Source organism: Ruegeria sp. I1 (assembly GCF_056532675.1).
The window spans coordinates 115,344-173,014 of sequence record NZ_JBQFNM010000003.1; the positions used below are offsets into that span (position 1 = coordinate 115,344).

The window sequence follows — 57,671 nt, forward strand, 5'->3', positions numbered from 1 at the left end:
TGGGAAGAAGAACTGGCGAACTGCCAGAAGATCGTCGACTCCGGCCGTGCCTGCTATACCATTGGCACCAAGTTCCTGTGGACCGCCGGTGGTTGGTTCGACTACCTGAACATGCGCACCAATGGCTATGACTTCCACAATCAGCTGGCCAATGGCGAAATCAGCTGGGAAGACGACCGGGTCAAGCAGACCTTCGCCAACTGGAAGCAGTTGATCGACATGGGTGCTTTCATCGACAACCACCAGACTTATAGCTGGCAAGAGGCCCTGCCCTTCATGGTCAACGGCGAAGCCACTGCGTACCTGATGGGCAACTTTGCTGTAGCGCCGCTGCGCGAAGCAGGTCTGACCGATGATCAACTGGACTTCTATCAGTTCGTTGCCATCAACCCCGATGTCGAATTGGCAGAAGACGCACCGACCGACACCTTCCACATTCCGGCCAACGCCTCGAACAAGGAAGCCGCGCGCGAGTTCCTGCGCTTCGTTGTTTCGGCCGATGAACAGACCGAGATCAACAATGGTGCAAACCTGGGTCAGCTGCCTGTGAATGCGCAATCCTCGGTGGATGACGACAAGTTCCTGCAGCAGGGCTTCACCATGCTGTCGTCGAACAGCCCAGGCGGCGTTGCTCAGTTCTGGGATCGTGACGCGCCTGCGGAAATGGCCAAAGTGTCGATGGAAGGTTTCCAGGAGTTCATGGTCAAGCCGGACGATGCTGACCGTGTTCTGGCCAAACTGGAACGAGCGCGCCAGCGCATCTACGACAACTAAACGGATCAGGCCGGGCTGAAGCCCGGCCTACCCAAAATGCTATCGCAAGGCGGGCGTCGGCCCGCCTTCACCACAACAAGCCCGGAATGCCGACATGACCATCGCCGCAGACGCTCCAGAACAGGAAAGCTGGTTCCACCGCAACCAACAGCGCATCGCGCCGTGGCTGTTTCTGGCCCCGGGTCTGCTGTTCTTTATGGTCTATGTGATCATCCCGGTTTTCCAGTCCTTCAACCTGTCGCTTTATGAATGGGACGGGCTGGGCGCGGCGGAATATGTGGGCTTCCGCAACTACGAGGACCTCTATTGGGAATGGGTTGATCGGGATGCATTCTATATCTCGCTGAAAAACAACCTGATCTGGCTGCTCCTTTACTTGCTGGCAATCCCGGCGGGCCTGTTCATTGCCCTGTTCCTGAACCAGACGGTCTGGGGCATCCGTCTGTATAAATCGTTGTTCTTCTTCCCCTTCGTGATTTCTCAGGTCGTTGTCGGCCTCGTTTTCACATGGTTCTACGACCCAACCTTCGGTCTGCTGAACGAGTTCCTTGGCTTCTTTGGCATGGGCCCGCTCAACGTACTGGGCGATGAGAGGTTTGTGACATACGGCATCATCTTTGCAGGTCTTTGGCCGCAGACGGCCTATTGTATGATCCTCTACCTGACCGGTCTGAATGCCGTCGACCCTGAACAGATCGAGGCCGGACGGCTGGACGGTGCGAAAGGCGGCAGGATGCTGTGGCATATCATCCTTCCGCAACTGCGCCCTGCGACCTTCATCGCCTTTGTTGTCACCATCATCGGCGCATTGCGGTCTTTCGACCTGATCTCGATCATGACCCAGGGCGGTCCCTTTGGATCGTCTCGCGTGCTGGCCTACTACATGTTCGAAGTCGCCCTATCCGAATATGGCTTCCGCATGGGATATGGCGCTGCCATCGCGGTGATCCTGTTCCTGATCATGCTCTGCTTCATCGCCTACTTCCTCTGGTCGATGTACCGCGAAGAAAAGGGGCACTGAGATGTTTCCCAAACCCATCGAAAAACAACCCCGAGCGGCGCAGATTACCTATCAGGCCATGCTGCCATTGGCGTTGCTACTGTGGCTAGGGCCACTTCTGGCGGTTGCCCTGTTCTCGGTCAAACCCGCCGCGGATTTCACCAACGCAAACTACTGGGGTATGCCCTCCAGCTTTGAGGGCGCGTTCAACTACGGGCAGGTCTTCTTCAACTCGGATATGCCGCGCTATCTGATGAACTCATTCCTGATCACGGTGCCAACGGTGATCGGGTGCGTGGCGCTCAGTAGCATGACCGGCTTTGCGCTGGGGATCTACAAGTTCAAATCGAACCTCTGGATTTTCTTCATGTTTGTTGCGGGCAACTTCGTGCCCTTCCAGATTCTGATGGTACCTGTGCGCGACCTGACGCTGGAGCTGGGTCTTTACAACACAAAAACCGGGCTTGTGCTTTTCCACATCGCCTTCCAGACCGGGTTCTGTACCCTCTTTATGCGCAACTTCATCCGCGCCCTGCCCTTTGAACTGATCGAGGCCGCACGGGTCGAGGGCATCAGCGAATGGCGCATTTTCTGGTACGTTGTGCTGCCGCTGATGAAGCCTGCAATTGCCGCGCTTAGCGTGCTGATTTTCACCTTCATCTGGAACGATTACTTCTGGGCTGTCGTGCTGACCCAAGGGGCAGAAAGCCAACCTGTCACCGCAGGCATCACCAGTTTCAACGCGCAATTCCGCGCCGCCTATCAATTGATGAGTGCCGGTTCTATCGTAGCGGCCCTGCCGCCGGTGGCCATGTTCTTTCTAATGCAGAAACACTTCATCGCGGGTTTGACCCTCGGTGCCGTAAAATAACGTCAAACCAAAGGTTTGCCTCAATGACAAAGATCGCCTTCATTGGTGCGGGCTCCACGATCTTCATGCAGAATATCGTGGGCGACGCGCTGCTCACCCCTGCGCTGGCCGACAGCCATTTCGCGCTGATGGACATCAATCCAGAACGTCTGGCCGAAAGCGAATCCGTGGCCCGCGCTATGATCCGCTCGGTCGGCACGGGTGCGACCGTTTCCACACACACCGACCGCCGCGCGGCGCTGGACGGGGCGGATTTTGTGATCACCGCCTTCCAGATTGGCGGGTACACGCCTTGCACGGTCGCCGATTTCGAGATCCCAAAACAATACGGTTTGCGCCAGACTATCGCTGATACGCTGGGTATTGGTGGCATCATGCGCGGATTGCGCACGGTTCCGGTTCTGTGGGACGTCGCGCGCGACATGATGCAGCTCTGCCCCAACGCGACACTGCTGCAATATGTAAACCCGATGGCGATCAATACATGGGCGCTGGCTGAACGTTTCCCGACCCTGAAGCATGTTGGCCTCTGCCACTCGGTCCAGAATACCGTCGAAGAACTGGCCCATGACCTGGACCTGCCCAAGGATGAATTCCGCTACAAGGTCGCGGGCGTCAATCACGTCGCGTTCTTCCTGAAACTGGAACATCAGGGCCGCGACCTTTACCCGGCTCTGCGACAAGGATATGCCAGCGGGCGCTTGCCCAAAGCTCCACTGTTGATGCCCCGCTGCCCCAACAAGGTGCGGTACGAGGTAATGGATCATCTTGGTTACTTTTGTACCGAAAGCTCCGAGCATCTTGCCGAATACGTTCCGTGGTTCATCAAGGACGGACGCGAAGATCTGATCGAGCAGTTCTCGATCCCGCTGGACGAATACCCCACCCGCTGCATCGAGCAGGTTGAAAGCTGGAAAGAACAAGCCAAGACACTGACCGATGGTCGGGATATCGAAGTCTGCCGCAGCCATGAATTCGCTGCCGACCTGATGAACTCCATCGTCACCGACGCGCCCTATGTGGCCTATGGCAACTTGCCCAACAATGGCCAAATCCCACAATTGCCTTTGGGTGCCGCGGTCGAAACCCCCTGTCTGGTAGACAGCAACGGCGTGCAGCCTTCGGTGGTTGCCGATATCCCTCCTCAATTGATCGCCCTGATGCGGACCCAGATCAACGTGCAGGAACTGACGGTGCGCGCGCTGGTTGAGCAAAACCCAGAACACATCTATCACGCCGCAATGATGGACCCGCACACCGCCGCCGAACTGGACTTGCGGCAAATCCGCAGCCTTGTCACCGACCTGCTGACAGCTCATGCCGACTGGCTGCCGGATTGGTGCCGCCCGGCCCGCGCCGCTTGAAAGGCCCCGCATATGACGAAGAAACGCCGTTCACAGCATTGGTACGGAAAACTCGACAAGGATGGCTTCATCCACCGATCGTGGATGAAGAACCAAGGCTTTCCCGACCACGCCTTTGACGGGCGTCCAGTTATTGGCATCTGCAACACCTGGTCCGAGCTAACCCCCTGCAATTCGGGCCTGCGTGATCTGGCCGAGGGCGTCAAACGTGGCGTTTGGGAGGCCGGGGGCTTCCCGGTCGAATTCCCGGTCATGTCGCTAGGCGAAACCCAGATGAAGCCCACCGCCATGCTGTTTCGTAACCTGCTGGCGATGGATGTCGAGGAATCGATCCGCGCCTATGGCATCGACGGTGTCGTGCTGCTGGGCGGTTGTGACAAGACCACACCGGGGCAGTTGATGGGTGCCGCTTCGGTCGATCTGCCCTCAATCGTTGTCAGTTCAGGACCGATGCTGAACGGCAAATATCGCGGTCAGGACATCGGCTCCGGCACCGATGTCTGGAAGTTTTCCGAGGCCGTCCGGGCCGGAGAGATGACCCTGCAAGATTTCATGAACGCCGAATCCGGGATGTCCCGCAGTGCAGGTGTCTGCATGACCATGGGCACAGCCAGCACCATGGCCTCGCTGGTCGAGGCGATGGGCATGTCCCTGCCCACCAACGCCGCCCTGCCTGCCGTCGATGCGCGCCGTATGGCGCTGGCGCATCTGACCGGCAAACGGATTGTCGAGATGGTGGACGAAGACCTCAAACCGTCGGACATTCTGACCAAGGAAGCATTCGAGAACGCCATTCTGGCGAACGCTGCTGTGGGCGGTTCGACCAACGCTGTGGTCCACTTGTTGGCTTTGGCGGGTCGTGTCGGTGTGGATCTAACCCTGAAAGACTTTGAAATTGGGTCGGACATCCCACTGCTGGTCAACTGCATGCCTTCGGGAAAATACCTGATGGAGGATTTCTGCTATGCAGGCGGTGTGCCAGTTGTTCTGAACGAGCTCAAATCCTTCCTGCGACCGGCCAAGACAGTTTTGAATAGGGACATCTCGGCCCATTACGATGGGGCTGAATGCTTCAACACCGACGTCATCCGCGCCTTCAACGATCCGGTAAAACCTGCAGCAGGCTTGCGTGTTCTACGCGGCAACCTTGCACCCAACGGGGCCATCGTGAAGCCTTCGGCAGCCACTGACGAACTGCTCGAAACAGAGGCCGAGGCCTATGTGTTTGAGAACATCGAAGACCTCAAAGCCAATATCGACCGCGACGATCTACCGGTGACACCCGAGACCATTCTGGTCCTAAAAAGCTGCGGCCCAAAGGGCTATCCCGGCATGCCTGAGGTCGGCAACATGCCGATCCCGGCAAAGCTGGTGAAAGAAGGCGTGCGCGACATGATCCGCATATCCGATGCGCGCATGTCGGGCACTGCCTATGGCACCGTCATCCTGCATGTCAGCCCCGAAGCGCAGGCGGGCGGCACCTTGGCGCTGGTCAAAACCGGTGACCGCATCCGTATCTCGGCCAGCAAGGGCGAGATGGAACTGCTGGTCGATGAAAAGGAACTGGACGCCCGCCGCGCCGCGTGGCAACCGGACGAACCTCACTATACCCGCGGTTATGCGAAACTTTATGTCGACCACGTTCTGCAAGCCGATCAGGGCGCTGATCTTGATTTCCTTGTCGGCAAAGACACCCGCCTTGTGACCAGAGAGAGCCACTGATGACCCAACCCGCTACATTCCACGATCTGAACGGGGCCTCGGTCTATATCACTGGCGGCGGCTCGGGCGTTGGTGCGGCGCTGACCGATGGGTTTCTCGCGCAAGGGGCGAACGTGGCCTTCATCGGCCGCTCGGATGCTAGCGCCTTTGTCGAGGAGATGCGCGAGAAACACGGGCGCGCGCCGCTGTTTATGCAGGGTGATATGACCGACACAGAACTGCTGCATGCCACAATGCAAAAGGCAGCCGAGGCACATGGTCCCTTGGATGTACTGATCAACAACGCGGCCAATGACAAACGTCATTCGCTAGACGAATCCACAACCGAGTTCTGGGACTGGATGATCGAGGTGAACCTCAAAGCCTATTACTTTGCCTGCCAAGAAGCCGCACGCCAGATGCAGGACAAAGGCGGTGCGATCGTCAATTTCAGCTCGATCAGCTATATCATGGGCAATGCGGGCTATCCGATCTACACAACCTCGAATGCGGGCATCACGGGCATGACACGGTCGCTGGCGCGCGAATTGGGCCCGCAAAACATCCGCGTGAACGCTCTGGCCCCCGGCTGGGTCCTGACGCAGAAACAACTTGATATGTGGGCCACGCCCGAGGATCTGGCTGCCCATCTGGACCGCCAGTGTCTGAAAGAACATCTAACACCGGAGGACATGATTGCACCAACGCTGTTTTTGGCCTCAAACGCAAGCCGCGCCATGACAGGGCAGTGTATGGCCGTCGATGGTGGCGTGGTGGTATCGGGGTGAGGATATGAAGGCGGAGTGGATTGCTGTCGATTGGGGAACCTCTCACCTGCGGGCCTGGGCCATGCAGGGCGACAGAGCAGTGGATCAGGCGCAGTCCGATCAGGGCATGTCGCGCGTGGCCAACGGAGGGTTTCAGGCTGCACTTCTGTCTCTAGTCGAGCCATGGCTGGGCGATGCTCCGGTCGATGTCATCGCCTGCGGCATGGTCGGCGCGCGGCAAGGTTGGGTCGAAGCACCCTACGCTGCCGTTCCGTCAGAACCGGTGCCCAATGTCCCGGTTCGGGTGTCAGACACAGACCCTCGCATTCGCGCCTTTGTTGTACCCGGCCTGAAACAGACGGAACCGCCAGATGTCATGCGCGGCGAAGAGACACAAATCGCCGGTTTTGTGGCTGCGCGACCCAATTGGGATGGGGTTTTGTGCCTGCCCGGCACACACACCAAATGGGTACAACTCAGCGCGGGTGAGGTTGTCAGCTTTCGCACCTTCATGACCGGAGAGATGTTCCAGCTGCTGCGCGGGCAATCCGTCCTGAGACACTCGGTCGGCGAAGGATGGGACGATGCGGCCTATGCTGAGGCGCTAGCAGACACGCTGTCAAAGCCCGAAAACCTGGCAGGTCGCCTGTTTGGTCTGCGTGCCGCTGACCTGCTGCAAGGGCAAGACGGGGCAATCGCAAGAGCGCGGTTGTCAGGCTTGCTGATCGGCGCTGAACTGGCTGCCACACGAGCCTATTGGCTGGGGCAACAAATGGCCATTATCGGCGCCGATCATATCGCCAATATCTATGCACAAGCCCTGAACCAACAGGGCGCGTTTGTGGAAACCGCCGATGCCACAGAGGTCACCCTGGCCGGGTTGGCGCAGGCCCGCAACCTGACGAGGCAAACCGCATGAGCCGCCCGATCATCACCATTCTGCGCGGATTGCAACCGTCCGAGGCCGAAGCGGTTGGCCGCGTTATCATCGATGCGGGTATCGACCAGATCGAGGTACCGTTGAATTCGCCCGACCCGCTTGAAAGCATCGGCCAATTGGCATCAGCCTTCGGAGACACAGCGCTCGTTGGCGCCGGGACAGTCCTGACTGTCGAACAGGCCGAAGACGTTGCCCGTGTGGGCGGCAAACTGATTGTTTCACCAAACTACGATGCCGAAGTGATTGCGCGTAGCGTAGAATTGAACATGCAAAGCTGGCCGGGCGTCTTCACCCCCACCGAAGCTTTTGCGGCGCTGAAGGCAGGTGCGACCGGGCTAAAGCTGTTCCCCGGCGTGATGGCCGGGACAACGGGTTTGGCCGCATTGCGCCCTGTTTTGCCAAAAGGCACGCTGGTCTACGCTGTCGGCGGTGCGGGTCCAGAGAACTTCGGCGACTGGATCGCCGCTGGTGCGGATGGGTTTGGCATCGGCTCGGCGCTCTATAAACCGGGGATGAGCCTCTCTGAAATTGCCGACCGCGCGCGGCAGATCGTCAGCGCCTATGACGCGGCCATCGGATGAGTCAGGTATTTGACAACCGCCCCTGTGATTTGGGGGAAGGGCCTTTATGGCACCCTGAACGGCAGCAGCTTTTCTGGTTTGATATCAACAACAAACGTCTGATGACCCGCGAGGCGGACGAACAAAACAGGTGGGATTTCGCGGAACATGTCTCGGCAGCGGGTTGGGTAGACAAAGATACTCTGCTGATCGCATCCGAGACCGGGTTGTGGCGATTTTCGCTAACCAACGGTGAGAAGAAGCACGTCTGCCCGTTGGAAGCGGATAACCCCATTACCCGATCCAATGATGGGCGCGCTGATCCGTGGGGCGGTTTCTGGATTGGAACCATGGGCAAACAGGCCGAACCACATGCCGGATCGATCTATCGGTTCTGGCGGGGTGAGCTGCGCCGTCTGGTTCCAAACGTCACGATCTCAAACGCAATCTGCTTCGCGCCCGACCGCTCTTGCGCGTACTATACCGATACGACGACACAGAAGGTCATGTATTGGGGGTTGAACCCAGAAACCGGTTGGCCTGAGGGGGAGGCTTCGGTTTTTCTGGATTTCCGCGAAGAGGCGTTGAACCCGGATGGAGCAGTTGTCGACGCAGCTGGCCATATCTGGATCGCACAATGGGGCGCGGCGCGGGTTGCGTGCTATGATCCTTTGGGGCAGTTTCAGCACGCGGTGACATTTGACGCCGCACATACTTCGTGTCCCGCCTTTGGCGGAGACGATTTGAACACGCTTTTCTGCACAACGGCCCGCGAAGGGCTGAGTGCTGAGACGCTTCGAACTCAACCCACGAACGGAATGACCTTCTTTGCCCCGAATGCGGGGCAAGGCCAGGCAGAGCACAGAGTCCTTTTATGAAACCCGAACTTGGCGTTTGCTATTACCCCGAACACTGGCCCGAGGCTGTTTGGGCCGAAGATGCCGCGCGCATGGTTGAGACCGGCCTGCGCTGGGTCCGGATCGGAGAATTCGCCTGGAGCCGGATGGAGCCGTCTCCGGGTGAACTGCAATTCGATTGGTTAGACCGCGCAATCGAAACGCTGGGCGCGGCAGGGTTGAAGGTGGTTCTTGGAACACCGACGGCCACGCCACCCCGCTGGATGCTGGACAAGCACCCCGACATGCTTGCGGTCGATGTACAAGGTCAGCCACGTAAGTTTGGTTCGCGCAGACATTATTGTTTCAGCCATGCGGGCTATATCGACGAATGCGCCCGTATCACCCGGATCATGGGTGAACGCTACGGTCGCGATCCACATATCGCGGCCTGGCAGATCGACAATGAATACGGTTGCCATGACACGGCGCTCAGCTACAGCGCGCCTTCTCTGAGTGCGTTTCGGCAGTGGCTAGCAGATCAGTACGGCACAATCGAAGCGCTGAACGAGGCGTGGGGCAATGTATTCTGGTCGATGGAGTATAACCACTTCGACCAGATCGACCTGCCCAACCTGACTGTGACCGACCCAAACCCGTCTCATGTGCTGGCCTTCCGTCGTTTCAGTTCGGATCGGGTTGTGGCGTTCAACAGGGCTCAGGTGGATGTGCTTAGGCCGCTGACCGATGTACCCTTGTTGCACAATTATATGGGTCGCGTGTTGGAGTTTGATCATTTTGATGTCGGGGCTGATTTGGATATCGCCACCTGGGACAGCTATCCGATCGGGTTCCTTTCGGATCGGCTGGAGGATGATCTGGACCACAAGACCAGATATCTGCAACAGGGTGATCCCGATATGCAAGCGTTTCACCATGACCTGTATCGCACAGTCGGGCACGGGCGCTGGTGGGTGATGGAACAACAGCCCGGCCCTGTGAATTGGGCCCCCTACAACCCCGCGCCCTTGCCCGGAATGGTCCGCCTATGGTCGCTTGAGGCTGTGGCGCACGGGGCCGAGGTGGTCAGCTATTTCCGCTGGCGGCAGGCCCCCTTTGCGCAGGAACAGATGCATGCGGGCCTGTTAACCTCAAACAATGCGGATGCGCCTGCGATGGCCGAAGCGCGCCAAACAGCCGATGATCTCACGGCGTTGGGTGCGCTGGAACAGCAACAGGCGCAGGTTGCCATCCTGTTCGACTATGCCTCGGACTGGGCCTGGACAACACAACCTCAGGGGGCTGGGTTTGATTACTTCCGGCTTGTGTTCTCGGCTTATCGTGCGCTGCGGCGTGCAGGGCTGTCGGTGGATATTGTGTCGGCAAAAGCCATTCCACATGGCTACAAACTGATCCTGGCACCGGGTCTGGCAACGGTGGAGGATGATCTGGAACAGCGACTGACAGATGCTTGCGATCTTGCCATCCTCGGCCCCCGCAGCGGAGCGATTGCCCATGATTTCCAAATTCCGAAATCCGGACGGCCGGGTTTGGCGGGATTGGATTGTGATGTCGCACTGGTCGAAACCCTTCCGCCCAACGTCGACCGACCCGTGACCGGAGGCGGCGCTGCACAACATTGGATCGATAGGCTGACAGGCAGCGCGGCGGATGTGCTAAGTTTCGCGGACGGGACACCAGCGATGAAAGGAGCAGGCGGACTTTGGTATCTGGGCGGGTTCCCGGATACCCAGCTTTGGGACCGTATTATTGCGATGGCCGCAGAACAAACCGGCCTGACCCTTACGCCAATGCCCGAAGGCCTACGCCGCCGCGACACGTCAGAGCACACGTTCCTGATCAACTATGACGCCAATGTGGTGGAATGGGACGGCCACAAGATCGCGGGTTGCGATGTGGCGATCCTGAACCGCATACCGCCCGAGCAGAGCTAAATCCGTTCGGGCGGCAGCAGGTTCTCTTAGGCCAAAAACCTAGTCGTTTTGCAGGCTGTTGGGGTCAAAGACCCCACCAAACCCACTGTTGTTCGACGGCTGGCTTTCAGTGTCCGAGCTTTCGTCACCGCTCGCGTCATCATCCCCACCTAGCGTGTTGGGGGCAAAGACATTCCCAAAACCGCTGTTGTTTGACGGCTTCGGTGCGGTTTGAGTGCTGCCTTGCTCGGCCTCTTCCGCCTCGCGCTGTTTGCGACGCTCTTCGCGTTCCTGACGCAGCTGCTGGATACGCTGTTCAGCCTCCAACTGCTTTTGCGCGCGCACGTCCGCGATACACTGACCCGGATCATATGTGGTGGCGGTGCCAACCACAGTGATCGTCGCCACCGCAAACGCCACAACCAGAACCGCAGCCATATTCCCCGAGAAGAAGCCGGGCAATTTGATCTTGCCTGCCAGTTCTTCCACCGTGGCCTTTTTGCGGGCCGCGGCAACCAGTTCCTGACGTTTCAGCTTGGCTTCGTTCAGCAGGGCGAAGAACACGGTCAGCGCCACGATGATAAAGGCCAAGGCCGAGATCGAGGGCGTGATGCCATACCGCACCTTCTGAGCCAGCTCGATAGTCAGCGTCGGATATTCACCAAAGGTGAATGTGGTGGTGTTGTAGTTCTCGAACGAAGCGAGGAACGCCAGCACCGCCGCCGAAGCAATCGCCGGGCGCATGAAAGGCAGCAGGATCTTACGAAACGCCTGCGCATGGCTGGCTCCCAGGTCCAGAGCCGCCTCGGTCAGCGCGATGTCATAACGCTGCAGCCGCGCCACCAGCACCAGCATGCAATAGCTGGCGATAAAGGTGGATTGGCCAATCACCGTCAGGAAGATGCCATTGGACAGGAAGCTATCCGCCCCAAGCCCCAGCATCCGGTTGATCCGGTCCCAAAAGACCAGTGTCGAGATACCCAAGACAACGCCCGGGATCAGGATCGGTGCGATGATAACCGTGTAATAGGTCGCGCGCAGCTTGGGCCAAATCTGCGTCAACATCAACGCGCCCGCCAGACCCATCGCCACCGACAGAACAACTGTCCCGGCCCCAATGATCAGCGAGTTCTTGATGCCGTTCAGGATACGTTGATCCTGAAACAGCTCACTGAACCACTGGAAGGTCAGGCATTCCCACGGGGTCATCCTTGGAAAGCTGGGAGAGTTGAAGGCCGTGACCGACATGATCACCAGCGGCCCCAGCAGGTACAGGAAGAAGATTGCCAGATAGACCCAGATGCTTATGCGGAGGAAGGAATTGTTCATTTCCCGATATCCCCCATATTCACCTTGAACAGGCGCATCACCGCCAGCACGAACAGGATACAGGTCACCAGCAGCACGATGGCGTAGGCGGCCCCCTGCGGCCAGTCATTGTTGTCGTTGAACTGCTGGTAGATCAACTGCGTGAACCATAGCGAGGACGGCCCGCCCAGAATTTGCGGCGCGGCCAGCGCACCGGCGCTTAGCATGAAGACCATCGTACAGCCCGAACTGATCCCTGGCTTGGCATAAGGAATGACTACACGCCAATGTATCCGCCACCAGGGTGCACCCAGATCGCGCGCAGCCTCGATCTGGTTACCATCGAGGCTTTCGATCACATTATACATCGGGAAGATCATCAGCAGGATGTATGCATAGCCAAGGCCTGCATAGAGCGCGATGTCATTGCGGATGAAATCAAACGGCAAATCCCAAATGCCCAGACCCATGAACAGAGTGTTCAACACGCCGGTTTCACCAAAGATGATACGCAGAGCAAAGGCCCGCAGGATCTCGTTGATCCAATAGGGAATGATCAGCATGATCGCAAATATGCGGATGTGATTACCTTTGGATTGACCCAGATAATAGGCAATCGGATAGCAGATGATCAGGTTAAAGATCGTCACGCAAACCGCCGCCAGCAGCGTGCGGAAAAACACCCTTAGGTCGACTGCGTTGTAATCCTGGCTGCCACCTTCTGGCCCGTAGATCAGGTACTTGTAGTTCTCCAGCGTATAAACGTCCTTGGGCCCACCGATCTCGGGCGGGGGCAGGTTTGGACGGAATGAAAAGTCCAGCATCGATAGCTGAGGCAGAACGATCAGGCCGATGGTCCAAAAGAGGACAAGGCCCAGGATCAACAACCCCATGCCGGTGCCATTTCGGTTGAAGAATTCTTTCAGAAACTGGGGCATCTGTCTGACCCCTTACTCTGCTGCCAATTCACCCGCTGGAACCAGAACCGCGTTGCGGGTCTCGTATTCCAGCGTGATCATCTGGCCGGTGTGATCTTCGAAGGACTGGCCGAGGTTGGGCAGCGAGACTTTGATCTCTTTACCACCATCGCCTTCGGTGAAGATGTTGAAGACATTGCCTTCAAATTCTTCATGCTTCACTTGCGCGGTCACGAAATGATTGCCGGTGCTTCCTTCAGGAGCGATAGCAAACGCCTCGGGCCGGACGAACATCATTGCCTCGTCACCCTCTTTCAGCTTGCCCTGATTGGCGGTCGAGATGCGGGCCACCAGATCGCCGGACCGGTTGGTTGCGATCATCGCCTCATTGCCCATGACCTGCTTGATCTTACCACGGAACACATTGTTTTCGCCCACAAAAGAGGCCGCAAAAGCCGTGTTGGGATCGTTGTAGATGGTCTTGCCATCTGCGATCTGGTCGATCACTCCGGCACGCATGACGGCGATATTGTCAGACATGGTCAGCGCTTCACCTTGGTCATGAGTGATATAGATAAAGGTAATGCCGACGCGCTGCTGAATTTCGCGCAACTCCGTCCGCATATGTTGGCGCAGCTTCAGGTCCAGCGCAGAAAGCGGTTCGTCCAACAGCAGAACATCAGGTTCCGCGCACAGCGCGCGCGCGATGGCAACCCGTTGGCGCTGACCACCGGAAAGCTCACTTGGCAGCTTGTCGCCCTGCCCCGGCAGAGCAATCATGTCCAGCAGCTCATCCGCGCGCTTGCGGCGTTCGGCGGCGCTGGCGCCATTGATCTCCATCGAAAAGGTGATGTTCTCCCAGACTTTCATCAAGGGAAACAGCGCGAGGTTCTGAAAGATCAGAGCGGTCGGGCGCTTGTTTGGCCCGATACCGCGCATGTCATTGCCACCGATCAGAACCTTGCCTTCGCTGGGGTCCAAAAACCCCGAAACCGCGCGCAGGATCGTGGTCTTGCCACAACCCGAGGGGCCAAGGAACGAAAAGAAATCGCCCCCGTTGATATTCACATTGGCATCACGTACGGCGACAAAATCACCGAAACGGATCCACAGGTTTTCCAGATCTACTCCGACCCCTGCACTCATCTTAGATATCTCCGACTGGCGCGCGTCGTGCTGGCACGCGGATAGGGCCTGAGGCGACATTGCGACGCTCAGGGGTTAGTCCCTCGCCCAATGGCGAGGGACCAGATGTTACGCAATCAGGCGCTTTTGAACTTGTTGACGAACTCGGTCCGCGTTTCTGCGTACCAGGGTGCTTCGGCCGGCCACGGGTTAAGGTTAGCAAGTGAGTCACCCGGATAGGCTTCTGCAAAGTTCTTCTTGTAGGTGTCACCCGAATACTGGTCGGCACCCAGAACAGGCGAGTTGTAGCCGTGGCTATCAATCGCAACGCCTGCTGGTTTCGCCTGATAGGCAAAATCGATGAAGGCATAAACCTGTTCGACATTCTGTGCACCGGTCGGCATCGAGATACCATCGACCCAGGCCATTGCACCTTCGACCGGTGCCTGATAATGCACAGGCTCACCTGCGGATTTCAACGCCAGCGGCGGTCCGTCCCAGGTCTGGCCAACGACCACACCTTCGTTCAGTAGGCCGTTCTTTTGGGTATCGGCGTCGTTCCAGATCAGTTTGATGCGATCCTTGCGGGCAACGCACCAGTCCGTGATCTGACCCCAGACCTTGCGCATGGTGTCTTCGTCACCATAAGCCGCCCAGACCGAACCAGGCTCCATCTCGCCCGCGCGCTCCATGTAAAGACCAGCGCCCAGCATCATCGAATGCGCGCGGCCCATGGTTTTGCCCGCATTCGCTTCGGACCAGACATCGCCATAAGATGGCGCATCACCTTCCGGCAGCCACAGGTCGGTGCGGTAAGCGATACCTTCCGTTCCCCAGATATGCGGCAGCCAATGCGCACCGCTGTCGCCGAAGTTCCACGCATCCGTACCAATTTGCGCCATCGCCGGGTTCACCAGATCAACCGGCACCTTATTCATGTCGAATGGCTGCAGCAGCTCCAGCGGCTCCCACTGAAGCGAGCGGTTGTTGGTGGGCGACACGATGTCAAAGCCCTGACCTTTGGTGGCCTTCATCTTGTTGATGATTTCTTCGTTCGATCCGATACCGGTATAGTTCACCTTGATTCCGGTCAGCGTTTCAAACTCTTGAATGAAGCTGGGCGGCAGGTAGTCCGACCACATCAGAATGTTGATTTCGCCCGACGATGCAAGCGCAGATTTGCTGTAAAGCGGGGCAGCCAAAGCAGCAGCGCCTGCGCCTTTCAGCACCGTACGTCTGGAAAGATTTTTCCGATCGACCATTTTGTATCTCCCATGGTTAGTCGTTAGATTTTTTTGTTTTGATTGCAGGCCAGAACTTCGCGGCAGAGCTGTCTACTCAAAAGTGACAGTTGGAAATTTCAATAAGTCCAGTTTGCAACCCCGTCCTGCTTCTTTCGCTTCCGAGTATGAAAATACACCGGACGGCCTCACCTTAGGCTGTGATTGTGAAAGCACCAACAAGATACTTATGTGTTGTAAAAAATGAGGGGTATTGCAGCCTTGATAAAGGTCTGGCACTCGCGCGGGCCATCCCACCATCAAGCTGCCCCGACATATAAATCATTGAAAATAAATGGGTAAATACTATAGTCTGATAGCGCTGCGGCCAGATGCCTCAATCTGCACCGATTTTTCGAATCGATTCACGCGAAAAGCGCTCAAGTGTGGTGGCTCACCATATATTGGCAGCTTTAGTGGGCACATGCTTGAAATCGACCGTGAAGTCTCGTGCCGACAACTCGCTCCCATGCGCTCGATCTGGCACTAAAAAAGCGTCGGCACCCCACAAATCAGCGCGCTATCGCGATGCGTTACAAGATCAGGCTGAATGCCGGCGCATCGACACGCCATTGTGGAACAGATGCACCTTGTCCGGCGCCGCCGTTATTGAAACGGACTGACCACGCAGATTACGCTGCACGCCGGGAAGCTTTGCAATGACAGACTCGACCCCCTCGGATTTCTCGAAATAAAGCAATGTCACCTCACCCAACGCCTCGGTGAAGTCTACGGTACCAGTCAAGATCGGAGACTCTTCGGTCAGCACAAAATCTTCGGGACGTACGCCGATATTCACTTCTCGCCCTTCGTCACTGGCCTCAGTCGGGATCGATGAAACTGCAGTGCCCCCTGACGCCAAAGCAATCGTGGTTGTTGCCCCGGTGCCGGTGATCCGCCCAGGAAGCAGGTTCATCGAGGGCGATCCAATGAATTGCGCGACGAATTCATTGTCCGGTGTCTCATACAGCTCCAGCGGCGTACCAACCTGTGCGATACCCTTGTTTGCCAACACAACGATGCGACTGGCCAACGTCATTGCCTCAACCTGATCGTGGGTCACGTAGATCATTGTACTGTCTGGCATCGCCTCTTTCAGACGTGCGATCTCGATCCGGGTGGCCACACGCAGCGCGGCATCAAGGTTCGAAAGCGGCTCGTCAAACAGATAGACCTTTGGGTCGCGCACAATCGCACGGCCAATGGCAACACGTTGGCGCTGACCACCCGACAGGGCCTTGGGCAGACGATCCAGGAACGGTTCAAGCTGCAAGATCTGCGCGGCACGCTCGACCGAGGCATCAATTTCCGACGCGGGCATCTTGGCGATCTTCAAGGCAAAAGCCATGTTTTCGCGCACCGTCATATGCGGATAAAGCGCGTAGCTTTGAAACACCATGGCAATGCCGCGCTGCGCGGGCGGTACATCGTTCATGACCTGCCCTTCAATTTCCAGCGTGCCGCCAGTGATCTTTTCCAGCCCGGCGATCATCCGTAGCAACGTGGATTTCCCGCAACCCGAGGGACCGACAAAAACGATCAGCTCGCCTTGATCGATATCCAGATCGATATGTTTCAGGACATCAATGGGGCCATAGGATTTGGCAACATCCGTCAGTTTGAGTTCAGACATGGTTTACCCCTTTTCCTTGACCATCAGGCAGAATTGCGCTGCATCCAGTGTGATCTGACCTTCGCCCTCGACCGCGCCCAGATCCTGACCAATGGCGTGCCATTGGCCCTGAGGCAGCGAGATTTCCGCAGCCTCCGATCCCAGATTGAAGGCGCAAAACACCTGTTCAGTCTCATTTTCGCGCAGGAATGTGAGGACCGTTCCGGTCTGCTCCATCTGTGTCTGTGCGCCGGTCGCCAGGGCCGGATGCGCGTGGCGCAAAGCAATGGCACGGCGATAATGGTTGAGCATCGAGTGCGGATCAGCTTCTAACCGGTCAACAGCCTGTTCGGCCTGTGCAGCGCTGACCGGCAACCAAGGCTCGCCTGCGCTGAACCCGGATTGCTCATCCTGTGACACCCAGACCATCGGTGTGCGGCAGCCGTCACGTCCTTTGTATTCAGGCCAAAATTCGATTCCATAAGGGTCTTGCAGCTTCTCGAATGGAACATCTGCTTCGTGCAGGCCCAGCTCCTCGCCCTGATACAGGCAGGCCGAACCGCGCAGGCACATCATCAGCACCGCATATTGCCGGGCCGCAGCCTCACTGAGGTCCCAGCGCGACGCATGGCGCGCAACATCGTGGTTCGAAAACGCCCAGCAGGGCCAGGCATCCCGCGCCTTTGCGGATAATTGGTCAAAAACCTGCTTGGCATAGCTTGCCGTCAGCACCCGTTTCTCAAGAAACTCGAACGCGTAGCACATATGCATCCGCTTATCGCCGGTGGTGTATTCTCCCATAATCTCAAGCCCACGCTGCGCGTCGCCGATCTCACCCAGACAGGCACGGCCCTCGTATTCATTCGTCAAGGCGCGCAGGCGTTCCAGAAACGCGATGTTTTCCGGCTGGCTTTTGGAATACAGATGGTTTTGGTGATTATAGGGGTTTACGGCTGGCGCGATCGAGGCATTGCGTTGCTCGATCGAAAGGGCTGGGTTGTCCCGCAGCTCTTTGTCGTGAAAGTAAAAGTTGATCGTATCCAGACGGAAGCCATCAACCCCCATTTCCAACCAGAACCGTGCCATATCCAGCAGGGCATCCTGCACCTCACGGCAATGGAAATTCAAATCGGGCTGTGAACTCAGGAAATTATGCAAGTAATATTGCAGACGGCGAGAATCCCATTGCCAGGCTGAACCGCCAAAGATCGACAGCCAGTTGTTCGGCGGTGTCCCATCGGGCTTGGGGTCGGCCCAGACGAACCAATCGGATTTAGAATTGTCTCGGCTGGCACGGCTTTCACTGAACCAAGGGTGCTGATCCGACGTATGCGACAGGACCAGATCGATCATGACCTTCAGTCCCTTGGCATGCGCCTTGTCCAAAAGCTCCTGAAAATCAGCCAAGGTGCCGAACATCGGGTCCACGTCCCGATAATCACTGACATCATAGCCAAAATCCTTCATCGGAGATTTAAAAAACGGCGATATCCAGATCGCATCCACACCAAGCGACGCGATATAATCGAGCCGTTGCGTGATGCCTTTCAGGTCGCCAATGCCATCGCCATTGCTGTCCTGAAAGCTGCGCGGGTAGATCTGATAGATCACCCCACCGCGCCACCACTCGGACGACACTTTGGTAGCTTTGGAAAGTTCTGTGGTGTTCTGCACGTTCATCAGACGCCTCTATTTGACAGATCCGGCCAGCAGGCCCCGGACCAGGTATTTTTGCATTGCGAAGAAGACAGCCAGCGGAACGGCAATCGAAACAAAGGCCGCCGTGGCAAGAATTTCCCAATTACCGCCGCGTGTGCCCAGCAGCTCGACGATGCGGTTGGTCATCACCGTTGTCTGACCGGATGAGTCGATCAGGAACACTTTGGCAACCAGCAGATCGTTCCATGTCCACAGGAACTGGAAGATCGCAAAGGACGCCAGCGCCGGAAAGCTGAGCGGCAGGATGAGTTTGGTGAAGATCTGGAACTCAGTAGCCCCATCCACCCGCGCATTTTCGATCAGATCGCGTGGCAATCCGGCCATGTAGTTGCGCAACAGGTAGATCGCCAATGGCATCCCAAAACCGGTATGGGCCATCCAAACCCCCAGGTACCCTTTGCCGATCCCGATATTGAGGTGTAGTTTCAGCAGCGGGATCAAAGCCAGCTGCAACGGCACCACCAACAGACCAACAACGGCAGCGATCAACAATGCCCGCCCCGGGAAATCCATCCAAGCCAGCGCGTAAGCCGCAAAGGCCGCAACTAGGATTGGGATGATCGTCGCCGGTATCGTCACCGTCAACGTATTGAAAAACGCCTTAGCCATGCTGTCGGCACTGTTCGCGTTGAACAGAACATGGGCATAATTCTCGGTCGTGAACTCGGGCGGCAAGGTGGTGGTCACAAACACTCGGGGACCGCGATTGCCAGAAAACGCCTCTGTGTTCTCCATCCGGTAGTCGCCGTTGGCCTGAACCGTTATTGTCCCTCCGCGGCGCAGCTCAGCCGTTTCGCCGGGGGCAAAGGCATCGATGGCCCGAGAGTTGACCCCCCATCTGCTGATGTCCGAGGCCTTCTCACCGTCAAAAACATTGCCTTCGATGACATACATCCCGTCGGTTGAGACCTGCGTGTCTGGCCCGGCGGCGCGTAGGGTCAGGTTCTGTTCTGACGGAAACAAAGCCCGCCACCAGCCGCTGCTGGCAATCTGATCCCCCGTTCGGAAAGACGAGATCAACAAGCCCAGCGTTGGGAACACCCAAAGCACGACAAGAAACACCACCGAGGCATGTACAACCCAGCGAAGGGCTGGCCGGGTTCCCGCAATATCGCTCATATCCCCAACCTCCTACTGCATTTCTTTGCGCGCATTGCGCACATTCCAGACCAGGATCGGAGTAACCAGCAACATGATCACCATGGCCGAGGCCGACCCCACGCCCCAGTCATTGGCACGGAACATCTTGTCATACATGTAATTGGCCAGAACCTGCGTCTCCCATTGGCCGTTGGTCATGGCAAAGACGATGTCAAAGACCTTGAGAACGACGATTGTGATGGTGGTCCAGACGACCATGATCGTGGTTTTGATCTGCGGCACTTTGATCTTGAAGAAGATCTGGAACGGGTTGGCCCCGTCCAAAATGGCGGCCTCAATGGTCTCTTCCGGGATACCGCGCAGGGCGGCAGACAGGATCACCATGGCAAAGCCGGTTTGAATCCAGACCAGAACGACCATCAAGAAGAAATTGTTCCAGAACGGAAGCGTCAGCCAGGTGTGCGTCTCGGTGCCACCGAAGAAGATATAAATCGCGTTCAGGACGCCGATCTGATCCTGATCGATGGGCCGCGCATCGTAGACCAGTTTCCAGATCACCGAGGCACCGACGAATGAAATTGCCATCGGCATGAAGATCAGCGATTTGGCGACGTTGCCCCAACGAATGCGGTCGGTCAGCTGCGCAACCAGCAGGCCAAAGGCTGTGGACATGGCCGGAACCACAATCAGCCATAGCATATTGTTGCGCATCGCCTCCCAGAACTTGGGTTCGGCAACCATTTGCACGTAATTGTCGAATCCAGCCCATACATAGCCGCCACCCGCGACGCGATCTGTCAGCGACAGGCGTAGTGTCTCGACAACCGGGTAGGCCAGATAAACACCCAGTGCGAGCAAAGCGGGCAACAGAAACAGCCAGGGCCGGATCATGTTGGCGCGGTTGATATTGCGCCCTGCATTTGGGCCACGCGCTGGAAACAGAAACTTATCCAGCACTTGGTTGGATAGGTAGAAGTAGCCCACACATCCCGACACACCAATGGCGATCGTCAGCAGGCCTTGTATTGCCGGATGCATGCTATCCTCCCTCGCGGCGACAGGCATGGGCACCCCGGCGTGCGGGATGCCCAAAGGGTTGTCAGATTATTTGATGGCGTCCCAGGAGGACTGGATCTCACCCGTGACCTCTTCGGCGGATTTGCCACCGGTATAATCAACCATGCCAGTCCAGAACGTGCCTGCACCGACAGCACCTGGCATCAGGTCCGACCCGTCAAAACGGAATGTGGTCGCGCCCAGCAGGATGTCGCCGAGACCGCGCAGCGTGTCATCCTTGTAAGCTTCGGTGTTGACGCCCTTGTGCGGTGTCAGGAAGCCGGTCTGCGCCATCATGATCTCATGCGCGATAGGTTGTTTGAGGAACTCCATGAACGCGGTTGTCGCGTCGGATGGGTTGCTCACAGCCATTAGCGTACCGCCACCCAGAACCGGGTTGCCCAAGTCCTTGTCAGCAAAGGCTGGCATGTAGAAGAAATCTGCATCCAGACCAAACTCGACATCTTCCGGGAAGAAGGCCGGAACGAAGGACGCTTGACGATGCATGTAGCATTCAGGCGGTGAGGCAAACATGCCCTTGGGACTGTCGCGGAAATCGGTGGAGGCAACTGCACCTGCACCGCCGGAGACTTTGGCATCATCGCGCGCGAACCAACCGAATTCGTCGATTGCAGCGATAACGCGTGGGTCGTTGAACGGAATCTCGTTGGTAACCCATTGGTCATAGACTTCCGGCGGCTGGGTGCGCAGCATCATATCCTCGACCCAGTCGGTCGCAGGCCAACCGGTTGCGGCACCGGACCCCAGACCGATACACCACGGCGTTTCACCATCGGCGACGATCTGTTCAGTCAGAGCCTTAAGCTCTTCCATGGTCGTCGGCACTTCATATCCGGCGTCTTCGAAGTTCTCGGGGTTGTACCAAACCAGAGACTTGACGTTCACATTGTAGAAGAAGCCGTACATCTGGTCGTTGCCATCAGCGTCTTTATAGGTGCCCAGGTCGACCCAGGAATCACCTGCAGCGTAGTTGTCACCAACCCAGGCAGCCATGTCGTCACCCAGCGGGGACAGCTGTCCTTTGGACGCCATGATCGAGGCCAGACCAGGCTGCGGGAATACGGCAACATTGGGGGCCGAACCAGCCTCGGCATCGATGACGATTTGCTGCTCGAAACTGTCCGAGCCGGTATAGATCACATCCGCGCCTGTGGCCGCCTCGAAATAGGCGGTCATGTTGTTGAAGTAGCCATCTTCCGGCGTAAGCCAGGGCCCCGCAACAGTAACAGTCTGGCCGCTCAGGTCCGGCGCTGTTTCCGCCCAGGCATTGTAGCTGTCCCAATTGAACGGGCCTTCGCCCGGCGTGAATGCCAGATCAGCCTGCGCCAATCCGGTCCCCGCACTCAGCGCCAATGCCGCAGCACTGGCGTAAAACGACTTCTTCATGATGTCCTCCCACAGCTTATCAAGCTTTTAGTTGTTCGGGCCCGACCCGATCCGCGACGTACCTGCCACGCGTTCCGACACGAGAATCACGGCAATATAGCTTACTACCGCAATCCAAAGCGCTTTGGATAGATGTAAAGTTGCGCGTTTACGGATCAAAGTCAACGATTCCGAATACTCTTGGATTTATCACTCAATAATCTTTACTTTTATGGCTCTTTTTATGAGTATGGCGAAACACAACAGATGAGTTCAAAGAATTCAAAGCGCTTGCAGTATATGAGCACCTTATGACGCTAAAAGAACTTTCGGATATGCTTGGGTTGTCGCCGACCACTGTCAGTCGCGCCCTGAACGGCTATCCGGAAGTGAATGAAACCACTCGCGCGCGCGTTCAGGCAGCAGCGACCAAACATGGTTATCGGCCAAACAGCCGCGCCAAAGGGTTGGCGACGGGCAAATCCATGGTCATCGGCCATGTGATCCCCAGCTCGTCTCAGCACGAGATGGTGAACCCCATCTTTGGAGATTTCGTCGCGGGTGCCGTGAAAACATACGCCGAGCATGGCTATGACATGATGTTCACCAACGCCGATGACACCTCGATCGAAGAGGCCTATCGCAGCCTGTTCCAGCGCGGTGCAGTTGATGGCGTGGTGCTCCAGGGCCCAAAGGTGAATGAGCACCGTATTGCCGTTCTCAGCAAAATGTCAGTTCCGTTCATTGTACATGGCCGCTCGACCGGTGTTGACCTGCCCTATGACTGGATTGATGTGAACAACAAAAGCTCGTTCCTGCGGGCGACCCAATTCCTGCTGGATCTGGGCCATCGGCGAATCGCATTGATCAACGGCCTTGAAGACATGGATTTCGCCCAGCGCCGCCGTGATGGCTATCTTGCTGCACTGGCGCAGGCAGGGATCGCACCTGAACCTAATCTGATGCGCAGCGCCGAGATGACCGAAGTCTATGGTCACCACGAAACACGCACGATGCTTGCCCTTGATGATCCACCAACCGCAATCCTGATTTCTTCGATGATTTCTGCTATCGGCGTTCGGCGCGCGATTGACGAAGCGGGCTTGCAAATGGGGCGCGATGTATCCGTCATCGCCCATGACGATGACCTGTCCTATCTTAAGAACGGGCAAGATGTTCCGATCTTCACCGCCACCCGCTCCTCTGTTCGCAAGGCCGGGGAGATAGCGGCCAATATGCTGATCGAACGCATCAAATCCCCGGATGCGCCGACCAAAACTAGATTGCTGGAAGCTGAACTGGTAGTAGGCAGATCAACAGGCCCGGCGCCCAACAGGTACTAGCAATGAAATATACTCGTTCTGACTTTCCCAAAGACTTCCTCTTTGGTGTGGCAACCTCTGCTTATCAGATCGAAGGCCACGCCCAAGGCGGGGCTGGTCAGACCCATTGGGATACCTTCGCCGCCTCGCCCGGTAATGTCGTGCGGCAGGAAAACGGTGATCGGGCCTGCGATCATCTGAACAGGTTTCCGGAAGATTTCGATCTCGTGCGCGAGGCTGGTTTCGATTGCTACCGCTTTTCCACCAGCTGGGCTCGGGTGCTGCCCGATGGACGCGGGTCGGTGAACCAATCCGGGCTGGACTATTACGACCGCCTCACCGATGCCTTGCTAGAGCGCAATATCCGCCCCTGTGCCACGCTTTATCACTGGGAATTGCCCTCGGCCCTTGCTGATCTGGGTGGCTGGCGCAACCGTGATATCGCCGGGTGGTTTGCAGATTTCACCGAGATCATCATGGGCCGGATCGGGGATCGCATGTATAGCGTCGCCCCCATCAACGAGCCCTGGTGCGTCAGCTGGCTGAGCCATTTCGAAGGCCACCACGCCCCCGGCATGCGCGATATCCGAGCTGCTGCGCGGGCCATGCATCACGTGCTGCTGGCACATGGTCGCGCCATTCAGGCGATGCGCGGGCTTGGAATGTCCAATCTAGGTGCGGTGTTCAATCTGGAATGGGCCGAACCCGCCGATGACAGCCCCGAGGCCCGCAAGGCAGCGGATCTGTATGATGGGATTTATAACCGGTTCTTTCTGGGCGGTGCGTTCAAGAAAGCTTATCCAGCGAATGTTCTGGAGGGGCTCGCGACTCATTTGCCGACGGGTTGGCAGGACGACTTTGACACCATCGGCGCACCTGTCGATTGGTGCGGGCTGAACTATTACACCCGCAAGCTGATTGCCCCGTCTGATACCGCTTGGCCCAGCCTGAAAGAGGTTCCCGGACCTTTGCCCAAAACCCAGATGGACTGGGAGATCGAACCAGCCGCCCTCACCCGCTTTTTGACCCGAACGGCGCAGGAATACACTGACGACCTTCCCCTATTTGTGACCGAAAACGGCATGGCCAGTCCTAAACGGGATCAGGACGATGATCGGATTAATTACCTAAACCAGCATCTTGCGGCCGTTCAGGATGCATTGGATCAGGGCGTCCCAGTCAAAGGCTATTTTGTCTGGTCTCTGCTCGACAACTACGAATGGGCCTTTGGGTATGAGAAGCGGTTCGGTCTGGTCGATGTGGACTTCGAGACGCTGGAGCGCAAACCCAAAGCCTCATATCTCGCCCTAAAAGCCTCGCTGGCCAAAGGGAACCCTGTTGCCCTGCCACTCGCGCAGCCAGCAGGGTCAGTCCACGAGCATTGGAACCTAGTGGCCGATGTCGGTGGCACCAATACCCGGCTTGGGGTTGTCGAGAACGGTGCGCTGACAGAATTGCGCAAACATCCAACCGGCTCCTTGTCCGACTTACTTAACGCATTTCACAGTTTGCGAGATGACGTCGGAACTGATCCTCAGGCAGTTGTTGCCGCAGGTGCAGGCCCGGTTCAGGCTGGCGTGATTCAACTGACAAACGCAAATCTGGACTTGTCCGAGGCTGAGCTGGCCGAAGCCACCGGTGCCCGGCACACTTATGTCATCAACGACTTCACCGCCGCTGCATGGTCGGTGGCCGAGGTTACGTCCGATGATGTTACCGTCTTGCAGGGGGCGCCCACGCCGCCACTCGGCACGCGGCTGGTGGTCGGACCCGGAACTGGGCTGGGCGTCGGGGCGTTGCTGTATTCCGAAGGGCATTATCACACCGTCTCGGGCGAAGGAGGCCATGTCGGCCTTGCGCCGCGCCACCGGGATGAGGTTGATATCTTTGACGCGGCCCGGCGTATTGCACCCGAATGCTTCTTTGGCGACAGCCTGAGTTTGGAAGCTGAGATGTTCCTCAGCGGCACCGGATTACCGATCTTGTACCGAGCAGTAGCAATGGCGGCGGGTCAAACCAATATCTCCGCGCGCCCGGCGCGGGATATCCTGCAGGATGCGCGATCCGGCACTGATCCACACGCGGTTCAAACCGCATCGCTGTTCACAACGCATCTGGGCGCTTTGCTAGGGGATATGGCTGTCACATTGATGCCAATAGGCGGCGTCTTTCTGGTCGGTGGCGTGGCGGAAAAAAACCGCTGGCTGTTCGGAGACAGTTTTCTGGATGCCTTCAACAATGGTGGCCGGTTCAGCGAGCTGCGGCGCGGAATGGATCTCTATATCTCAGAACAGGTCGAATTTGGCATTGTTGGCGCTAACAACTTCTGCAAAAATGCCCTCATGCGGTAGAACCGCCTGACAATTCTCAATGAAGGAACGCGGGATGATCCTGTGCTGCGGAGAAGCGCTGATCGATATGATCACCGAGCCTACAGTCTCGGGTGCCCAAGGGTATGTACCCCATTCTGGAGGTGCAATTTTCAACACGGCGATCGCGTTGGGGAGATTGGGCGCGCCTGTTGGCATGTTGACCGGCCTGTCGTCCGATATGTTTGGTGAACAATTGGCGGATACGCTGAAAGCGAGCCATGTGGATACCTCCCATGTGATCACCAGCGACCGCCCAACCACTTTGGCGTTTGTGAAACTGGTCGATGGTCATGCATCGTACAACTTCGTTGACGAGAACACCGCCGGGCGCATGCTTCAGCCCGAGGATCTGCCCGACCAACTGCCCGCCATCTCGACCCTGTATCTAGGCGGTATCAGTCTTGCCTGCGAACCCTGCGCCGATGCTTATGCTGCCTTGCTAAGCCATCACGGGACGGATCGAGCGGTGATGTTGGACCCCAACATCCGACCGGGGTTTATCCAGGATCAGACCAGATACCGCACCCGTTTGAATGCCATGATTGCGCAGACCGATATCCTCAAAGTCTCGGATGAAGATCTGGACTGGATCATTCCGGGGCCCGAAACCCATGCCGAGAAAGTGCCTTTGTTGCTGCAAGCCGGTCCCGCGGTTGTGATTGTTACACGTGGGAGCCAGGGGGCTTCGGGTTATCTACGCGATGGCTCGGAAACCACGATACCGGTTAAAGCGGTTCAGGTTGTCGATACGGTGGGGGCGGGCGATACGTTCAACGCTGGCGTGCTGGCGGAACTTCACCGTTCCGGACATCTGACCAAAGCCGGGCTGCGCGATCTGACAAAAGAAAGCCTGCGTGCAGCTTTAGCGTTGGGTGCAGATGTTGCAGCAGTCACCGTATCGCGTGCCGGGGCCAACCCGCCCTGGGCGCACGAGCTCTAGTCCCAAAAAGGGAAGTCACATGAAACGTTCCGACATCAACCACATCAAGACCGATGCACAGGCCTTTATCCAGTCTTTCGGTTTCATCCTGCCCCCCTTTGCCGACTGGTCTCCGGATCAGATGCGCAGCGCCAAGGCCGACACGATCCGCGCCCGGGGACTGGGATGGGACATCACCGACTACGGGCAAGGCAAATTTGATGAGCTTGGCCTGTTCCTGTTCACCCTGCGCAATGGGGATGAGAACGATCTGAGCCAGGGTCGTGGGATGCTTTATGCAGAAAAACTGCTGATCTCGCGCGACAAGCAGCTGTCGCCGATGCATCGTCATATCGTCAAAGCCGAGGATATCATCAACCGGGGCGGCGGCGATCTGGTGATGGAGATCTATGCCTCGAACCCCGATGGCAGCGTAGACCGCGACACACCGGTTGTGGTGCCCAGCGACGGATGCGATATCAGCATCACTCCGGGCGAATTGCTGCGCCTGAAACCCGGCGAAAGCGTGACCCTGATGCCCGGCATCTGGCACGCCTTCTGGGCCGAGCGTGGGGATTGCCTGATCGGCGAGGTCTCAACCGTAAACGACGACCGCACCGATAACGTGTTCGAACAACCCATTCCCCGCTTTGCCACGATCGACGAAGATACCGAGGCCGAGTTCCTGCTGGTTGCGGATTACTGATCTACCCCGAGATTGACCCGAGCCTCTCAGCGATTGCTTGACAAGCGTGTCTTGTCCAGAATAGCTGACCTGTGATGGTTCCCGCAGCTTTGGGTGCGGGATGAAAATGGGAATACGGTGCGGCCCCCGGAATATCGGAACAGGCCAAGTCCGTAACTGCCCCCGCAACTGTAAGCGGAGAGCGACGCCAAATCACCACTGGCCCGAGAAGGCCGGGAAGGTTGGCCAAGCAACGACCCGCAAGTCAGGAGACCTGCCATCACCTGTGAAACCAACCCGGGACGGGGCGTCCTGGAAGGAGGATTGATGGCATATTTGCGCCCTTTGGGGACTGGCACTTTCGACACGGGCGTTCTGCGCGTTGAGGGTGGCAATGACCCGCAACGCTGATCACTTTGTGCTGATCTGCTCGACCTGCCAGGGTGAGATCGAAGCCAGCGCCGCCCAAATTCTGCTGGACGCGTCGCTGCCAGACGGGTTCGCTACGCGACTGATCCCGTGCATGGCAGGATGCGAACGTCCCATGGCCATCGGTCTGCAAGCCGAAGGCAAGGCGCAATACCTGTTTGGCGATATTCAAAGCACCGCCGATCTGGATGCGATCGCCACCTTCGCCCATCAGTACCGCGACAGCGAGAGCGGTTGGACCAGCGCAACGGATCGCCCCCCCGCCTTGCTGTTCAAAACTCTAGCACGTCTGCCTCGTCTTCCAAAGGCGGGTAAGGCATGAGCTTTCTGGTCGCGGAGAATCTGGAATACTACGCCCTGAATGGCGATGTGTTGCTACAAGGCGTCTCGTTCTCTTTGGAAGAAGGGGCGATCCTTGCCATCGCCGGTCCGAACGGTGCCGGCAAAACAACGCTGCTGAACCTGCTCTGTGGGGTCGAACGTCTGGCGCTGGGGGACGTACGGATCAACGGTCAAAGCCTGCGCAGCCTGTCTGCGCAGGAACGCGCCAGGACCATTGCGGTTGTTGGTCAGCAGGAACTGCCCGATGGCCGCCTAAAGCTGCGCGACTACGTTGCGCTGGGTCAGATTCCCATTCAGAGCGACCGCTCGGCGGAAGACCACAAGATGGATCTTGCGCGCGTTCTACGCACGACCGAGCTGACCCATCTGGCGGACAAGCCGATGCAGCGGCTCTCCGGCGGCGAACGCCAACGCGCTCATATCGCGCGTGCATTGGCGCAGAACCCCTCGCTGTTGTTTCTGGACGAGCCCACCAATCATCTGGACCCCGATGCCAAGGGGCACATGCTGTCGCTGGTGGCCGAGCTGGGCGTGACGGTGGTGATGATCGTGCATGACCTTGTCATGATCCCGGAATTCGCCAGCCATGTCGCGCTGATGAAATCCACACGCATGACGGGCTTTGGGCCAGTCGACCAGATACTAACGCCGGATCATGTGCGCGACACGTTTGGTGTTGACTACCTGTGCTTCCAGCACGAAGGGCGCGTGATCCCGGCGCTGGATATCCGAAAACGAACGCTTTCATCTTAACAGGAGACATTGATGAAACAGAAAATTTGGTCAGCTTTGATGATCACCGGCTTGGCCAGCGGCGCGGCGGCCCATGAAGTAACCGTGGACAATTGCGGCGAACCGCTGGTGTTCGACGCCAAGCCGGAACGGCTGGTTGTGCATGACATGAACATGACAGACATGGCCTTTGCGCTGGGCCTGCAAGAACACATCGTTGGCCTGACCGGTATCACAGGTTGGTATAAGACCAGCCCTGATTTCGATAAGCTGCGCGGTGACATCCCGGAACTGGCGCCGAAATACCCAACCGTCGAAAACCTGGTTGCGGCCGAGCCCGATCTGTTCTTCGCGGGCTGGTATTATGGCATGAAGCCCGGCGGCGACGTGACCCCGGACACTCTGGCCCCGTTCGGCATCAAGACAATGATCCTGACCGAAAGCTGCGTGCATCTAGACAAGGACCGCCCTGAGGCCAGCATGGACCTGCTGTTCAACGATGTGCTGCGTCTGGGTCAGGTCATGCATGTCGAGGAAAAGGCCGAGGAACTGGTAGCAGGCTGGAAAGAACAGCTGTCTGCCATCGAAGCCAAGACCGCCGATCTGGCCAAACCCCGTGTATTCTTACTGGACGGCCCGGCAGATGCGCCCTTTACCGCTGGCAAATTCGCCATCCCCGATGCGATGATCGCAGCGGCTGGCGGCGAAAACGTCACCCATGATATGGACACTAGCTGGGGCCGCACCTCGTGGGAAGCGGTTGCTGCATCGAACCCGGAATTTCTGGTGCTGCTTGACTATCAGACCGGCAACGGGGCAGAGGACACGTTCAAGTTCCTGCAAGAGCACCCAGTGATGTCCCAAACAGATGCGGTCAAAAATGAACGCTGGATCGGTCTGCGTTACGAAGAGTTGACACCGGGACCGGCAAATATCGACGCGATCCAGAAGATGGCGGATGCGATGCACCCGACGGCGACCAACTGATATGGTCCAGACGGGCCGGATAGTTGTGCTGGGGGCGGTCGTTCTGACCGCCCTTTTGCTGCTGTCGACAGTCTACGGTACAACCCCGATCCCGGTGGCGGATGTCATTGCCGCCATCGGCCTGGGCACAGGTCTGTCAGAAGGCGAGATGTCGCCGCTGCATCGGATCGTGTTTGATCTGCGCCTGCCGCGTGCGCTGTTCGCCGCTGTCATCGGTGCGGGGCTTGGTGTTGTGGGGGTGGTTCTGCAAACCACCACGCGCAACGACTTGGCCGACCCATTTCTGTTCGGTCTCTCGTCGGGCGCGGCTGCGGGCGCTGTTCTGGTCATCACGGTCACCGGCGATGTGCTGGGCATATGGACCCTACCGCTGGCTGCGTTTTGCGGCGGCCTGATCGCATCAGGCATCGTGCTGGCCTTGGTCCAGGGGTTGCGCACAAGTGCACCGGAAAAACTGATCCTGGCGGGGCTTGCCGTGTCTTTCCTGTTCTCCGCCATCACCAACTATCTGATCTTTTCCGGAGACAACCGCGCCGCCCATTCGGTGATCTTCTGGATGCTGGGCGGACTGGGCCTTGCCCGGTGGGAGACGTTTCCACTGGTCTTGATCGGGCTGGCCCTGATCCTGGGCTATGCACTCTATCGCAGCCGCTGGCTTGACGCCCTTCTGACCGGAGATTTCACCGCCGCCACGTTGGGTATCCCGGTGCAGGGCCTGCGCTTTCGTATGTTCTTTGTTGCAGCCCTCGCCACGGCAAGCTTCGTGTCAGTCGCGGGTGTCATCGGTTTTGTCGGTCTGATGGTCCCTCATATCGCGCGTGGAATAGCGGGAACGCTCCATCGCAACCTGTTGATCACCTCGGCCATTGTGGGGGCCATCCTGCTGACCGCCTCTGACATTGTGTCCCGACTGTTGCTGGCCCCTCAGGAGTTACCAGTCGGCATCGTGACCACATCGATCGGGTCGCTTTTCGTATTCCTGTACCTGTTCAAATCGGCGCGAAACGTTTGACCTAATGCGTTCCACGCGGGACGAAAAACGGATCGATCATAATGGTTTCGCTTTGCTTGCCCGGCTCTGCCAGCCTGCGTTCAAGCAACGCAATAACTTGATCAACCGCATCATCAATGGGGTTGTTGACGGTACTGAGATCGAAATTTGGCCATCTGGCCATTTCGATATCGTCAAACCCGATCAGTGAAAGATCACCCGGAACGTCCAAACCTAACTCACGCGCGGCGGTCAGCGCGCCGATCGCACTGGCGTCGTTGGCACAGACCAACGCGTCCAACTTGTGCTCGGCAAACAGTTTCAGCGCTATCTCGTGCCCAGTCTCGACAGTGAAATCCCCTGTGGCTTCGGCAATCAGCTTTAACCCCGCTTTGTCCAAAACACCGATCACACCCAATCTACGCTCGGCCGATGACGAGAAACTGGGGGCGCCACCCAGATACCCAAACCGTGTGCGCCCCTTGTCGACCAGCACCTGGGCCGCAAGCCCCGTACCGTCGGCATTGCGGCAACAGACATTGTCGACACCCGGTGCCTGGACGATTCGGCCTGTGGAAATCATCGGCACACCGAACTTGGTGCACCGCGTGACCAATGCGCGCGGCATGCTGCCACCGCGCAGGATCAAGGCGTCCAAAGGATAACGCAAAACCTGTTCGATCGCGTCTTCTGCACGCTGATCCCCGCCATCGATGAGAATCGGCCATTTGTTCAAAGCGTTCAGTTTTCCGACCAAGGCGCTCACGAATTCGGAATCATATGTACTGCGCATATTGCCGACAAAGACGGCCACCAGATGCGAGCGCCCGTCCTTCAACCCGGCAGCCAATGCATTTGGCTGATAGCCCATTTGATGGGCCACTTTCTCGATGATTTTTCTTTTGCTTTCATCAAGATACGCACCTGGCGTAAAAGCGCGTGAAACCGCTGAACGCGACACACCAGCCGCATCTGCAACGGCTTGCGCGGTCACCCGGCGGCGCCTATCGGCAGGTTTATCATGATCCTGAGCCACGCCCATCCTGTCCTTCGATTTGGTAGAATTTGTCAATATTGCTAGAAATCTTTCACTGAACTGTCATACGTTAACAGTATGTGACCACGTGTGCAGAATCCACGCGTGACACGTGATGCGGGTCGGAGGCTGCGCGTGAGACACGCCGCAGGGGGGCCCTGCAAAACAACCTGGCAGAAACCTGCCATCGGGTGCTTCGCTGCAAATGCCCGAGACCGAACCGGAGGATCAAAATGACCAACCTTAAGTTCTGCGCAACTGCTGCCGCCGTCGCCTTTACCGCGACTGCAGCCTTTGCCGAAACCGAAATCACCTGGTGGCACGCAATGGGCGGCCAGCTGGGCGAGACCGTCAACAAAATTGCAGAGGATTTCAACGCCTCGCAGGACGAATACAAAATCACTCCGGTCTACAAGGGCAGCTACGAAGAAACGCTGACCGCCGGTATCGCTGCATTCCGCGCGGGCGAACAACCCAACGTCATGCAGGTGTTTGACGCCGGTGCCGCCACAGTGATCGGTGCCAAGGGTGCGACCATCCCAGTTCAGGACCTGCTGGCCAACAATGGCGTTGATTTCGACATCAATGACTATATCGCTGGCGTGCGCTACTTCTACGCAGACAGCGATGGCAAGATGATCGGCATGCCGTTCAACTCGTCAACACCTATCATGTACTACAACGTAGACGCACTGGAAGCCGCAGGCGTTACACCCCCGAAGACATGGGAAGAGTTCCAGTCCACCACCGCTCCGGCGCTGAAAGAAGCAGGCTATATCCCGCTCAGCCAGTCGCACCTGCCCTGGATCTTCACCGAAAACTTCATGTCGCGTCATAACCTGCCGTTTGCGACCAACAACAACGGCTATGACGGCACCGACACCGAAATCCTGATCAACAACGACGCCATCAAGGCCCATTTCCAGGCTGTGAGCGACTGGAAAGAAAACGGGTTGTTTGAATGGTACGGCACCGGCTGGGGCGACAATGCCAAGCCGTTCGAAGAAGGCAAAGTTGCCATGTGGCTTGGGTCTTCGGGCTCGTTTGGCGGCCTGCTGCAGAAAGACCTGCCATTTGAGTTCAGCGCGACCGAGCTGCCCTATTGGGAAGCCGTAACAGCCGAGCCGACACAGACCTTCATCGGTGGTGCGGCCCTGTTCGCCATGGCAGGCAAGTCGGATGAAGAAAACAAGGCAACGGCCGAGTTCTTCAACTTCCTGACCGCGCCTGAAACCCAGTATTTCTGGCATCAAGAAACCGGTTATGTGCCGATCACCGAAGCTGCATACGAAGTCGCCAAGAAAGACGGCCACTATGACCGCTTCCCGGCAGCCGAAGTTGGCGTCAACCAACTGTCCGCTAAGGCTGGCGACAACACCAAAGGCTACCGCATGGGCTTTTACGTCCAGATCCGCGACATCATGAACCGCGAATATGGCCGTATCCTGACCGGTGAAACCGACGTGGAAACCGCGTTCCAGAACATCGAAGCAGAAGCCAACGAATTGCTGGCCCGCTTTGCAAAGACTCAGGGTTAATCCCTGGGATCACCCCCAGGATGGTCGCGCCTTCGGGTGCGGCCATCCCCCATTTCTGCAACTGGAAGACCTATGAAACGCGCGGGTTTTGATAATATCTGGCTTCCTGTGGCTTTGCTGCTGCCACAGTTGATGATCATCGCCATCTTCTTTTACTGGCCTGCTGGATGGGCGCTGCAATCGTCCTTCTTTCTGCAAGACCCTTTCGGATTTGGGTCAACCTTTGTCGGGGCCGACAACTATACGTCGTTAATTGGCAATGATCAGTATAAGCGCATTGCCTGGTTCACGATTGTCTTCTCGGTTCTGGTTACTTTCTTCTCACTGGCCATCGCGCTGCTGCTGGCGGTCAAGGCCGATAAGGTTCTGCGCGGCGCCAAGACCTATCGAACCCTGCTGATGTGGGTCTACGCGATTGCGCCGCCGGTTGCCGGGTTTCTGGGCATCCTGTTCTTTGACCAAAGCACCGGTCCAATGACCAAGTTCTTCCAGATGTTTGGCTGGGATTTCAAACTGGGCGTGGACTATAACGCCACCGCGACCGCGATGATCATCGTATCGGTCTGGAAGCAAATCCCGGTCAATTTTATCTTCTTCCTTTCGGGCCTGCAATCGATCCCGCGCTCGGTGCGCGAGGCAGCAATGATCGACAACCGCTCGGCCACGGGGCGATTCTGGCAGGTCACCTTCCCTTTGCTCGCCCCCACCGCGTTCTTCCTGCTGATCATCAATATCACCTATGCGCTGTTCGACACGTTCGGCGTGATTGACGCGCTGATGAAGGGTGAGCCGGGCAATAATCCGATGACCCTGGTCTATAAGGTCTATCTGGACGGGTTCCGAGGCAACGACCTGGGCGGCTCTTCCGCGCAATCCGTCATTCTTATGGGTCTGGTTCTAATCCTGACCGTCTTTCAGTTCCGGCTGGTTGAACGCCGGATCCACTATACCTGAGGGGGCGAACCATGGCTGATACCACCCTTGAAACGACCGAAATCGCCCACCGCCCCCGCAAAATCCGCTGGGAAACCATCGGTGATCACTTTGTGCTGATCCTGGGATCATTGCTGATGATCCTGCCACCCTTGCTGGCGCTGACCACAGCCAGCCATGATGCCGTGACCATCCACCGACAGGGCATTCAGGTGGGCCTTGGTGACGATCTGGGCAAGAACTTCCACGCCGCCATGTTCGAGAAAGGCGGATTTACCCAAACCGTTGACGGCACATTGATGCTGATGAATTCGTTTATCCTGGGCATCGGCTTTGCAGTCGGCAAGATCATCATCTCGATGATGGCCGCCTATGCCATCGTCTATTTCCGTCTGCGCTTTGCCACGCTGGCCTTCTGGGTCATCTTTACCACCCTCCTGCTCCCGCTTGAGGTACGAATTCTGCCGTCGTATGAGGCGATCCAGAAGCTGGGCCTGACCAACACCTACACCGGCCTGATCGTTCCCCTGATCGCGTCGGCCACCGGTACATTCTTCTTCCGACAGTTCTTTATGTCCGTCCCCGAGGAATTGGCCGAGGCTGCGCGGATCGATGGTGCAGGTCCGTGGAAGTTCTTTGTCGACATCCTCGTTCCACTCAGCCGGACGATGATCGCGGCGATCTTCATCATCATGTTTGTCTTTGGCTGGAATCAGTATCTGTGGCCAACGCTGATCACCACAGATGAAAGCTTCTTCACGCTGGTCCGGGGCATCAAACAGATCGTGCTGACCTATACTGACAGTCAGATCCCCGAGCATGGACAGGCGCTTGCGCTGGCTATCGTTGCGATGATTCCGCCGGTGGCGATCGTCATCTTCTTCCAGAATTGGTTCGTCAAGGGCCTCACAGAATCCGATAAATAAGGAATACGCGCATGGCTCAGGTATCATTAGAGGGCATCCGCAAGGTCTATCCCAACGGCTTCAAAGCGGTTGAGACCACCAGTTTCACCATTCAGGATGGCGAGTTCGTCGTTCTGGTCGGCCCTTCGGGATGCGGCAAATCCACTCTGTTGCGCATGATCGCGGGGCTGGAGGATATCACCGAAGGGACGCTGAAAATCGGCGACCGGGTGGTCAACAACGTGGACCCGGCAGACCGGGACATCGCGATGGTGTTCCAGAACTACGCTTTGTATCCGCATATGACTGTCCGCAAGAATATTGGCTACGGGTTGAAGAACCGCGGCACACCCGCGTCCGAGATCGCAGCCAAGGTCGAAGACGCCGCCAAGATGCTGAACCTGACCGAATATCTGGATCGCAAACCGGCGCAACTGTCCGGTGGTCAGCGTCAGCGCGTCGCCATGGGCCGCGCCGTGGTGCGCGATCCGGCGCTGTTCCTGTTTGACGAACCGCTATCCAACCTCGACGCCAAGTTGCGCAACCAGATGCGGATCGAAATCAAGGCCCTGCAACGCCGCCTTGGCACGACGGCCGTCTATGTGACCCACGATCAAGTCGAGGCCATGACCATGGCAGACCGCATCATCGTGCTGAACGCTGGCCAGATCGAACAGATCGGCACGCCTTCGGAGATCTATCACAACCCGGCCTCGACCTTTGTCGCCTCGTTCATGGGTGCGCCGCCGATGAATTTGATTGAGGCACAGGTCGATCAAGGCCAGGTGCGGATCAACGGCTATGACGGGATCATGACCGCTCCCGCTTCGGCCAACGGGCCGGTGACACTCGGCATCCGACCCGAAGATATCGAACTGGATGGTCAGGGTTCCGTGCCGTTTCAGGTGGATATCCTTGAAGAACTGGGCGCGCATCGGTTGCTGCACGGTCAGCTTGGTGGCCAACCCTTCACCGTTCTGGTCAGCAAGGATCACACGGCCCAAACAGGCGAGACCCAGATCACCCTGAAACCCGACGCGCTGCGTCTGTTTGATGTGGAAACAGGAAAAGTCATTTGATCACAGACGTTTTGGATGTGCTTCCCGCTGTGACACCGGATCAGCGGGCAAGCATCCTGTCCGCCCCGCGAACCGCTGCGGCGCATCGGAAGTTGCTGCACGATATTCCGGCAATGAACGCGCTGCAGCTTGGTGGGCAGGCGCAGGCCTCCACTTTGCCCGCGCAGTTCATTGTGGCCGCATGGAATGTGGAACGCTGCCTGTTCCCCGAGGCAACCGCCGCGCATCTTGGTCAGATCAGCCCCGATGTTGTTCTGCTGTCCGAGGTCGATCACGGCATGGCACGCACCTCGCAAAGACATACAACCGAGGCGATGGCAGATGCCCTTGAAATGGTCTACGCCTTTGGGGTCGAGTTTCACGAGCTCGATCTGGGTGGCCCGACCGAGCGCCATTTCTGCAAAGACGACTTCAACACGCTGGGATGGCACGGCAACGCGATCCTGTCTTCGGTGCCATTTGAACGCACCGCCCTGATCCGGCTGGACGATCATGGCCACTGGTTTTCCTGCGACGAAGGTGCCGCAGATCCCGACCAGCCGCGCGTTGGTGGCCGAATGGCCATTGCTGCTGTTTTGCCAACGGAAAGTGGCCCCGTTTGCGTCGTTTCCACCCATCTGGAAAGCAACGCCGACGCAGCGCATCGCCACACGCAGTTCGATGTCTTGCTAGGTGCTATCGACAGCTTCGCGCCGGGACTGCCGGTTCTGATCGGTGGGGATTTGAACACCGGTAACCACCTGCCGCCGGATTTTAACTGGCAGAACGAGAGTCTTTTTGGTCTGGCCGAAACACGCGGTTATAATTGGGGTTTCACAATCGACGGAACGACCACGCGCCCCAGCCTGATCACCCCACATCCTCAGCGTGTGATGAAGCTGGATTGGCTGGCAGGTCGCGATCTGCGATGTGAAGAGAAGGGGCTTTTGACCTCGATCTCGGATGAGGGAACACCGCTTTCCGACCACGATTGCGTCTGGTGCCGCGCGGCGCTGTCGTCGGTCTGATCACTTGAGCCGGGCCTGGCTCAGCCCGGCTCTCTTGCATGTGATCAATCCAGAATACCCGGCAAACGCAGCCCATGTTCGCGGGCGCACTCCTTGGCGATGTCATACCCCGCATCCGCATGGCGCCACACGCCGGATGCCGGGTCATTCCACAGCACCCGCTTAAGACGTTTTGCTGCTGCGTCGGTGCCGTCAGCACAGATCACTACGCCCGCATGCTGGCTAAAGCCCATACCGACCCCTCCGCCATGGTGCAGGCTGACCCAGGTCGCGCCCGAGGCCGTATTGACCAGTGCGTTCAGCAACGGCCAATCCGACACTGCGTCCGAGCCATCTTTCATCGCCTCAGTCTCGCGGTTGGGCGAGGCGACTGAGCCACTGTCCAAATGGTCCCGACCAATCACCACGGGTGCTTTTAACTCCCCGTTCCGAACCATTTCATTGAAGGCCAATCCGGCCTTGTGACGATCACCCAATCCGATCCAGCAGATACGCGCTGGCAGGCCCTGGAAGGCGATCCGCTCCTGCGCCATATCCAGCCAGTTGTGCAGATGGGTGTTCTCGGGGAACAGCTCCTTCATCTTGGCGTCGGTTTTGTAGATATCCTCCGGATCACCCGACAGCGCGCACCAGCGGAACGGACCGATGCCTCGGCAGAACAAAGGGCGGATATAGGCGGGCACGAAACCGGGGAAGGCAAAGGCGTTCTCCAGACCTTCATCCTGCGCCACTTGCCGGATGTTGTTGCCGTAATCCAAAGTCGGAACGCCTGCATTCCAGAAATCGACCATGGCGGCGACATGTCGCTTCATCGACGCGCGTGAGGCTTTCTCGACAGCCTTTGGATCGCTTTCGCGCTTGTCCTTCCACTGCGCCATGGACCAGCCGATGGGCAGATAACCGTTGACCGGGTCATGTGCGCTGGTCTGGTCGGTGACGATATCGGGACGCATGCCACCGGCACGCATCCGCGCGTAGATCTCGGGGAATATCTCGGCGGCATTGCCCAGCAGGCCAACCGATTTGGCCTCACTCGCCTTGGTCCAGCGGTCGATCATCTCAAGCGCCTCGTCCAGCGTCTCGGCCTTTTCATCCAGGTATTTGGTGCGCAGACGGAAATCGATACTGTCCGGGTTGCACTCGACCGCCAGACAGCAGGCACCGGCGAATACAGCGGCCAGCGGCTGCGCGCCCCCCATGCCGCCCAGACCCCCCGTTAGAATCCACTTGCCGGTCAGGTCGCCGTCATAATGCTGACGCCCGGCCTCGGCAAAGGTCTCATAGGTGCCCTGAACGATGCCCTGCGTGCCAATGTAAATCCACGAGCCAGCGGTCATCTGGCCGTACATCATCAAACCCTTCTTATCGAGCTCGTTGAAATGATCCCAGTTGGCCCAATGCGGCACGAGGTTTGAATTGGCGATCAGCACCCGAGGCGCATCCGTATGCGTCCGCACAATGGCCACCGGTTTGCCGGATTGCACCACCAGCGTCTCATCTTCCTCAAGATCCTTGAGACTGGCGACGATGGTGTCAAAATCCTTCCACGTCCGTGCCGCGCGGCCAATGCCACCGTAGACCACCAGCTCATGTGGGTTCTCGGCCACATCCGGGTGCAGGTTGTTCATCATCATCCGCAGGGGCGCCTCGGTCATCCAGCTTTTGGCGTTCAGCTCAGACCCGGTGGGCGGATAGATATCACGGGTGTTTTTGCGAGGGTCGGTCATCGGGCAAGCTCCAATGCAGTGTCGTGGATAGCGTCGAGTAGGTCTTTGAGCCAACGTCGCAGACGGTCGGCTTTTTGGGTGTCATAGCTCCATGGTGCCGTTTCGGCGCGCAGATAAGTGGACTGGGCCAGTTCCATCTGGATGGCGTGCAGCCCCTCGGCAGGGCGGCCATAATGCCGGGTGGTCCACCCGCCTTTGAAACGTTCGTTCAGGACGGTGCCATAGGGGGACGAGGCGGCAAATTCATGGGCAATGGCCTCAATCTGCGGCGCGCATGTGACGCCGCCATTTGTGCCGAGATTCATGTCTGGCAGAGTGCCGTGGAACAGGAACGGGATGTGGCTGCGGATCGAATGGCAGTCATACAATACCGCCACCCCGTGGATCGCCTTGACCCGCGCCAGCTCAGCCTCAAGGGCGGCGTGATACGGCGCGTGGAACATCGCCCTGCGTTCGGCGATTTCAGGCTCGGACGGCGGCTGATCCCAGATGCCGTGGCCGTCAAAATCCGTAAGCGGCACCAGCGTTGTTGTATTCTGACCGGGATAGAGCGACACGCCCGCCGGATCGCGATTGGCATCGATCACATAGCGATGGAATGTGGCACGCACGATCGTGGCATCGGGGATCAGCCCATCATAGAGCCGGTCAATATGCCAGTCGGTGTCTGCCAGCCCCCTGCCCTGGTTGTTCAGCTTGGCTTCGATCTGAGGCGGCACATAAGTGCCAGTATGAGGCAGGCCCAGCACGATGGGGCTGTCGCCTTGAGTGACCGCAACTGGATCAATCATGCGCCCAGTTCCGGCATATCGACGCCTGTGTTGTGTGCAATCTCACCACTGGCAATCAGTCTATAGGCTACCTCGATATCGGGCGCGGTATAGCGGTCCTCACCAAGCGGCGGCACTAAGGCGCGCAGCCGCGCCATCACGCCCTGCAAGGTCTGGCTGGTGGGCAAAGGCGCGCGGAACTCGACCCCTTGCGTGGCGCATAACAATTCGACACCCAGAATACGTTCCAGATTGGTCACCATCTGCCCCAGGCGCCGCGCGCCATGGGCCGCCATGCTGACATGGTCCTCCTGATTGGCCGAGGTCGGTGTGCTATCCGTCACACAGGGGTTGGCCAGATGTTTGTTTTCACTCATCAGGGCCGCCGTGGTGACCTCGGCGATCATCAGGCCCGAGTTCAGACCCGGATTGGGTGTCAGGAAGGGCGGCAGATCAAAGCTGAGTACCGGATCGACGATCAGCGCGATACGGCGTTGGGCAATCGCCCCGATCTCGGCCACGGCCAGCGCGATCATGTCAGCAGCAAAACCCACCGGTTCCGCATGGAAGTTACCACCTGAAACGATCAGACCAGCCTCGGACAGGACCAGAGGGTTATCGGTGGCTGCATTCGCCTCAATCTCAAGCGTCACAGAGGCCTGACGCAGCACATCCATCGCCGCGCCGACGACCTGTGGTTGACAGCGAATGCAATACGGGTCCTGAACGCGCGTATCGCCCTCGCGGTGGCTTTCGCGGATCACCGATCCAGCCAATAGCGCGCGCATGGTTGCCCCTGCTTCGATCTGGCCGCGATGGCCGCGCAGAGTGTGGATCTCGGGCTGCAAGGGCGCAGTCGATCCCATGATGGCATCGGTGGTGAGCGCCGACGTGACCAACGCGCTTTGCGCCGCCTGCCATGCCCCAAACAAACCCGCCAGTGCAAACGCGGTCGAAAACTGGGTGCCATTGATCAGCGCCAGACCTTCTTTCGGGCCCAGTTCCACCGGCGTCAGACCGGCAGCCGCCAATGCCGGACCGCCCGCCATGACCTTACCGTCAAACTCTGCCTCACCCGCACCCATCATGACCGCCGCCATATGCGACAACGGGGCGAGATCGCCCGAAGCACCCACGGACCCCTGCGCGGGGATCACCGGGGTTACGCCCTTGTCCAGCATCGCCTCCAGCAGATCGATCAGTTCCAGCCGCACACCAGATGCGCCGCGACCGAGGCTGAGCAATTTCAGCGCCATCATCAGCCGCGCATGCGCCCGCGGGATGGCAGGCCCAACGCCACAGCAATGCGACAGGATCAGGTTGCGCTGCAGGGTCGCCGTATCCTCAGCTGCGATCTTCACGCTGGCCAGTTTCCCAAAGCCGGTATTGACCCCGTAAACCGCCGCCTCACCCGCCGCCGCATCGGCAATGCGGGCATGAGCAGCTTCGATATCAGGCCGGCACGCCGGGTCCAGCCTGACAGCGCATTCTTTGCGATAGACCTGTTCCAGCTGCGCCAGTGAGACTGCGCCGGGCGTGAGCGTCAGGGTTGTCAAACTGCACCTCCGATGATGCGGGCATGAAGCGGGTTAAATCCGATACGATAGGCCAGCTCGGCCGGGTGGGCCACATCCCAAACCGCCAGATCTGCGCGCAAACCGGGGGCAATCTGGCCGCAGTCCTTCAGCCCCAAGGCACGGGCGGCATGGGTGGTCACACCCCGCAATGCCTCTTCGGGTGTCATGCGGAACAGGGTGCAACCCATATTCATGGTCAACAGCAACGAGGTCATCGGAGCCGAGCCAGGATTGCAATCCGTTGCCAGGGCCATCGGCACATTGTGTTTGCGCAGCAAGTCGATGGGTGGGGCCTGCGTCTCGCGCAGGGTGTAGAAGGCGCCGGGCAGGATCACACCGACGGTGCCCGCCTGGGCCATGGCGAGCGCCCCGTCTTCGTCCAGATATTCAATGTGATCCGCCGACAGAGCACCATTTGAGGCTGCCAGCTTAGCCCCGCCTAGATTGGACAACTGCTCGGCATGGAGTTTGATCGGCAGGCCAAGCTCCTGCGCCGCATCGAATAAAGGCACCAGCTGGTAAGGTTGAAAGGCAATGCCCTCACAGAACGCATCCACCGCATCCACCAGCCCTTCGGCTTGGGCCGCACGCAGCGTCGGGATACAGACCTCGGCAATATAGGCGTCGGGGCGTCCGTTATACTCTGCTGGCACAGCATGTGCACCCAGAAAACTGGTCACAACCCTCACTTGACGATGCTGCGGCAATGCACGGGCGGCGCGCAGCATGTTCAGTTCGGTGTCTCGATCCAGCCCATAGCCTGATTTAACCTCGATTACCGCCACACCTTCGCCCATCATGGCGTCCACGCGCGGCAAGGCCTGCGCGATTAGATCGGCAACGCTGGCGGTACGGGTTGCAGTCACGGTCGAAATGATACCGCCACCCGCGCGCGCAACCTCTTCATAGCTGGCCCCGTTCAGGCGCATCTCAAACTCAACCGCGCGATGGCCGCCATGCACCACATGAGTGTGACAATCGATCAACGCAGGGGTTACCAATCGACCTTCGAGCGCGCGCTGAGGCAGTGCCGCATAGGCATCTGGCACATCCGCTCGCGGACCAACCCAAGCGATTTTTCCCGCCTGAACGGCAATCGCGGCATCGTCAATCAACCCATAGGCATCCGCGCCTGACATCGTCGCGGCACGCAAATCAATCAAAAGATGATCCTGGGGCTGCATGGGACTCTCACATCACAATTTCTCTCTTTTCCAGTATATGCATTTATGTTTATTGTCTATCCATATTTAGGAGAGTCTCATGACTGCCGTTTTCGCACAGAACGCCTTGCTGGGTTCGGGCTGGGTCCGAAATCTGAGGGTGCAGATCAAGGATGGAAGGATCAGAACGCTAACGCAGGACACCACGCCGCAAGCTGGCGACTCGTGTGTCGACACTCTGCTGCCTGCGCTTTCCAACCTGCACAGCCATGCGTTTCAACGCGCCATGGCCGGGATGACCGAATACCGGCTCGCAGGGCGCGACAGCTTCTGGACGTGGCGCGATCTGATGTATCGCTTTACTGCACATTTGAACCCGGATCAGGTTCAGGCGATCGCAGCACTTGTCTATCTGGAGATGCAAGAGGCCGGTTATGCGGCAGTCGGCGAATTCCACTACTTGCATCATCAGCCGGATGGCCAACCCTATGATCACCTGGCTGAGCTAAGCGACCGCATCATGGCTGCCGCCGAAGAAACAGGCATCGGCCTGACTCATCTGCCCGTGCTCTATACCTATGCAGGCGTCGGAGGGCACCCTTTGGAGCAAGGCCAGAAACGGTTTGGCAATGATGTTAATCGGTTCTGCGCACTGGTCGATCAGGCGCACGCGGCGGCCACGAACCTGCCCGGTGATTGCCGGGTTGGCATCGCCCCACACTCTTTGCGCGCCACCAGCCCGCGCGATCTGGCAGAAGTCCTGCAGGCGCAGGGCCAGGGCCCAATCCATATTCATATAGCAGAACAGCCCAAAGAAGTGGCCGAAGTACAGGCCGGGCTAGGCGCCCGCCCGGTCGAATGGTTGCTGGCCAATGCTCCGGTTGATGCCAACTGGTGCTTGATCCACGCCACCCATATGACCGATGCCGAAACACAGGCCATGGCCCGGTCCGGCGCTGTGGCCGGGCTGTGCCCGGTGACAGAGGCCAATTTGGGCGACGGGCCTTTCAATGGCCCAAGCTTTCTGGCAGCGGATGGTGCATTTGGCGTTGGCTCGGATTCGAATGTGCTGATCTCATTGACCGAGGAATTAAGGACACTGGAGTACTCGCAACGCTTGCGCGATCTGTCACGCAATGTGTTGGTGACGGGCGAAGGATCGGTCGGGCAGTCGCTGTATTCCAAAGCCGCTTTAGGCGGGGCGCAAGCGCTTGCCCGTGATGCAGGGCAGATCGCACCGGGTAATCTGGCTGATCTGGTCGCCATTGACAGCCAGCATCCGTCGCTTTGCGCGCTGCGGCCTGATCAACTGTTGGATGGTTTGGTATTTGCCGCCAAAGATCATGTTGTCACTGACCTGTGGTCCGCAGGTCGACATCAGGTTCAAAGCGGGTGGCATGTTCAACGTGACAGGATCATCGCGAACTACCGCAACGCGATGCGCACCCTTTTGGCTGCGCTTTAGGCAATTGACGGCCAAATTCTCTGCCTATGCAAATACACAGACATAAATTACTTATGAATATCACTAAGGACCGAACAAGCTGTGAGCGCACAAAAGAACATGGGATTTCAGGATATTCGGGATGAGGTGCTGAACCGCATTCAAACACGCATCTGGCCACAGGGCAGTCTGTTACCAACCGAACTGGAACTCGCGGCCGAGTTTGGCTGTGCCCGCGCCACTGTCAACCGTGCCCTGCGCGAACTGGCCAATGAGGGCATCATCACGCGTCGGCGCAAAGGTGGTACCCGTGTTGTGACCACCCCAGTCAAACAGGCAAAACTGCCGATCACCGTGGTACGCCAGACCATCGAGGATATGAATGCGGAATACCGCTATGCTCTGGTCAGTCGCAATATGATCAACTGCCCACCCTGGCTGCAGGCCAAGCTGGGGCTGCAAGAGGGGGCACAGGTGTTGCATCTGAACTGCATGCATCACGCGGACAACCGCCCTTTTCAGTTCGAAGAACGCTGGATCAACACGGATACGGTGCCCCATGTGGTCGATCAGGATTTTCTGACTGTCGGCCCGAACGAATGGCTTTTATCCGAAATTCCGTTCTCAAACGCAGAAATCGCATTCTCTGCGGTACCTGCCGCGGGCCAGCTACAGGAGTTTCTGTCAGTGCCGCACGGAACGCCTCTGTTTCAGTTGGAACGCACCACTTGGTTTCAGAACAAACCCGTGACCTTTGTCAGGATGACATTTCATCAGGGCTATCAGATGCGGACAAAATATTGATGCCGGTTTAGCTTTCAGGCTCCGTAGCGCGCAAGGAACATATCGACCGCGTGCAATGCAACCTCATCAATCTCGTCCTGACTGAACTCTTTCTGGATCCCGAAAGCGGCACGCAGCCACAAGCGTACCTTACATAGTTCAGCAAACTGTTCTGCGGCAATCTGAATATCCTCGATCGCCAGCTCGCCCTTGGCCACAGCCTTATCCAGATACTCGGCCATCCTGCGTTGCCCGTTTTGTGGCCCGGCCTCATAAAACGCCCGGCCCAATTCAGGGAAACGATCACGTTCAGCAACGCAGACCCGGAAGACCTGTTGGTTGAAATCGGAAACAAAAAAGCTGACCAACTGAGTTGCCGCAATCGTCAGAACCTCACGTACGGGTTTGGTCTCATCGACCATGGCGATAACGCGCTCTGCCATCCGGCTGCACTCGGTCTGCGCCACTTCGACAAACAGCAGGCGCTTATCGGGAAAATAGCTGTACAGCGTTGCCTTTGATACGCCCGCCGCCCGAGCGATATCATCCACACTGGCCCCTTCAAACCCATCCGCCATAAAAACCTCTCGGGCCCCGCTCAGAACCTGTTCAAATTTTCGGCCTGTGCGCAGGATCGTAGCGGTCTGGGTCATGTCGTCTCCTAGTCTGATGTGCTCCGAGTTTATAAACCGTTCAGTTTAGATACAAGGATTCTCGGCATGCTCAAGTGAATTGACCTCACAATTCTGTTGAAACACTTCCTTGCACGACCCGCTTCACTAAGGGCGGCAAACCAAATGTCCGTACTTGCGACGGGCCGAAACCATGTTAGGACAGGCCATGGTCGAGATCTTTCTGCGCACCCTGCCCTTCTTTGCGATCATCGGCCTGGGCTATTGGGCCGGACGCAGCCGGTTTTTCAGCGCCGAAGCCACGGCTTATCTGACCAAATTTGTGTTCTTCTTTGCCCTCTCGGCGATGCTGTTTCGCTTTGCCGCGACCCTGCCATTTGCTGAGATCTTCAATGGTCGCCTGATCATTGGCTATCTGATCGGGACGCTGGCCGTTTATCTGATTGCGACCTTGATCGCCTGGTTCCGAGGGTTGGACATCCCCACAGCAGCGGTCGAGGCACAATGCGCCGCAATCGGCAATGTCGGGTTTCTGGGCCTGCCGATGCTGGCGTTACTGCTGACCGAAGCTGCTATTGGACCGGTAATGTTGGTTCTGGCCGTTGATCTTGTGGTGTTTTCCTCGCTCATCGTGATCCTGATCAATGGGGGGCGAGATGGTAAACTGACCCCAGCCACTCTGCACCTGATTGGAGTAGGGCTGCTCAAGAATCCCATGATCGTGTCGATTTCCGCCGGTCTGATATGGTCCGCCTTTCAGGTACCAGTCCCAGGTCCGTTGAACGATTTTCTAACCATTCTGGGCGGCGCGGCAACGCCCGGCGCGCTGTTTGCAATCGGGGCGTCTCTGGCTGGCAAATCTGCCGAGCGCATTCAGGTCGCTGCCTGGTTGAGCTTTTGTAAACTGGTAGTCCACCCGGCCTGCGTCGCGATTGCGGTACTCTGGCTGGTGCCCATCGACACGTTCCCGGCTGCCGTAGCAATTGCCGCCGCCGCCCTGCCAGTGGCGGGCAATGTCTACATGCTGGCCGCCCATTATGGCGTCGCACCCCATCGCGCCTCGGCAGCGATCCTGTTGTCGACCGTAGCCAGCATCCTGACCGTACCGCTTGTAATTGCTTGGGTCACTGCGCTCTGATTTTCATCCTTTAAAAAATACGTGCGCCGAACGCACCCGGGCTTTACGTGAAGCCCTTGGATCGTTAGCCCTTAGCCGACCCTAATGCGAGGATAAGACCAGATGGAAACCGTTTCGGAGAACGCCTGTTTCGGTGGCGTGCAAGGCGTCTATCGCCATGCGTCAACAGCTTGCCAATGTGATATGACCTTTGGCCTGTTCCTTCCAGCCGAGGCAAAGGACGGCCCGGTTCCGATCCTGTGGTATCTATCCGGCCTGACCTGCACCCATGAAAACGCGATGACCAAAGCCGGGGCACAGGCCTGGGCAGCCGAGCAAGGGATTGCAGTTATCTTCCCTGACACCTCGCCCCGTGGCGAAGCCGTGGCCGATCACGAAGACTACGATCTGGGTCAGGGCGCCGGGTTCTATGTGAATGCAACGCAATCCCCATGGGCCCCGCATTTCAACATGTGGGACTACGTAGCCGAGGAACTGCCCGCCCTTCTGGCCGAGAACTTCGCCATCGACATGGATCGTCAGGCCATCACCGGTCACTCAATGGGTGGCCATGGTGCCCTGACGCTGGCGATGAACCTTCCGGGACGGTTCCGCTCGGTTTCAGCCTTTGCACCGATCTCGAACCCAACCGGTGCGGATTGGGGTCGCAAACAGCTGGCTGCTTATCTGGGTGAGGATGAAGGGCTTTGGAAAAAGCACGATGCATCCCTGATGATGAAAGAGGTTGGGTTTGACGGCCCGATCCTGATCGACACAGGCGCAAATGACCAATTCATTGATCTGCTGCGCCCCGAAGCTTTGGCCACTGCGATTGCAGAACGCCGCCAGCAGGCCACCTATCGCCTGCAAGCGGGCTATGATCATTCCTATTTCTTTGTCTCTACCTTTATGGAAGACCACATTACCTTCCACGCCGAAGCGCTGTACGGAGAGTAACGCATGAGCAAATATGACTACGACCTGATCATCATTGGGTCGGGCCCTTCGGGGCGGTCTGCGGCAATCCAGGCAGGTAAGCTGAAGCGTCGTGTGCTGGTGATCGACCGCAAAGACCGGCTTGGTGGTGTTTCGGTCCACACGGGCACGATCCCATCCAAGACCCTGCGCGAAACCGTGCTGAACCTCTCTGGTTGGCGTGAACGCAGTTTCTACGGTCGTTCCTACCGGGTCAAAGACCAGATCCGCGCCGAGGACCTTAAGGCGCGTCTGCACATGACACTGGATCATGAAGTTGACGTGTTGGAACATCAGTTCAACCGCAACCATGTGGAAACCCTGAACGGGCTGGCAACATTCACTGGCCCGCACGAGATCGAAGTCGCGACGGATGCGGGCGAAAAAACCCGCCTGACTGCAGCCAAATTCCTGATCGCGACCGGAACCAAGACCTATCGCCCCGACTATGTACCGTTCAACGGCAAGACCGTTGTGGATGGCGATGATTTTCTGGAAATGGCAGAGATTCCACGCTCACTGATCGTGATCGGTGCCGGGGTGATCGGCGTGGAATACGCGACCATGTTCTCGGCCCTGGACGTACGGGTCACGTTGATCGAACCACGCGACAGTTTCCTGGATTTCATTGACAGCCGCCTGATCCATGAATTCACCCATCAGATACGCGAAAACGGTGTCGATCTGCGCCTCGGCTCTGCTGTTGAGACAATCGAGGATGCGGGTGAACATGTCGAGGTCACGCTGGACAACGGTCGCCATGTTCGGGCCGAAATGCTGCTGTTTGCCGCCGGTCGCATGGGCGCAACTTCTGCCCTGAATCTGGACGCGGTCGGGCTGGAGACAGATCATCGCAACCGGATCAACGTGGATCGCAAATCCTATCAAACCGACGTGCCACATATCTATGCAACAGGTGACGTGATCGGGCATCCGTCACTGGCCTCGACCTCGCTGCAGCAGGGCCGTGTCGCCGCGTGCCATGCGCTGGAAACGCCGACCCTGCCGGAAAGCCCCTGGTACCCTTATGGCATCTACTCGGTGCCCGAGATTTCCACCTGTGGCATGTCCGAAGAGGAATTGCAGGAGCGCGGCATTCCCTACGAGGTTGGCGTGGCGCGATTCCGCGAAACCTCGCGTGGGCATATTATGGGGTTGGAGCATGGCATGCTGAAAATGCTGTTCTCGCTGAAAACCCGCCGGGTTCTGGGCGTTCAGATTGTCGGCGAAGGCGCGACCGAGTTAATTCATATCGCTCAGGCTGTGCTGAACCTGAAAGGCACAGTTGACTACTTCGTGCAGAACACCTTCAACTACCCAACGCTGGCCGAAGCCTACAAGATCGCCGGTCTGGACGCGTTCAACCGGATGCCGATCCCGGAAGAATTCAAGGTGAAGAAGAAACCTCCGGCAAAAGAGGCCAAGAAGGCGTGACAACGCTCTACATCGATGGCGATGCCTGCCCGGTGAAGGCCGAGGCCGAGCGGGTCGCAACCCGCCACAAAGTACCGATGGCGCTGGTCTCGAATGGCGGGCTGCGGCCTTCGGCAAACCCGTTGGTGCAGGTGGTCATCGTCTCAGAAGGGGCCGATGAAGCCGACAAATGGATTGCCGAGCGTTGCGGGCCGGGCGATGTGGTGGTGACCTCCGACATCCCGCTGGCCGCAAAATGTGTTGACGCCGGGGCCCGCGTGCTACGCCCCAATGGTGAGGCCTTCACAGCCGCCAATATTGGCCAGCAATTGGCCATGCGCGACCTGATGGCCGATCTGCGCGCGGCTAACCCTTTGGGTACAGGCGGCGGTGGCAAACCCTTTGGCAAAGTGGATCGGTCCCGATTTCTGGATGCGCTGGAACGGGAACTCAGGGCTGCAAAACGGGCATAAGGCTCCCGCCCGGCGGCGACGCATCCCAGATGCATCTTCTCCGGTTGGACCAGGCAGCGCTGCGCGCTGCGGTTGGTGCTTGAATTTGAGCGCTTGGCTTGGTTCAGTCTGCGCAGCAGGAACTCAGCACAGGATCACGACATGTCCATTCAAGCGGTCATCTTTGATATCGGCAATGTCCTGATCGAATGGCAGCCCGAGCGCTATTATGATCGCGTGATCGGCGAAGATCGCCGTCGGGCCATGTTCGAAGAGGTTGATTTGCACGGCATGAACGATCTGGTGGATCAGGGTCATCACTTCACAGATACGATCTACGACTGGGCCGAGAAATACCCCGAATGGCGCAATGAGATCCGTATGTGGCACGACAAATGGATCGAGCTTGCTGCGCCTGAGATTCCACATTCGGTCCGGTTGCAGCGGGCGTTGCGTGCCAAAGGCGTGCCGGTGTTCGCATTAACGAATTTCGGGGTGCAAAATTTCGATTATGCCACCACCGTCTACCCATTTCTAAACGAGTTTGACCGGCAATATGTCTCGGGCCGGATGAAGATGGTGAAGCCTCATGTTCCGATCTATGAGCAGGTCGAAGCGGATTGTGGCCTGCCGCCCGCGTCACTTTTGTTTGCAGATGATCGGATCGACAATATCGAAACGGCACGCGGGCGTGGATGGCAGACGCATCACTTCAAAGGCCCGGACGGCTGGGCAGATCGACTGGTGGCAGAGGGTTTGTTGACCGTCGATGAAGCCCGCTAAGCCGGAGCGGGTGTCGCACTACGGTTCTCACGGATCGGCAGGTGGACAATGGCGCTGAAGGCTCCGACCGCGACGCCGATCCACCAGACCATTGTGTAGTCACCATAGACATCGTACATCCGTCCGCCCAACCAGACGCCGAGGAACCCTCCGATCTGGTGGCTGAGGAAGATGAAACCGTAAAGCGTGCCCATGTAGCGCAAGCCGTAGAGGTGTGCGACAAGACCCGAGGTTAGAGGCACCGTGGCGAGCCACAGTGACCCCATGACGATTGAGAAGATGATCACCGAAGTCGGCGTGATCGGCATGAGAATGAACGCCGCAGCCGCGACGGTTCTAGCTGTGTAGATGGCGGCCAGCAGGTATTTCTTGGGGAAATGATTGCCCGCCCAACCGGCCAGTAGCGTGCCGCCGATATTGGCTAAACCTACCAACGAAATCGCAACCGCACCCAAGGCGGACGTGGTGGTGATACCCAGGGAGTGCAGGACGCCTCCGGGTTGGATCGGGCCGCACATCTCGGTCACGAAGGCAGGAAAATGGGCGGTGATGAACGCCAGTTGATAACCGCAGCTGAAAAAGCCCAGAAAGATCAGCGCATAAGACGGATCTCGGAACGCTTTTCCAAGAATCTGGCTCATGCTTTCCTCAAGCTCGGCTTTGCTGACCGGCTGCGGTGCGCGCATGAAGGGCAGTGTCAGCACAAGGGCAAGGATCGCGATGGCGAAAACGATGAAGACCTGTTGCCAGGGCAAGAAGGTGAGAAGCCATTCGGCGGTTGGTGCGCCGATCACCTGGCCGAAGCTGCCAGCCGCAGTTACAATCGCCAAAGACATGGACCGGTTCTTGTCTGATGAGGCCCGACCAACCACCGCAAGAACCACGCCAAATCCCGTGCCTGCGATGCCAAATCCCACCAGCCACGCATACATCTGATGCCCAAGCGGCGTGATCGACCAGGCCGACAGAACCATACCGGCCGCATAGGTCAGCGCACCCAGAATAATCGCCTTACGATCCCCAACCTTTTCGGCAATCGCGGCAAAGATCGGTTGCCCGATGCCCCAAGCAAGGTTCTGAATCGCTATCGCAAGTGAGAAATCAGTGCGCAGCCAGCCGAACTCATCCGCGATCGGGATCTGGAACACCCCGAACGAGGCGCGCACAGCGAAACTGACCGTGATGATGATACATCCGACGATCAGGATTGGATTTATTAGGCGGGCAGAATGCGGCATTGGGAGGCCCCGGTCCATAAAGCGTTCGCCGACGGTACAGGATTCACTCTGACCGTCAATTCAACAGATTTGCGGTCGAGGATAAGGAATTTTGATGTATGAGCCGAAGTGGCTGCTTTTCAAGTCGCCGTCTCATCGGTAAGGCTCTGACCTATGACGGATTTGATCTCGCTTTATGACACCCGGATCGACGCCGGCGAGCTGACCCGCGACGATGCGCAAGAGGCCGTGCTGCCGCATTTCGAACGGATCCGTGCAGCGCTTGCAGCACCTGTAAAGCGTGGTTTGTTTCGCAAAGCACCGCCCGCGCCCAAAGGGTTGTACCTGTGGGGCGGTGTTGGGCGTGGAAAATCCATGTTGATGGATATGTTCGTCGACAGTTTGCAGGACATTCCCGCGCGCCGCGTTCACTTTCATGCCTTCATGCAGGAAATCCACGCAGGTATGCACAAAGCGCGCAAGGACGGTGTTGAGGATGCGCTGGCACCGGTGGCGCAAGATGTGGTCAAATCCGTCCGGTTGCTGGCCTTTGATGAGATGCAGATCACCGACATCACCGATGCGATGATCGTTGGGCGTTTGTTCGACATGTTGCATGCAGGCGGTGTGGTGGTCGTAACGACATCGAACCGGCATCCGGATGATTTGTACAAGGACGGGCTGAACCGACAGCTGTTCCTGCCGTTTATCGCGCATATCAAAGAACAGCTGCAGGTGTGGGAGCTGGTCTCACCCACCGATTATCGGCAGAACCGGTTGGAAGGCGCTCCGGTCTATTTCACCCCGATTGGCCCCGAAGCCCGCCAGAGTATTCGCGCGGTCTGGGCTGATCTGGCTGGCGGTCCGGCCGATCCCTTGGTGCTGCAGGTCAATGGGCGCGCGGTTGAGCTGCCTCAGTTCCGCAACGGAATTGCCAGAGCGACCTTTTATGATCTGTGCGGCCGGATGCTGGGACCTGCGGATTATCTGTCGATTGCCGAAACGGTGAAGGTTTTGGTGCTGGAAGACATCCCGCGTCTGTCGCGGAACAATTTCAACGAAGCCAAGCGCTTTGTTACTCTGATCGATGCGCTCTATGAAGCGCGGGTGCGGTTGATCTGTTCTGCCGCAGCAGAGCCAGAGATGCTGTATGTCGAAGGTGAAGGGACGTTTGAATTCGAGCGCACCGCCTCGCGCCTGCGGGAGATGCAGGCGGAAGACTGGGGCGTTTAGGGGGCTCTGCCCCCACCGCCTTTGGCGGTTCCCCCGGAATATTTTTGGCCAGATGAAGCCCTGCGGGCGGATGCCCTTAGCCGTTTTCGCGCAGGATATGGCCAGCAAGGTAGAGCGACCCACAGATCAGCACGCGGGCCTGTGGGTCCTGAGCTAAGATGGAACTGAGTGCATCACCAACGTTAGCGGCGGTTGTGGCGTGCAGATTGACCTTCGCGGCGGCAGCGGCGGTGTCTTCCGCGCTGAGAGTTGCCGTTTCACCGGGAATCGACACGGCGGTCAGGCTGTTCGCCTGGGTGGCCAGCGGCGCAAGGTATCCGGTGACATCCTTGGTGTTCAGCATGCCGCAGATCATATGGGTCGGCCGCTTTGGCAGGTTCGACAGCACATCAGCCAGTGCGATACCAGCAGCGGCGTTGTGGCCGCCATCCAGCCACAGCTCGGCTTGCGGCGCGGCCTGAACCAGAGGGCCCGTTTTCAGCCGCTGCATGCGCGCGGGCCATTCGGCGCGGGTGACAGCGGCCTCGTAGGCGGCATCGCCCAGGTTGAGGTGCCGCAGAACGGCCAGCGCCGCGCCAGCGTTCTGAATCTGATGCGCACCCAGAAGGTTGGGCAGCGGCAGGTCACGCAGGCCGGTTTCGTCCTGATAGATCAGGCGTCCGTTTTCTTCGGCCACATGCCAGTGCTGGCCATAGGCGATCAGCGGCGCGCCGAGGCGGGCAGCGGTCTGTTCAATGACCTCCATCGCTTCTTCCGGTTGCGGACCAACGACGCAAGGCACACCGCGTTTGATGATTCCGGCCTTTTCAGCCGCGATCTTAGCCAGCGTGTTGCCCAGGAATTGTTCATGGTCGATGGAGACCGGCGTGATCACCGTCATCGCAGGAGCATCGATCACGTTGGTCGCGTCAAGACGTCCGCCCAGTCCGACCTCAAGCAGCGTGTAGTCGGCCTGCGCGCGGGCAAAAGCCAAAAGGGCCGCGCAGGTGGTGATTTCGAAATAGGTGATGTCCGCGCCACCATTGGCCGCATAGCATTCATCCAGCACGGCCGTCAGATTGTGTTCCGAGATAAGCTCTCCCGCCAAACGGATCCGTTCGTGAAACCGCGCCAGATGCGGCGAGGTATAGGCATGAACCAACAGCCCCACCCCTTCGAGACCGGCCCGGATCATGGCCTGGGTCGAGCCCTTGCCATTGGTGCCCGCGATATGGATCACGGGTGGCAGTTTGGCTTGCGGATTGTCCAGCGCATCCAGCAAACGCCAGACACGATCCAAGGTCAGGTCGATGATCTTGGGGTGCAGCGCCATCATCCGGTCGAGGATAGCGTCAGATGTTTGGGGGGTCATTTCTGATCCGTATCGTCAGCAGGCGCGTCCACGGCGGCCTCTTCCGGCTCCGGCGCGGGCAAATCACCCCGGATCGCCGGGGGTTGGTTCATCAGCATCCGGGTGATGGTGATTAGCTCGTCTCGCATCTCGGTTCGTTTGGTCACGCGGTCCAGCATGCCGTGGTCCAGAAGATATTCGGCGCGCTGGAATCCTTCGGGCAATTTTTCGCGGATCGTTTGCTCGATCACGCGCGGCCCGGCGAAACAGATCAGCGCGTTCGGTTCGGAGATATGCACATCACCCAGCATCGCATAAGACGCGGTCACCCCGCCTGTTGTGGGATGGGTTAGCACAACGATATAAGGCAGGTTCGCCTCTTTCAGCATTTCGACCGCAACAGTGGTGCGGGGCATCTGCATCAGGCTCAGGATGCCTTCTTGCATCCGCGCGCCACCCGCGGCGGAAAACAGGATCAGCGGGCGTTTTAATTTCACCGCCTCTTGCGCGGCAGCGATGATGGCATTGCCGACATACATGCCCATCGATCCGCCCATGAATGAGAAATCCTGCGCAGCCGCCACAATCGGCGTGCGCCCAATTTCACCAGCGGCGACCAACATCGCCTCTTTCTCGCCCGTCTTTTTCTGCGCCGCTTTCATGCGATCAGGGTATCTCTTCTGATCTCGGAAATGCAGCGGGTCGTCCTTGGGCGCGGGCACGTCGACCTCGGTGAAAATGCCACCATCAAACAGATGCTTAAACCGGTCGCGCGGGGTGATCGCCATGTGATGGCCGCACTGAGTACAGACATTCTGGTTTTCTGCCAGCTCACGGTGAAACAGCATGGTTCCGCATTCCGAACACTTGTGCCACAGGTTTTCGGGCACCTCGCGGCGCGAGAAGATCGAGTTGATCCGGGGGCGGACGTAGTTTGTGATCCAGTTCATATCGGAACCTTAATAGAGCGGCTTTGACGTCAAATAAGACGCAACGGAAGGAAATGCAATCAACGCCTGAGTGCAATCCGCGCAGTCAGCCAGCAGACCAGCATTGTTGCGAAATCCACGAACAGCCATTGGCGCAGCATATCGGTCTCTGACATCTCAAAAGGCAGCAGGTAGAGCGCCAAACCGCTCAGCGAATCCGGCAACGAGATAAACACGAGCGCGATGAGATTGTTGAAAAAATGCAAGGCGATGGCCGGACCCAATGTGCCAGATCGCGCTGTCAGGTCTGAGGCCAGAAGGCCAAACACACAGGACCAGACAGCCACGATGAGTGCGTTGTCCCCGGCCAATTCGGGGGCATAGTGGCCTGCTGCAAACAGGGCCGAGGGCACGCCCATCCAGATAAGGGGCGATTGGAATCTGGCCGCCAGCGATTGCTGAATGTAGCCGCGAAACAGGATCTCTTCGGCGCTGGTTTGAATTAAAACTGCACAAGCAGCGAGGGGCAGCAGGATCAGCCAGACTGGCAGTGCCAGGTTTTGGATCAGCGGCTCGCCCATCCCATAGGGTGGCAAAGCAAACATCACCAACCCCAATATCAATAGGGCCAGAAACACACGCCCAAACTGCTGTAGGGCCAAATTGCGTGACCCAAGGATGTGACCTAGAGATCGGTGCTGCATCACCCGCGCCGCCGCCGCGACACCCACGATCAAAAACCCGAAGCTGACCAGCAATAACAACGTGCCTGCCGCAGTCGATCCGCGAAAGAACCCTTCGGCCTGCGCAGGCGGGATCAGGCCGGCGATGAGTGCAAAGATCACCGAATTCAGCGCCATGTAAAGCGCAGCGACGATGACTAGACCGGCCAAAAACCGCCATAGCTCAGGCCGGGCACGTGCCTCAGCGACCAGTGCCTCATGGGCTGCATACGCGCCGGGCTCAGGCGTCATTGGCAACGCTTTCGTCCGAAATTGCCTGAGGCACCTCCGGGAAGATTTCCGAAGGGGTCCGGGCTGTGTTGATCCGCGTCGCCAGCGTGGTCAGATAGCCCGCAACCGTTTGCAACAATTGAACTGCAACGGTTGCATCGTTTTCAATGACTGCGCGCAGTTCCTCGGCGCCGATACGCAGGAACGTACAGTCTGACACCGCAGTCAGGTCCAGCTGACGGGGTTCGCCTGTGATAATGGATAAGTCCCCGATCAGGCGCCCGGATTCAACGACCGAAATGGTACGACTGCCGCCCTCGTCATCGACCCAGTTCAGATTGGCCGTGCCTTTGATGCACAGATAGGCCGCATCAGCAGCCTGCCCGCGCGAGAATATCTGCTGCCCCGCCGCCACATCAAACCATTGCGCGGAAAACGCCAACAGGCGCTGGTTACGCGCATCGATGCCAGAAAACAGCTCGGTCGAAGAAATGATCTCGAGCTTGCGGCTTAGATCCGCCGAGGTACTTTCCTCATGCTTTGTTTGTGTGCGTGAGACGCCATCGATCCGGCCATCTTTGATCTCGATGAACAGGTCATAGGCTTCGGGATGCGCGAAGTGATCTTCCATGAAGATCATGATTGAGTCGGGCAGCAACTCGCGCAGTTTCAACCGTGTCCGCAGGCGGCTTTCGGAATCGTGGCTGGCCAGCGCCTTGTCCAGGATCAGAACATCCGGCCGCTTGATGCCAGCCCGGGAAAAAGCCGCGCGTTCCTGAAAGACCGTGGCCAGATTGTTGCCGCCCAGACCGGCTGGCAGATCATAGATGATCGCAGCAGCCCGGCGTCTGAGACCAGCCTCGTTCATGGCTTCTGCGACTACATCCTCAATCTCATCCAGATGCGCGCCCGCCGTTACCGAGACACGGCCGTATAGCGCATTCACCAACACGGGCAGTATCGGGAAATATGTGTCAGGAGACAGCGGGACAAACATCCCGTTCATCGCCCCACGTAGCTGTTCGGCCTGACCCTGCCGAATTGCAAGAATCTTATCCTTGTACTCGTCCGGGAAATCCGAGCCAATTTGTTCGGCGGTCAACAGGAAGGGAACGGTCAGCAGCAGGGCCTGTTCTTCATCGCTGAGCCCCGCGTCGCCCTTGGCCTTGCGGCGTTCATCTATGTCCAACCAGCGGTGATACATTTCCTTGCTCATACCCAACCGCAGGAACAACGGGTGATCCGTGCCATCCCGGCCGAAGGTACGGCTGAGCGTATCCAGCACGGCGTTCGAGATATTCAGCGCGTCCTCTGCCAGATCATGCGCCCGAAGCATCGACAGAAAATGCCCGTCATTGGCTAGACTTTCGGGTGAAATCTGGCGGGTCGGTGCGGCATATAGCAGGTTTCCACCCAGCGGAACGGTTGGGTTGAACTGTTCCGGATCAAACCGGTGGACATACTTGTCCAAGCCTTTTTCGCGCAGACGCGTCGCAATCGTATCCCGCAGATTGACGATGTCTTGCGCCAGGTTCGGATGCAGTTTCGGGTCAAACGACGACCCTAGCGTTCGGCGGAACATGAACTCGTCAATACCCATCGCCTCAACCAGTTGGAACCACCAGTCGCGGATATCGTCGATATC

At 58.0% G+C, this 57,671-nt stretch carries 51 protein-coding genes, 1 pseudogene and 1 riboswitch (2 of these 53 cut by a window edge); of the genes and pseudogenes, 32 read left to right on the plus strand and 20 right to left on the minus strand.

The genetic code is table 11. The features are described from left to right. The 10 genes from ACR0DH_RS07185 to ACR0DH_RS07230 all read left to right on the plus strand — a co-directional run. Positions 1–774: the 3' portion of an ABC transporter substrate-binding protein gene (locus ACR0DH_RS07185; protein ID WP_170534866.1), read on the plus strand. Its footprint begins 486 nt before the window's first position; the window shows 774 of its 1,260 coding nt (coding positions 487–1,260); its start codon lies off the left edge, out of view; its stop codon occupies positions 772–774. Between the two features lie 94 nt (positions 775–868). Further along, on the plus strand, positions 869–1,795 hold the full coding sequence (locus ACR0DH_RS07190; protein WP_170736103.1) for a carbohydrate ABC transporter permease: 927 nt from the start codon (positions 869–871) through the stop codon (positions 1,793–1,795). A gap of 1 nt (position 1,796) precedes the next feature. Further along, positions 1,797–2,645, plus strand: a complete 849-nt coding sequence (locus tag ACR0DH_RS07195) for a carbohydrate ABC transporter permease (protein WP_480547991.1) — start codon at positions 1,797–1,799, stop codon at positions 2,643–2,645. Positions 2,646–2,668: 23 nt separating this feature from the next. Then, complete coding sequence (gene melA, locus ACR0DH_RS07200) at positions 2,669–4,009, plus strand: alpha-galactosidase (protein ID WP_480547992.1); 1,341 nt, start codon at positions 2,669–2,671, stop codon at positions 4,007–4,009. Positions 4,010–4,021: 12 nt separating this feature from the next. After that, on the plus strand, positions 4,022–5,731 hold the full coding sequence (locus ACR0DH_RS07205; protein ID WP_480547993.1) for an IlvD/Edd family dehydratase: 1,710 nt from the start codon (positions 4,022–4,024) through the stop codon (positions 5,729–5,731). Continuing rightward, the gene (locus ACR0DH_RS07210; protein WP_480544032.1) at positions 5,731–6,498 is read left to right on the plus strand and encodes an SDR family NAD(P)-dependent oxidoreductase; all 768 of its coding nucleotides are present in this window, start codon (positions 5,731–5,733) and stop codon (positions 6,496–6,498) included. The genes ACR0DH_RS07205 and ACR0DH_RS07210 overlap by 1 nt, the downstream gene beginning before the upstream one ends. Positions 6,499–6,502: 4 nt before the next feature. After that, complete coding sequence (locus ACR0DH_RS07215) at positions 6,503–7,396, plus strand: 2-dehydro-3-deoxygalactonokinase (RefSeq protein ID WP_480547994.1); 894 nt, start codon at positions 6,503–6,505, stop codon at positions 7,394–7,396. Further along, a complete protein-coding gene (locus ACR0DH_RS07220) occupies positions 7,393–7,998 on the plus strand; it encodes a 2-dehydro-3-deoxy-6-phosphogalactonate aldolase (protein ID WP_480547995.1) in 606 nt (201 codons plus the stop codon). The genes ACR0DH_RS07215 and ACR0DH_RS07220 overlap by 4 nt, the downstream gene beginning before the upstream one ends. Then, complete coding sequence (locus ACR0DH_RS07225; RefSeq protein WP_480547996.1) at positions 7,995–8,855, plus strand: SMP-30/gluconolactonase/LRE family protein; 861 nt, start codon at positions 7,995–7,997, stop codon at positions 8,853–8,855. The genes ACR0DH_RS07220 and ACR0DH_RS07225 overlap by 4 nt, the downstream gene beginning before the upstream one ends. Next, the gene (locus ACR0DH_RS07230) at positions 8,852–10,768 is read left to right on the plus strand and encodes a beta-galactosidase (RefSeq protein ID WP_480547997.1); all 1,917 of its coding nucleotides are present in this window, start codon (positions 8,852–8,854) and stop codon (positions 10,766–10,768) included. Before ACR0DH_RS07225 ends, ACR0DH_RS07230 begins: the two co-directional genes overlap by 4 nt. A gap of 39 nt (positions 10,769–10,807) precedes the next feature. Here ACR0DH_RS07230 and ACR0DH_RS07235 read toward each other — a convergent pair whose 3' ends face one another. From ACR0DH_RS07235 to ACR0DH_RS07275, 9 genes are all read right to left on the minus strand, one after another. Next, positions 10,808–12,076: an ABC transporter permease gene (locus tag ACR0DH_RS07235; protein ID WP_480547998.1), complete on the minus strand. Its 1,269-nt coding sequence runs from the start codon at positions 12,074–12,076 to the stop codon at positions 10,808–10,810. Beyond that, positions 12,073–12,993 carry an ABC transporter permease gene (locus ACR0DH_RS07240; protein ID WP_480547999.1) on the minus strand — a complete coding sequence of 307 codons (921 nt, stop codon included), beginning with the start codon at positions 12,991–12,993 and terminating at the stop codon, positions 12,073–12,075. Before ACR0DH_RS07240 ends, ACR0DH_RS07235 begins: the two co-directional genes overlap by 4 nt. A 12-nt stretch (positions 12,994–13,005) precedes the next feature. After that, positions 13,006–14,118, minus strand: a complete 1,113-nt coding sequence (locus ACR0DH_RS07245) for an ABC transporter ATP-binding protein (protein ID WP_480548000.1) — start codon at positions 14,116–14,118, stop codon at positions 13,006–13,008. A gap of 116 nt (positions 14,119–14,234) precedes the next feature. Continuing rightward, positions 14,235–15,359 (minus strand): extracellular solute-binding protein, encoded by a 1,125-nt coding sequence (locus ACR0DH_RS07250; RefSeq protein WP_480544024.1) that lies wholly within the window; start codon positions 15,357–15,359, stop codon positions 14,235–14,237. Between the two features lie 559 nt (positions 15,360–15,918). Then, complete coding sequence (locus tag ACR0DH_RS07255; RefSeq protein WP_480548001.1) at positions 15,919–17,010, minus strand: ABC transporter ATP-binding protein; 1,092 nt, start codon at positions 17,008–17,010, stop codon at positions 15,919–15,921. Between the two features lie 3 nt (positions 17,011–17,013). Next, entirely contained in the window at positions 17,014–18,669 is a 1,656-nt protein-coding gene (locus tag ACR0DH_RS07260) for an alpha-glucosidase (RefSeq protein ID WP_480548002.1), read from the minus strand. 9 nt (positions 18,670–18,678) lie between these two features. Continuing rightward, positions 18,679–19,827: a carbohydrate ABC transporter permease gene (locus ACR0DH_RS07265; RefSeq protein ID WP_480548003.1), complete on the minus strand. Its 1,149-nt coding sequence runs from the start codon at positions 19,825–19,827 to the stop codon at positions 18,679–18,681. Between the two features lie 12 nt (positions 19,828–19,839). Continuing rightward, positions 19,840–20,847 carry a carbohydrate ABC transporter permease gene (locus ACR0DH_RS07270; protein ID WP_480499858.1) on the minus strand — a complete coding sequence of 336 codons (1,008 nt, stop codon included), beginning with the start codon at positions 20,845–20,847 and terminating at the stop codon, positions 19,840–19,842. A gap of 66 nt (positions 20,848–20,913) precedes the next feature. Continuing rightward, positions 20,914–22,272 (minus strand): ABC transporter substrate-binding protein, encoded by a 1,359-nt coding sequence (locus tag ACR0DH_RS07275; RefSeq protein WP_480548004.1) that lies wholly within the window; start codon positions 22,270–22,272, stop codon positions 20,914–20,916. A gap of 290 nt (positions 22,273–22,562) precedes the next feature. On the opposite strand from ACR0DH_RS07275, the gene ACR0DH_RS07280 reads away from it, so the two are divergent. The 9 genes and pseudogenes from ACR0DH_RS07280 (at position 22,563) to ACR0DH_RS07320 (ending at position 31,051) form a co-directional block, all read left to right on the plus strand. Continuing rightward, positions 22,563–23,594: a LacI family DNA-binding transcriptional regulator gene (locus ACR0DH_RS07280; protein ID WP_480548005.1), complete on the plus strand. Its 1,032-nt coding sequence runs from the start codon at positions 22,563–22,565 to the stop codon at positions 23,592–23,594. Between the two features lie 2 nt (positions 23,595–23,596). After that, positions 23,597–24,901: pseudogene (locus ACR0DH_RS07285) on the plus strand (GH1 family beta-glucosidase); the annotation flags it as partial. 63 nt (positions 24,902–24,964) lie between these two features. Then, positions 24,965–25,924, plus strand: coding sequence for a glucokinase (locus ACR0DH_RS07290; RefSeq protein ID WP_480548361.1), 960 nt, complete (start codon positions 24,965–24,967; stop codon positions 25,922–25,924). A gap of 34 nt (positions 25,925–25,958) precedes the next feature. Continuing rightward, positions 25,959–26,885 carry a carbohydrate kinase family protein gene (locus ACR0DH_RS07295; protein ID WP_480548363.1) on the plus strand — a complete coding sequence of 309 codons (927 nt, stop codon included), beginning with the start codon at positions 25,959–25,961 and terminating at the stop codon, positions 26,883–26,885. Positions 26,886–26,904: 19 nt separating this feature from the next. Then, positions 26,905–27,570 carry a D-lyxose/D-mannose family sugar isomerase gene (locus ACR0DH_RS07300; protein WP_480852348.1) on the plus strand — a complete coding sequence of 222 codons (666 nt, stop codon included), beginning with the start codon at positions 26,905–26,907 and terminating at the stop codon, positions 27,568–27,570. A gap of 58 nt (positions 27,571–27,628) precedes the next feature. Continuing rightward, positions 27,629–27,845: riboswitch (cobalamin riboswitch) on the plus strand. A 98-nt stretch (positions 27,846–27,943) separates the two neighbouring features. Then, positions 27,944–28,300 carry a DUF1636 family protein gene (locus ACR0DH_RS07305; protein ID WP_480852347.1) on the plus strand — a complete coding sequence of 119 codons (357 nt, stop codon included), beginning with the start codon at positions 27,944–27,946 and terminating at the stop codon, positions 28,298–28,300. After that, positions 28,297–29,073 (plus strand): ABC transporter ATP-binding protein, encoded by a 777-nt coding sequence (locus tag ACR0DH_RS07310; protein WP_480852346.1) that lies wholly within the window; start codon positions 28,297–28,299, stop codon positions 29,071–29,073. Before ACR0DH_RS07305 ends, ACR0DH_RS07310 begins: the two co-directional genes overlap by 4 nt. Before the next feature lie 12 nt (positions 29,074–29,085). After that, positions 29,086–30,039, plus strand: a complete 954-nt coding sequence (locus tag ACR0DH_RS07315) for an ABC transporter substrate-binding protein (RefSeq protein ID WP_480852345.1) — start codon at positions 29,086–29,088, stop codon at positions 30,037–30,039. A gap of 1 nt (position 30,040) precedes the next feature. Further along, complete coding sequence (locus tag ACR0DH_RS07320; protein WP_170534819.1) at positions 30,041–31,051, plus strand: iron ABC transporter permease; 1,011 nt, start codon at positions 30,041–30,043, stop codon at positions 31,049–31,051. Position 31,052: 1 nt separating this feature from the next. Here ACR0DH_RS07320 and ACR0DH_RS07325 read toward each other — a convergent pair whose 3' ends face one another. Continuing rightward, entirely contained in the window at positions 31,053–32,072 is a 1,020-nt protein-coding gene (locus ACR0DH_RS07325; protein WP_480827104.1) for a LacI family DNA-binding transcriptional regulator, read from the minus strand. Positions 32,073–32,299: 227 nt separating this feature from the next. Here ACR0DH_RS07325 and ACR0DH_RS07330 point away from each other — a divergent pair, with 227 nt between their 5' ends. From ACR0DH_RS07330 to ACR0DH_RS07350, 5 genes are all read left to right on the plus strand, one after another. Then, positions 32,300–33,604 (plus strand): extracellular solute-binding protein, encoded by a 1,305-nt coding sequence (locus ACR0DH_RS07330; RefSeq protein ID WP_480548012.1) that lies wholly within the window; start codon positions 32,300–32,302, stop codon positions 33,602–33,604. Positions 33,605–33,676: 72 nt separating this feature from the next. Continuing rightward, entirely contained in the window at positions 33,677–34,558 is an 882-nt protein-coding gene (locus ACR0DH_RS07335; protein WP_170534813.1) for an ABC transporter permease subunit, read from the plus strand. An 11-nt stretch (positions 34,559–34,569) separates the two neighbouring features. Beyond that, complete coding sequence (locus ACR0DH_RS07340) at positions 34,570–35,463, plus strand: ABC transporter permease subunit (protein WP_480548013.1); 894 nt, start codon at positions 34,570–34,572, stop codon at positions 35,461–35,463. Positions 35,464–35,474: 11 nt separating this feature from the next. After that, the gene (locus ACR0DH_RS07345) at positions 35,475–36,521 is read left to right on the plus strand and encodes an ABC transporter ATP-binding protein (RefSeq protein WP_480548014.1); all 1,047 of its coding nucleotides are present in this window, start codon (positions 35,475–35,477) and stop codon (positions 36,519–36,521) included. Further along, positions 36,521–37,528, plus strand: a complete 1,008-nt coding sequence (locus ACR0DH_RS07350) for an endonuclease/exonuclease/phosphatase family protein (protein ID WP_480548365.1) — start codon at positions 36,521–36,523, stop codon at positions 37,526–37,528. Before ACR0DH_RS07345 ends, ACR0DH_RS07350 begins: the two co-directional genes overlap by 1 nt. Positions 37,529–37,572: 44 nt before the next feature. Here ACR0DH_RS07350 and hutU read toward each other — a convergent pair whose 3' ends face one another. From hutU to hutI, 4 genes are read right to left on the minus strand one after another with little or no spacing between them, the layout of a single operon-like run. Then, a complete protein-coding gene (gene hutU / locus ACR0DH_RS07355; RefSeq protein ID WP_480548015.1) occupies positions 37,573–39,255 on the minus strand; it encodes a urocanate hydratase in 1,683 nt (560 codons plus the stop codon). Then, on the minus strand, positions 39,252–40,046 hold the full coding sequence (gene hutG, locus ACR0DH_RS07360; RefSeq protein WP_480548016.1) for an N-formylglutamate deformylase: 795 nt from the start codon (positions 40,044–40,046) through the stop codon (positions 39,252–39,254). The genes hutU and hutG overlap by 4 nt, the downstream gene beginning before the upstream one ends. Continuing rightward, positions 40,043–41,581, minus strand: a complete 1,539-nt coding sequence (gene hutH / locus ACR0DH_RS07365; RefSeq protein ID WP_480548017.1) for a histidine ammonia-lyase — start codon at positions 41,579–41,581, stop codon at positions 40,043–40,045. Before hutH ends, hutG begins: the two co-directional genes overlap by 4 nt. Then, positions 41,578–42,786: an imidazolonepropionase gene (gene hutI / locus ACR0DH_RS07370; protein ID WP_480548018.1), complete on the minus strand. Its 1,209-nt coding sequence runs from the start codon at positions 42,784–42,786 to the stop codon at positions 41,578–41,580. Before hutI ends, hutH begins: the two co-directional genes overlap by 4 nt. Before the next feature lie 79 nt (positions 42,787–42,865). Between hutI and ACR0DH_RS07375 the strand changes: the two genes are divergently transcribed. Together ACR0DH_RS07375 and ACR0DH_RS07380 are read left to right on the plus strand one after the other, a co-directional pair. After that, positions 42,866–44,230, plus strand: coding sequence for a formimidoylglutamate deiminase (locus tag ACR0DH_RS07375; protein ID WP_480548019.1), 1,365 nt, complete (start codon positions 42,866–42,868; stop codon positions 44,228–44,230). Between the two features lie 81 nt (positions 44,231–44,311). Beyond that, a complete protein-coding gene (locus ACR0DH_RS07380) occupies positions 44,312–45,013 on the plus strand; it encodes a UTRA domain-containing protein (RefSeq protein WP_480548020.1) in 702 nt (233 codons plus the stop codon). 14 nt (positions 45,014–45,027) lie between these two features. Here the strand turns inward: ACR0DH_RS07380 and ACR0DH_RS07385 are convergent, their stop codons facing one another. After that, complete coding sequence (locus ACR0DH_RS07385) at positions 45,028–45,645, minus strand: TetR/AcrR family transcriptional regulator (protein WP_170534794.1); 618 nt, start codon at positions 45,643–45,645, stop codon at positions 45,028–45,030. Positions 45,646–45,832: 187 nt separating this feature from the next. Here ACR0DH_RS07385 and ACR0DH_RS07390 point away from each other — a divergent pair, with 187 nt between their 5' ends. From ACR0DH_RS07390 to ACR0DH_RS07410, 5 genes are all read left to right on the plus strand, one after another. Further along, the gene (locus ACR0DH_RS07390) at positions 45,833–46,762 is read left to right on the plus strand and encodes an AEC family transporter (RefSeq protein ID WP_480544005.1); all 930 of its coding nucleotides are present in this window, start codon (positions 45,833–45,835) and stop codon (positions 46,760–46,762) included. Between the two features lie 102 nt (positions 46,763–46,864). Next, entirely contained in the window at positions 46,865–47,698 is an 834-nt protein-coding gene (gene fghA, locus ACR0DH_RS07395; RefSeq protein WP_480548021.1) for an S-formylglutathione hydrolase, read from the plus strand. Between the two features lie 3 nt (positions 47,699–47,701). Next, entirely contained in the window at positions 47,702–49,150 is a 1,449-nt protein-coding gene (gene sthA / locus ACR0DH_RS07400; RefSeq protein ID WP_480548022.1) for a Si-specific NAD(P)(+) transhydrogenase, read from the plus strand. After that, positions 49,147–49,602 carry a YaiI/YqxD family protein gene (locus tag ACR0DH_RS07405; RefSeq protein WP_480548023.1) on the plus strand — a complete coding sequence of 152 codons (456 nt, stop codon included), beginning with the start codon at positions 49,147–49,149 and terminating at the stop codon, positions 49,600–49,602. The genes sthA and ACR0DH_RS07405 overlap by 4 nt, the downstream gene beginning before the upstream one ends. Positions 49,603–49,743: 141 nt before the next feature. Then, entirely contained in the window at positions 49,744–50,364 is a 621-nt protein-coding gene (locus ACR0DH_RS07410) for an HAD family hydrolase (protein ID WP_480548024.1), read from the plus strand. Here the strand turns inward: ACR0DH_RS07410 and ACR0DH_RS07415 are convergent. After that, complete coding sequence (locus ACR0DH_RS07415) at positions 50,361–51,602, minus strand: MFS transporter (RefSeq protein ID WP_480548025.1); 1,242 nt, start codon at positions 51,600–51,602, stop codon at positions 50,361–50,363. The two genes, ACR0DH_RS07410 and ACR0DH_RS07415, sit on opposite strands and share 4 nt — an antisense overlap. A 153-nt stretch (positions 51,603–51,755) precedes the next feature. Between ACR0DH_RS07415 and zapE the strand changes: the two genes are divergently transcribed. Next, complete coding sequence (zapE, locus tag ACR0DH_RS07420; RefSeq protein WP_480548026.1) at positions 51,756–52,814, plus strand: cell division protein ZapE; 1,059 nt, start codon at positions 51,756–51,758, stop codon at positions 52,812–52,814. A gap of 76 nt (positions 52,815–52,890) precedes the next feature. Here the strand turns inward: zapE and ACR0DH_RS07425 are convergent, their stop codons facing one another. The 4 genes in view from ACR0DH_RS07425 to ACR0DH_RS07440 are tightly spaced (at most 59 nt apart) and all read right to left on the minus strand, a layout consistent with a single transcriptional unit that may run on beyond the window. Then, a complete protein-coding gene (locus ACR0DH_RS07425; protein ID WP_480548027.1) occupies positions 52,891–54,165 on the minus strand; it encodes a bifunctional folylpolyglutamate synthase/dihydrofolate synthase in 1,275 nt (424 codons plus the stop codon). Beyond that, the gene (gene accD / locus ACR0DH_RS07430; RefSeq protein WP_480548028.1) at positions 54,162–55,094 is read right to left on the minus strand and encodes an acetyl-CoA carboxylase, carboxyltransferase subunit beta; all 933 of its coding nucleotides are present in this window, start codon (positions 55,092–55,094) and stop codon (positions 54,162–54,164) included. Before accD ends, ACR0DH_RS07425 begins: the two co-directional genes overlap by 4 nt. Positions 55,095–55,153: 59 nt before the next feature. Further along, entirely contained in the window at positions 55,154–56,047 is an 894-nt protein-coding gene (locus ACR0DH_RS07435; RefSeq protein ID WP_480548029.1) for a CPBP family intramembrane glutamic endopeptidase, read from the minus strand. Next, a protein-coding gene (locus ACR0DH_RS07440) for an ABC transporter transmembrane domain-containing protein (protein WP_480548030.1) crosses the window boundary here: on the minus strand, positions 56,037–57,671 show its 3' portion. It continues 1,473 nt past the right edge of the window; the window shows 1,635 of its 3,108 coding nt (coding positions 1,474–3,108); its start codon lies off the right edge, out of view; the stop codon is at positions 56,037–56,039. The genes ACR0DH_RS07435 and ACR0DH_RS07440 overlap by 11 nt, the downstream gene beginning before the upstream one ends.

Bases quoted from the DNA above. Each gene is read 5' to 3' on its own strand.
- ACR0DH_RS07305 (WP_480852347.1), top strand. From the start codon at position 27,944: ATGACCCGCAACGCTGATCACTTTGTGCTGATCTGCTCGACCTGCCAG.
- ACR0DH_RS07240 (WP_480547999.1), bottom strand. From the start codon at position 12,993: ATGCCCCAGTTTCTGAAAGAATTCTTCAACCGAAATGGCACCGGCATG.
- accD (WP_480548028.1), bottom strand. From the start codon at position 55,094: ATGAACTGGATCACAAACTACGTCCGCCCCCGGATCAACTCGATCTTC.
- ACR0DH_RS07205 (WP_480547993.1), top strand. From the start codon at position 4,022: ATGACGAAGAAACGCCGTTCACAGCATTGGTACGGAAAACTCGACAAG.
- melA (WP_480547992.1), top strand. From the start codon at position 2,669: ATGACAAAGATCGCCTTCATTGGTGCGGGCTCCACGATCTTCATGCAG.
- ACR0DH_RS07255 (WP_480548001.1), bottom strand. From the start codon at position 17,010: ATGTCTGAACTCAAACTGACGGATGTTGCCAAATCCTATGGCCCCATT.
- ACR0DH_RS07195 (WP_480547991.1), top strand. From the start codon at position 1,797: ATGTTTCCCAAACCCATCGAAAAACAACCCCGAGCGGCGCAGATTACC.
- ACR0DH_RS07225 (WP_480547996.1), top strand. From the start codon at position 7,995: ATGAGTCAGGTATTTGACAACCGCCCCTGTGATTTGGGGGAAGGGCCT.
- ACR0DH_RS07235 (WP_480547998.1), bottom strand. From the start codon at position 12,076: ATGAACAATTCCTTCCTCCGCATAAGCATCTGGGTCTATCTGGCAATC.
- ACR0DH_RS07375 (WP_480548019.1), top strand. From the start codon at position 42,866: ATGACTGCCGTTTTCGCACAGAACGCCTTGCTGGGTTCGGGCTGGGTC.
- ACR0DH_RS07260 (WP_480548002.1), bottom strand. From the start codon at position 18,669: ATGAACGTGCAGAACACCACAGAACTTTCCAAAGCTACCAAAGTGTCG.
- hutU (WP_480548015.1), bottom strand. From the start codon at position 39,255: ATGACCGACCCTCGCAAAAACACCCGTGATATCTATCCGCCCACCGGG.
- ACR0DH_RS07330 (WP_480548012.1), top strand. From the start codon at position 32,300: ATGACCAACCTTAAGTTCTGCGCAACTGCTGCCGCCGTCGCCTTTACC.
- ACR0DH_RS07300 (WP_480852348.1), top strand. From the start codon at position 26,905: ATGAAACGTTCCGACATCAACCACATCAAGACCGATGCACAGGCCTTT.
- ACR0DH_RS07215 (WP_480547994.1), top strand. From the start codon at position 6,503: ATGAAGGCGGAGTGGATTGCTGTCGATTGGGGAACCTCTCACCTGCGG.
- ACR0DH_RS07275 (WP_480548004.1), bottom strand. From the start codon at position 22,272: ATGAAGAAGTCGTTTTACGCCAGTGCTGCGGCATTGGCGCTGAGTGCG.
- ACR0DH_RS07325 (WP_480827104.1), bottom strand. From the start codon at position 32,072: ATGGGCGTGGCTCAGGATCATGATAAACCTGCCGATAGGCGCCGCCGG.
- ACR0DH_RS07310 (WP_480852346.1), top strand. From the start codon at position 28,297: ATGAGCTTTCTGGTCGCGGAGAATCTGGAATACTACGCCCTGAATGGC.
- ACR0DH_RS07415 (WP_480548025.1), bottom strand. From the start codon at position 51,602: ATGCCGCATTCTGCCCGCCTAATAAATCCAATCCTGATCGTCGGATGT.
- ACR0DH_RS07390 (WP_480544005.1), top strand. From the start codon at position 45,833: ATGGTCGAGATCTTTCTGCGCACCCTGCCCTTCTTTGCGATCATCGGC.
- ACR0DH_RS07410 (WP_480548024.1), top strand. From the start codon at position 49,744: ATGTCCATTCAAGCGGTCATCTTTGATATCGGCAATGTCCTGATCGAA.
- ACR0DH_RS07230 (WP_480547997.1), top strand. From the start codon at position 8,852: ATGAAACCCGAACTTGGCGTTTGCTATTACCCCGAACACTGGCCCGAG.
- ACR0DH_RS07245 (WP_480548000.1), bottom strand. From the start codon at position 14,118: ATGAGTGCAGGGGTCGGAGTAGATCTGGAAAACCTGTGGATCCGTTTC.
- ACR0DH_RS07210 (WP_480544032.1), top strand. From the start codon at position 5,731: ATGACCCAACCCGCTACATTCCACGATCTGAACGGGGCCTCGGTCTAT.
- ACR0DH_RS07435 (WP_480548029.1), bottom strand. From the start codon at position 56,047: ATGACGCCTGAGCCCGGCGCGTATGCAGCCCATGAGGCACTGGTCGCT.
- ACR0DH_RS07265 (WP_480548003.1), bottom strand. From the start codon at position 19,827: ATGAGCGATATTGCGGGAACCCGGCCAGCCCTTCGCTGGGTTGTACAT.
- hutI (WP_480548018.1), bottom strand. From the start codon at position 42,786: ATGCAGCCCCAGGATCATCTTTTGATTGATTTGCGTGCCGCGACGATG.
- ACR0DH_RS07320 (WP_170534819.1), top strand. From the start codon at position 30,041: ATGGTCCAGACGGGCCGGATAGTTGTGCTGGGGGCGGTCGTTCTGACC.
- ACR0DH_RS07270 (WP_480499858.1), bottom strand. From the start codon at position 20,847: ATGCATCCGGCAATACAAGGCCTGCTGACGATCGCCATTGGTGTGTCG.
- ACR0DH_RS07190 (WP_170736103.1), top strand. From the start codon at position 869: ATGACCATCGCCGCAGACGCTCCAGAACAGGAAAGCTGGTTCCACCGC.
- ACR0DH_RS07385 (WP_170534794.1), bottom strand. From the start codon at position 45,645: ATGACCCAGACCGCTACGATCCTGCGCACAGGCCGAAAATTTGAACAG.
- fghA (WP_480548021.1), top strand. From the start codon at position 46,865: ATGGAAACCGTTTCGGAGAACGCCTGTTTCGGTGGCGTGCAAGGCGTC.
- zapE (WP_480548026.1), top strand. From the start codon at position 51,756: ATGACGGATTTGATCTCGCTTTATGACACCCGGATCGACGCCGGCGAG.
- ACR0DH_RS07280 (WP_480548005.1), top strand. From the start codon at position 22,563: ATGACGCTAAAAGAACTTTCGGATATGCTTGGGTTGTCGCCGACCACT.
- ACR0DH_RS07425 (WP_480548027.1), bottom strand. From the start codon at position 54,165: ATGACCCCCCAAACATCTGACGCTATCCTCGACCGGATGATGGCGCTG.
- hutG (WP_480548016.1), bottom strand. From the start codon at position 40,046: ATGATTGATCCAGTTGCGGTCACTCAAGGCGACAGCCCCATCGTGCTG.
- sthA (WP_480548022.1), top strand. From the start codon at position 47,702: ATGAGCAAATATGACTACGACCTGATCATCATTGGGTCGGGCCCTTCG.
- ACR0DH_RS07340 (WP_480548013.1), top strand. From the start codon at position 34,570: ATGGCTGATACCACCCTTGAAACGACCGAAATCGCCCACCGCCCCCGC.
- ACR0DH_RS07250 (WP_480544024.1), bottom strand. From the start codon at position 15,359: ATGGTCGATCGGAAAAATCTTTCCAGACGTACGGTGCTGAAAGGCGCA.
- ACR0DH_RS07315 (WP_480852345.1), top strand. From the start codon at position 29,086: ATGAAACAGAAAATTTGGTCAGCTTTGATGATCACCGGCTTGGCCAGC.
- ACR0DH_RS07345 (WP_480548014.1), top strand. From the start codon at position 35,475: ATGGCTCAGGTATCATTAGAGGGCATCCGCAAGGTCTATCCCAACGGC.
- ACR0DH_RS07220 (WP_480547995.1), top strand. From the start codon at position 7,393: ATGAGCCGCCCGATCATCACCATTCTGCGCGGATTGCAACCGTCCGAG.
- ACR0DH_RS07335 (WP_170534813.1), top strand. From the start codon at position 33,677: ATGAAACGCGCGGGTTTTGATAATATCTGGCTTCCTGTGGCTTTGCTG.
- ACR0DH_RS07295 (WP_480548363.1), top strand. From the start codon at position 25,959: ATGATCCTGTGCTGCGGAGAAGCGCTGATCGATATGATCACCGAGCCT.